This is a genomic window from Arthrobacter sp. Rue61a (genome assembly GCF_000294695.2).
Lineage (GTDB): Bacteria > Actinomycetota > Actinomycetes > Actinomycetales > Micrococcaceae > Arthrobacter > Arthrobacter aurescens_A.
On the sequence record NC_018531.1, the window covers coordinates 2804811 to 2861211 of the forward strand.

At 61.9% G+C, this 56401-nt stretch carries 56 protein-coding genes, 4 tRNA genes and 1 other RNA gene (1 of these 61 running past the window's edge); 26 read left to right on the forward strand and 35 right to left on the reverse strand.

The annotated features are described in order from the left end of the window. The first annotated feature begins 40 nt into the window (after positions 1-40). Positions 41-114 (forward strand) — tRNA-Gly (locus ARUE_RS12715). Positions 115-178: 64 nt separating this feature from the next. Here ARUE_RS12715 and ARUE_RS12720 read toward each other — a convergent pair. The 3 genes from ARUE_RS12720 to ARUE_RS12730 all read right to left on the reverse strand — a co-directional run bounded on the left by ARUE_RS12720 (position 179) and on the right by ARUE_RS12730 (position 2634). Continuing rightward, positions 179-1066, reverse strand: a complete 888-nt coding sequence (locus tag ARUE_RS12720; RefSeq protein WP_014922042.1) for an Fpg/Nei family DNA glycosylase — start codon at positions 1064-1066, stop codon at positions 179-181. Next, the gene (locus ARUE_RS12725) at positions 1066-1548 is read right to left on the reverse strand and encodes a ribose-5-phosphate isomerase (RefSeq protein ID WP_011775062.1); all 483 of its coding nucleotides are present in this window, start codon (positions 1546-1548) and stop codon (positions 1066-1068) included. The genes ARUE_RS12720 and ARUE_RS12725 overlap by 1 nt, the downstream gene beginning before the upstream one ends. Positions 1549-1629: 81 nt before the next feature. Beyond that, the gene (locus ARUE_RS12730; RefSeq protein WP_043470368.1) at positions 1630-2634 is read right to left on the reverse strand and encodes a hypothetical protein; all 1005 of its coding nucleotides are present in this window, start codon (positions 2632-2634) and stop codon (positions 1630-1632) included. Positions 2635-2727: 93 nt separating this feature from the next. On the opposite strand from ARUE_RS12730, the gene pepN reads away from it, so the two are divergent. After that, a complete protein-coding gene (gene pepN, locus ARUE_RS12735; RefSeq protein WP_051025086.1) occupies positions 2728-5328 on the forward strand; it encodes an aminopeptidase N in 2601 nt (866 codons plus the stop codon). 59 nt (positions 5329-5387) lie between these two features. Then, entirely contained in the window at positions 5388-5867 is a 480-nt protein-coding gene (locus ARUE_RS12740; protein WP_011775064.1) for an OsmC family protein, read from the forward strand. On the opposite strand, the gene ARUE_RS12745 is transcribed toward ARUE_RS12740, so the two are convergent. Further along, positions 5864-6877: an NAD-dependent epimerase/dehydratase family protein gene (locus tag ARUE_RS12745; protein WP_014922044.1), complete on the reverse strand. Its 1014-nt coding sequence runs from the start codon at positions 6875-6877 to the stop codon at positions 5864-5866. The two genes, ARUE_RS12740 and ARUE_RS12745, sit on opposite strands and share 4 nt — an antisense overlap. Before the next feature lie 87 nt (positions 6878-6964). Here ARUE_RS12745 and ARUE_RS12750 point away from each other — a divergent pair, with 87 nt between their 5' ends. Both ARUE_RS12750 and ARUE_RS12755 read left to right on the forward strand, forming a co-directional pair. Next, on the forward strand, positions 6965-7666 hold the full coding sequence (locus ARUE_RS12750; RefSeq protein WP_014922045.1) for a mechanosensitive ion channel family protein: 702 nt from the start codon (positions 6965-6967) through the stop codon (positions 7664-7666). Continuing rightward, the gene (locus ARUE_RS12755; protein ID WP_011775067.1) at positions 7659-8141 is read left to right on the forward strand and encodes a globin; all 483 of its coding nucleotides are present in this window, start codon (positions 7659-7661) and stop codon (positions 8139-8141) included. Before ARUE_RS12750 ends, ARUE_RS12755 begins: the two co-directional genes overlap by 8 nt. A 3-nt stretch (positions 8142-8144) precedes the next feature. Here the strand turns inward: ARUE_RS12755 and ARUE_RS12760 are convergent, their stop codons facing one another. Then, the gene (locus ARUE_RS12760) at positions 8145-8816 is read right to left on the reverse strand and encodes a DUF8185 domain-containing protein (protein WP_014922047.1); all 672 of its coding nucleotides are present in this window, start codon (positions 8814-8816) and stop codon (positions 8145-8147) included. 63 nt (positions 8817-8879) lie between these two features. On the opposite strand from ARUE_RS12760, the gene ARUE_RS12765 reads away from it, so the two are divergent. Beyond that, entirely contained in the window at positions 8880-9785 is a 906-nt protein-coding gene (locus ARUE_RS12765; RefSeq protein WP_011775069.1) for an acyl-CoA thioesterase, read from the forward strand. Between the two features lie 105 nt (positions 9786-9890). Here the strand turns inward: ARUE_RS12765 and ettA are convergent, their stop codons facing one another. Further along, on the reverse strand, positions 9891-11573 hold the full coding sequence (gene ettA, locus ARUE_RS12770; protein WP_011775070.1) for an energy-dependent translational throttle protein EttA: 1683 nt from the start codon (positions 11571-11573) through the stop codon (positions 9891-9893). A 55-nt stretch (positions 11574-11628) separates the two neighbouring features. Next, entirely contained in the window at positions 11629-12180 is a 552-nt protein-coding gene (locus ARUE_RS24705; protein WP_286139701.1) for a DUF6993 domain-containing protein, read from the reverse strand. Between the two features lie 133 nt (positions 12181-12313). Here ARUE_RS24705 and ARUE_RS12780 point away from each other — a divergent pair, with 133 nt between their 5' ends. Further along, positions 12314-12751 carry an SRPBCC family protein gene (locus tag ARUE_RS12780; RefSeq protein ID WP_014922049.1) on the forward strand — a complete coding sequence of 146 codons (438 nt, stop codon included), beginning with the start codon at positions 12314-12316 and terminating at the stop codon, positions 12749-12751. 41 nt (positions 12752-12792) lie between these two features. Here ARUE_RS12780 and ARUE_RS12785 read toward each other — a convergent pair. Continuing rightward, positions 12793-12865, reverse strand: a tRNA-Arg gene (locus ARUE_RS12785). A gap of 220 nt (positions 12866-13085) precedes the next feature. Between ARUE_RS12785 and ARUE_RS12790 the strand changes: the two genes are divergently transcribed. Beyond that, a complete protein-coding gene (locus tag ARUE_RS12790; protein ID WP_011775073.1) occupies positions 13086-13637 on the forward strand; it encodes a single-stranded DNA-binding protein in 552 nt (183 codons plus the stop codon). A gap of 63 nt (positions 13638-13700) precedes the next feature. Continuing rightward, complete coding sequence (locus ARUE_RS12795; RefSeq protein WP_011775074.1) at positions 13701-14324, forward strand: GNAT family N-acetyltransferase; 624 nt, start codon at positions 13701-13703, stop codon at positions 14322-14324. A gap of 15 nt (positions 14325-14339) precedes the next feature. Here the strand turns inward: ARUE_RS12795 and map are convergent, their stop codons facing one another. Continuing rightward, entirely contained in the window at positions 14340-15107 is a 768-nt protein-coding gene (gene map / locus ARUE_RS12800) for a type I methionyl aminopeptidase (RefSeq protein ID WP_043470373.1), read from the reverse strand. 164 nt (positions 15108-15271) lie between these two features. On the opposite strand from map, the gene ARUE_RS12805 reads away from it, so the two are divergent. Further along, the gene (locus ARUE_RS12805; RefSeq protein WP_014922051.1) at positions 15272-15958 is read left to right on the forward strand and encodes a DNA alkylation repair protein; all 687 of its coding nucleotides are present in this window, start codon (positions 15272-15274) and stop codon (positions 15956-15958) included. A gap of 67 nt (positions 15959-16025) precedes the next feature. On the opposite strand, the gene mptB is transcribed toward ARUE_RS12805, so the two are convergent. Continuing rightward, on the reverse strand, positions 16026-17582 hold the full coding sequence (mptB, locus tag ARUE_RS12810; protein ID WP_187329880.1) for a polyprenol phosphomannose-dependent alpha 1,6 mannosyltransferase MptB: 1557 nt from the start codon (positions 17580-17582) through the stop codon (positions 16026-16028). A 146-nt stretch (positions 17583-17728) separates the two neighbouring features. Between mptB and orn the strand changes: the two genes are divergently transcribed. From orn to ARUE_RS12830, 4 genes are all read left to right on the forward strand, one after another. After that, on the forward strand, positions 17729-18364 hold the full coding sequence (gene orn / locus ARUE_RS12815; protein ID WP_011775078.1) for an oligoribonuclease: 636 nt from the start codon (positions 17729-17731) through the stop codon (positions 18362-18364). A 132-nt stretch (positions 18365-18496) separates the two neighbouring features. Continuing rightward, positions 18497-18572: transfer RNA gene (locus ARUE_RS12820), tRNA-His, on the forward strand. Positions 18573-18698: 126 nt separating this feature from the next. Further along, positions 18699-19271 carry a peptide deformylase gene (gene def / locus ARUE_RS12825; RefSeq protein WP_014922054.1) on the forward strand — a complete coding sequence of 191 codons (573 nt, stop codon included), beginning with the start codon at positions 18699-18701 and terminating at the stop codon, positions 19269-19271. A gap of 3 nt (positions 19272-19274) precedes the next feature. Then, positions 19275-20087: an acyltransferase domain-containing protein gene (locus ARUE_RS12830; RefSeq protein ID WP_014922055.1), complete on the forward strand. Its 813-nt coding sequence runs from the start codon at positions 19275-19277 to the stop codon at positions 20085-20087. Here ARUE_RS12830 and ARUE_RS12835 read toward each other — a convergent pair. The 4 genes from ARUE_RS12835 to rnpB all read right to left on the reverse strand — a co-directional run bounded on the left by ARUE_RS12835 (position 20072) and on the right by rnpB (position 23420). Beyond that, positions 20072-20872: an HNH endonuclease family protein gene (locus ARUE_RS12835; protein ID WP_014922056.1), complete on the reverse strand. Its 801-nt coding sequence runs from the start codon at positions 20870-20872 to the stop codon at positions 20072-20074. The genes ARUE_RS12830 and ARUE_RS12835 overlap by 16 nt on opposite strands. 122 nt (positions 20873-20994) lie before the next feature. After that, positions 20995-21204 (reverse strand): hypothetical protein, encoded by a 210-nt coding sequence (locus ARUE_RS12840; RefSeq protein ID WP_014922057.1) that lies wholly within the window; start codon positions 21202-21204, stop codon positions 20995-20997. A gap of 73 nt (positions 21205-21277) precedes the next feature. Beyond that, positions 21278-22765 carry a glyceraldehyde-3-phosphate dehydrogenase gene (locus tag ARUE_RS12845; protein WP_081589142.1) on the reverse strand — a complete coding sequence of 496 codons (1488 nt, stop codon included), beginning with the start codon at positions 22763-22765 and terminating at the stop codon, positions 21278-21280. Between the two features lie 263 nt (positions 22766-23028). Further along, an RNA gene (gene rnpB / locus ARUE_RS23475) (RNase P RNA component class A) lies at positions 23029-23420 on the reverse strand. A gap of 57 nt (positions 23421-23477) precedes the next feature. Between rnpB and ARUE_RS12850 the strand changes: the two genes are divergently transcribed. Then, positions 23478-24242, forward strand: a complete 765-nt coding sequence (locus ARUE_RS12850) for a YaaA family protein (protein WP_014922059.1) — start codon at positions 23478-23480, stop codon at positions 24240-24242. A 24-nt stretch (positions 24243-24266) separates the two neighbouring features. Here ARUE_RS12850 and ARUE_RS12855 read toward each other — a convergent pair whose 3' ends face one another. Together ARUE_RS12855 and ARUE_RS12860 are read right to left on the reverse strand one after the other, a co-directional pair. After that, positions 24267-25004: a zinc ribbon domain-containing protein gene (locus ARUE_RS12855; protein WP_011775085.1), complete on the reverse strand. Its 738-nt coding sequence runs from the start codon at positions 25002-25004 to the stop codon at positions 24267-24269. Between the two features lie 89 nt (positions 25005-25093). Further along, positions 25094-26005 (reverse strand): Nif3-like dinuclear metal center hexameric protein, encoded by a 912-nt coding sequence (locus tag ARUE_RS12860; RefSeq protein WP_014922060.1) that lies wholly within the window; start codon positions 26003-26005, stop codon positions 25094-25096. Between the two features lie 145 nt (positions 26006-26150). Between ARUE_RS12860 and msrA the strand changes: the two genes are divergently transcribed. The 3 genes from msrA (at position 26151) to epsC (ending at position 28303) form a co-directional block, all read left to right on the forward strand. Next, complete coding sequence (gene msrA, locus ARUE_RS12865) at positions 26151-26675, forward strand: peptide-methionine (S)-S-oxide reductase MsrA (RefSeq protein ID WP_011775087.1); 525 nt, start codon at positions 26151-26153, stop codon at positions 26673-26675. A gap of 66 nt (positions 26676-26741) precedes the next feature. Further along, a complete protein-coding gene (gene cysK / locus ARUE_RS12870) occupies positions 26742-27677 on the forward strand; it encodes a cysteine synthase A (protein WP_011775088.1) in 936 nt (311 codons plus the stop codon). A 41-nt stretch (positions 27678-27718) separates the two neighbouring features. Further along, positions 27719-28303, forward strand: coding sequence for a serine O-acetyltransferase EpsC (gene epsC, locus ARUE_RS12875; RefSeq protein WP_011775089.1), 585 nt, complete (start codon positions 27719-27721; stop codon positions 28301-28303). Here epsC and ARUE_RS12880 read toward each other — a convergent pair. Together ARUE_RS12880 and gnd are read right to left on the reverse strand one after the other, a co-directional pair. After that, complete coding sequence (locus ARUE_RS12880) at positions 28300-29139, reverse strand: oxidoreductase (RefSeq protein WP_014922061.1); 840 nt, start codon at positions 29137-29139, stop codon at positions 28300-28302. The two genes, epsC and ARUE_RS12880, sit on opposite strands and share 4 nt — an antisense overlap. A 106-nt stretch (positions 29140-29245) precedes the next feature. Beyond that, entirely contained in the window at positions 29246-30682 is a 1437-nt protein-coding gene (gene gnd, locus ARUE_RS12885; protein ID WP_014922062.1) for an NADP-dependent phosphogluconate dehydrogenase, read from the reverse strand. Between the two features lie 221 nt (positions 30683-30903). Here gnd and ARUE_RS12890 point away from each other — a divergent pair, with 221 nt between their 5' ends. After that, positions 30904-31632 carry a FadR/GntR family transcriptional regulator gene (locus ARUE_RS12890; RefSeq protein WP_043471334.1) on the forward strand — a complete coding sequence of 243 codons (729 nt, stop codon included), beginning with the start codon at positions 30904-30906 and terminating at the stop codon, positions 31630-31632. Here ARUE_RS12890 and ARUE_RS12895 read toward each other — a convergent pair whose 3' ends face one another. Genes ARUE_RS12895 through ARUE_RS12905 form a run of 3 tightly spaced genes read right to left on the reverse strand, consistent with a single transcriptional unit; the run spans position 31633 to position 34400 of the window. Beyond that, positions 31633-32682 (reverse strand): L-idonate 5-dehydrogenase, encoded by a 1050-nt coding sequence (locus tag ARUE_RS12895; protein WP_014922063.1) that lies wholly within the window; start codon positions 32680-32682, stop codon positions 31633-31635. Further along, positions 32682-33452 (reverse strand): SDR family oxidoreductase, encoded by a 771-nt coding sequence (locus ARUE_RS12900; protein ID WP_043471336.1) that lies wholly within the window; start codon positions 33450-33452, stop codon positions 32682-32684. The genes ARUE_RS12895 and ARUE_RS12900 overlap by 1 nt, the downstream gene beginning before the upstream one ends. Before the next feature lie 36 nt (positions 33453-33488). Next, positions 33489-34400 (reverse strand): NAD(P)-dependent oxidoreductase, encoded by a 912-nt coding sequence (locus tag ARUE_RS12905; protein WP_014922065.1) that lies wholly within the window; start codon positions 34398-34400, stop codon positions 33489-33491. 70 nt (positions 34401-34470) lie between these two features. Between ARUE_RS12905 and ARUE_RS12910 the strand changes: the two genes are divergently transcribed. Next, the gene (locus tag ARUE_RS12910) at positions 34471-35538 is read left to right on the forward strand and encodes a D-2-hydroxyacid dehydrogenase (protein ID WP_014922066.1); all 1068 of its coding nucleotides are present in this window, start codon (positions 34471-34473) and stop codon (positions 35536-35538) included. A gap of 8 nt (positions 35539-35546) precedes the next feature. On the opposite strand, the gene ARUE_RS12915 is transcribed toward ARUE_RS12910, so the two are convergent. The 8 genes from ARUE_RS12915 to ARUE_RS12950 all read right to left on the reverse strand — a co-directional run bounded on the left by ARUE_RS12915 (position 35547) and on the right by ARUE_RS12950 (position 42736). Further along, positions 35547-37604, reverse strand: coding sequence for an acyltransferase family protein (locus tag ARUE_RS12915; RefSeq protein WP_014922067.1), 2058 nt, complete (start codon positions 37602-37604; stop codon positions 35547-35549). 193 nt (positions 37605-37797) lie between these two features. After that, positions 37798-39156 (reverse strand): MFS transporter, encoded by a 1359-nt coding sequence (locus ARUE_RS12920; protein ID WP_011775098.1) that lies wholly within the window; start codon positions 39154-39156, stop codon positions 37798-37800. 142 nt (positions 39157-39298) lie between these two features. Then, positions 39299-40093: an IclR family transcriptional regulator gene (locus tag ARUE_RS12925; RefSeq protein WP_014922069.1), complete on the reverse strand. Its 795-nt coding sequence runs from the start codon at positions 40091-40093 to the stop codon at positions 39299-39301. 225 nt (positions 40094-40318) lie between these two features. After that, positions 40319-40609 carry a hypothetical protein gene (locus tag ARUE_RS12930; RefSeq protein ID WP_014922070.1) on the reverse strand — a complete coding sequence of 97 codons (291 nt, stop codon included), beginning with the start codon at positions 40607-40609 and terminating at the stop codon, positions 40319-40321. Positions 40610-40721: 112 nt separating this feature from the next. Further along, positions 40722-40797: transfer RNA gene (locus tag ARUE_RS12935), tRNA-Val, on the reverse strand. A gap of 66 nt (positions 40798-40863) precedes the next feature. Beyond that, entirely contained in the window at positions 40864-41820 is a 957-nt protein-coding gene (locus ARUE_RS12940; RefSeq protein WP_011775101.1) for an NAD-dependent protein deacetylase, read from the reverse strand. Between the two features lie 2 nt (positions 41821-41822). Further along, entirely contained in the window at positions 41823-42320 is a 498-nt protein-coding gene (locus ARUE_RS12945) for a peroxiredoxin (RefSeq protein ID WP_011775102.1), read from the reverse strand. Further along, the gene (locus ARUE_RS12950) at positions 42317-42736 is read right to left on the reverse strand and encodes a DUF3052 domain-containing protein (protein ID WP_026005795.1); all 420 of its coding nucleotides are present in this window, start codon (positions 42734-42736) and stop codon (positions 42317-42319) included. The genes ARUE_RS12945 and ARUE_RS12950 overlap by 4 nt, the downstream gene beginning before the upstream one ends. A 380-nt stretch (positions 42737-43116) precedes the next feature. On the opposite strand from ARUE_RS12950, the gene aceE reads away from it, so the two are divergent. From aceE to ARUE_RS12980, 6 genes are all read left to right on the forward strand, one after another. After that, complete coding sequence (aceE, locus tag ARUE_RS12955; protein ID WP_011775104.1) at positions 43117-45915, forward strand: pyruvate dehydrogenase (acetyl-transferring), homodimeric type; 2799 nt, start codon at positions 43117-43119, stop codon at positions 45913-45915. Between the two features lie 184 nt (positions 45916-46099). Continuing rightward, positions 46100-47344, forward strand: coding sequence for a PucR family transcriptional regulator (locus tag ARUE_RS12960; RefSeq protein WP_014922072.1), 1245 nt, complete (start codon positions 46100-46102; stop codon positions 47342-47344). 88 nt (positions 47345-47432) lie between these two features. Next, on the forward strand, positions 47433-48362 hold the full coding sequence (locus tag ARUE_RS12965; protein WP_187329881.1) for an ACP S-malonyltransferase: 930 nt from the start codon (positions 47433-47435) through the stop codon (positions 48360-48362). Further along, on the forward strand, positions 48359-49420 hold the full coding sequence (locus tag ARUE_RS12970; protein WP_011775107.1) for a beta-ketoacyl-ACP synthase III: 1062 nt from the start codon (positions 48359-48361) through the stop codon (positions 49418-49420). Before ARUE_RS12965 ends, ARUE_RS12970 begins: the two co-directional genes overlap by 4 nt. A gap of 114 nt (positions 49421-49534) precedes the next feature. After that, entirely contained in the window at positions 49535-49780 is a 246-nt protein-coding gene (locus tag ARUE_RS12975) for an acyl carrier protein (protein WP_011692310.1), read from the forward strand. A gap of 130 nt (positions 49781-49910) precedes the next feature. Then, positions 49911-51146, forward strand: a complete 1236-nt coding sequence (locus ARUE_RS12980; protein WP_043470380.1) for a beta-ketoacyl-[acyl-carrier-protein] synthase family protein — start codon at positions 49911-49913, stop codon at positions 51144-51146. A gap of 97 nt (positions 51147-51243) precedes the next feature. On the opposite strand, the gene ARUE_RS12985 is transcribed toward ARUE_RS12980, so the two are convergent. From ARUE_RS12985 to ARUE_RS13010, 6 genes are all read right to left on the reverse strand, one after another. Then, positions 51244-51747, reverse strand: coding sequence for a DUF3145 domain-containing protein (locus ARUE_RS12985; protein WP_018776197.1), 504 nt, complete (start codon positions 51745-51747; stop codon positions 51244-51246). A gap of 237 nt (positions 51748-51984) precedes the next feature. Next, positions 51985-52911: a tyrosine recombinase XerC gene (locus tag ARUE_RS12990; protein ID WP_187329882.1), complete on the reverse strand. Its 927-nt coding sequence runs from the start codon at positions 52909-52911 to the stop codon at positions 51985-51987. Positions 52912-52972: 61 nt separating this feature from the next. Continuing rightward, positions 52973-54208, reverse strand: a complete 1236-nt coding sequence (dprA, locus tag ARUE_RS12995; RefSeq protein WP_014922074.1) for a DNA-processing protein DprA — start codon at positions 54206-54208, stop codon at positions 52973-52975. Beyond that, positions 54205-55746, reverse strand: coding sequence for a YifB family Mg chelatase-like AAA ATPase (locus ARUE_RS13000; protein WP_014922075.1), 1542 nt, complete (start codon positions 55744-55746; stop codon positions 54205-54207). Before ARUE_RS13000 ends, dprA begins: the two co-directional genes overlap by 4 nt. Continuing rightward, positions 55746-56111, reverse strand: a complete 366-nt coding sequence (locus ARUE_RS13005) for a YraN family protein (protein ID WP_011775113.1) — start codon at positions 56109-56111, stop codon at positions 55746-55748. The genes ARUE_RS13000 and ARUE_RS13005 overlap by 1 nt, the downstream gene beginning before the upstream one ends. 114 nt (positions 56112-56225) lie before the next feature. Further along, a protein-coding gene (locus tag ARUE_RS13010; protein ID WP_018776202.1) for a DUF2469 domain-containing protein crosses the window boundary here: on the reverse strand, positions 56226-56401 show its 3' portion. Its footprint extends 169 nt past the window's final position; only the last 176 of its 345 coding nucleotides appear in the window; its start codon lies off the right edge, out of view; its stop codon occupies positions 56226-56228.

A 56401-nucleotide genomic window follows, 5' to 3' on the forward strand; every position in this document is an offset into this window, starting at 1 on the left:
CAGCCACCGGGAAGATGTCCTGAACAAGGATATCCGTCCTGGGGACGTAGCTTAATGGTAAAGCCTCAGTCTTCCAAACTGATTACGCGGGTTCGATTCCCGTCGTCCCCTCCACGAAGAAGGGCCCCGATCCATGGATCGGGGCCCTTCTTGCTTCATCGCAACGTTCGGAAAAAGCCTATATTTGGCAGCCGGGACACCAGTACAGCTTGCGTGCACCGATTTCCGTCATCCCCACCAGCGTTCCGCAGGCCCGGCAGGGCATGCCGTCACGCTTATACACAAAGTGGGCATCGGCGTCGGGCGCTGCAGCACCGCCGCCGGTCCACAGAGTGGATGGCGTCGTAACAATCCGTCCGTCACGGACGCCGTCGGACATGGTGTCCACGGTGTCGTCCCAGAGGCGGCCAGCGGTTTCCACATCGATGCTGCTCCCCGGCGTCCACGGATCGACCGCTTGCCGGAACAGCACCTCGGCCCGATAGATGTTGCCGACACCGGCCAGTACCGACTGGTCCATCATCAGCAGTGCTACGGCCGTTTTGCGTCGACGCAGGCGTCGAATGAACTCATCCCGGTCCCCCGGGCGGTTGTGTAGCGGATCGGGCCCCAACCGGTCCAGCACGGCCGCGGCCTCGGCAGAGGTGATCGCCGCGCACGTCGTGGCACCACGGAGATCAGCCCAGCCATGGTCTGAGACCAAGCGGACACGGACGGCGCCTACCGGCGCGGGCGGCCCTGAGTACTTGCCGTCGTCGGCAGCTGAGCCGCTTTCCCGTTCGCCGATACGACGCGGAGCCCCGATGCTGGACGCACCCGTAAAGGAGCTGTCACCGCCAAAGCTCCATGCACCGTAGAGGCCCAGATGGACATGAAGGAATAGCTGGTGGTCGAACCTGAGAAAGAGCTGCTTTCCATGGGCAGCAGCGTCCACCATGATGTGCCCGGTGAGTAGCTCCGCGCCGGCAGCGAACCTGCCTTGCGGGCTGGAAACGTCCAACGGCCGGCCGCCAAAAACATCCTGGAATTGGCGGGCCAGCCTATGGACCGAATGCCCCTCGGGCACTACTCGACGATCTCGCCGGTGGTTTCGTACACTGCGATTTTTCCGATTCGGCGAACGTGGCGTTCGTCGTTGCTGAACGGTTCCTGCAGGAAGGCTTCAATGAGCTCAGTGGCTTCTTCAACGGTGTGCTGGCGTCCGCCAACAGCTACGACGTTGGCGTCATTGTGCTCGCGGGCCAACTTAGCTGTGGAGAGGTTCCAAGCCAGCGCAGCGCGGACGCCGTTGACCTTGTTGGCAGCAATTTGTTCCCCGTTGCCTGAGCCGCCCAGCACGATGCCGAGAGCGTGCACACCGGCTTTCTGGTCCGCCACCACCGCAAGGCCGGCATTGATGCAGAACGAGGGGTAGTCGTCCAGGGCGTCGTACTCCTTGGGCCCGTGATCCACCACTTCGTAGCCTTTGGCCGTGAGGTGGCTGACCAGGTGGGCACTGAGTTCCATGCCGGCGTGGTCGGTGGCAATGTGGACGCGGGGTGTTGTCACAGGAAGTCCATTCTTTCTGGCGCGCCGGGTACGGCATATGGCCGGGGCGCGGCGATAAGGGATGCGCTACCTAGGGTACCGCTACCCGGGTTGTTGGGCCGGTCCGTCGCCGTGGGCCCGGTGCGCGGCCCTGTTGAGAACCCCGGCGAGTTTGTCCGCGGAAGCGTGGGTCCCTGCACTGAGTGCCACCCGGCCTCCGTTAAGTTTCCTTACGACGACGGCCGGGCCGCTGCTGACCAGCATTGCGGTTGCGTCGTCGTGATGCCGCCACCCCCACCCGCCATAATCTGCGGCCTTTACGTCAGCCGGGGCTGCCGCAGCGATGTCGACGGCGGGTACCGTCAGGACGCGCACTATCCCGCCGGCGAACACCTGCAGCCCTCCCCTGTCCGCCCGCACCCGCGCGAACAGGAACCCTGCACCAATCAGCGCTGCCACTGCCACCAAGGCACCGAGCCATGGGACCGCCACCGCTATCAGCGCAGCGGGGAACAGCGCCGACACGATGATCATGACGAACACAGAGCTCCGGGCATGCACCCACAAGCGGAGGGTGTCGCGGGCAAGATCGGGGTCTTCCAGAAGGCGCAGCTCTTCTTGGAGGGCGACATCATCTTCCCGTGTCCATCGCGGGTCCGGTTTGAAAGCGAACATCATGACGACACCCAAGGCCACGGCGGCACCACTGCCCATGGCCAGCACGATCGGGTCAACGTGGGACTCTCGGGCATCCGCCAGCCCGGATTGGCCCACCAGGCCGGCCGCCAACACCGTGGTGATGAACAGGCTCACCATGAGGCCCACGCCCATCATGACGCGCCGCATCACCACCGGCCGGGAAATCGAAACAGCTTGAAGGAAGACCGCCCAACCGCAGAAAATGATGAGGCCGGCGCCGCCGGTTACATAGGCACCGAAAGGCGCGAAGGACGTCCCGCCGTCGGCGTTCCACATCACGGCTACCGGGTTGGGGAGATCGTTGCGCAGCATCTGGGCGCACACCACGAACCCGATGGCAAGCAGCAGCGGAAAGGCAACCGCAAACCTCAGTGCGCGGAAATCGAGAGTGTCCCGGAACGATGCCATAATCCAACGCTACTCCGTGGGGCGACACTGTGGTGCTCACTCCTTGCCTTCCCGGCCTGGAGTGAAAGAATGGCTTCACACCAGCGACCGGCCATGACGGACCGGCCATCCCAAAATCTCCGGAGGCACCACTTGCCAGGCCTGAATCTCACGCGCGAAGAAGCCGCTAACCGCGCCGAACTGCTCAACGTCGAGTCGTACAACGTCACCTTGGACCTGACCCAGGGAGCAGAGACCTTCGGCTCCACCACCGTCGTAAAGTTCTCCGCGGCACCGGGATCGTCAACGTTCATCGACGCCATCACGGCAGCGGTCCACAGCGTTACGTTGAACGGCACCGACCTGGACCCCGCCGAAGTCTCTGACGGCGTCCGAATCCAGCTCCCGGACCTGGCCGCGGACAACGAACTCGTGGTGGTGGCCGATGCTCCCTACATGAACACCGGCGAGGGCCTCCACCGCTTCGTTGACCCTGTTGACGGTGAGGTTTACCTCTACACGCAGTTCGAAGTTCCGGACTCCCGGCGCATGTTCGCCGTCTTTGAGCAGCCCGACCTGAAAGCAAGCTTCACGTTCACGGTCACTGCGCCGTCGCACTGGGACGTTATCTCCAACTCGCCCACTCCGGTTCCGTCCGAAACCGCGCCCGGTGAGGACGGCGGCGCCCGCTCCGTATGGGAATTCACGCCCACCCCGCGCCTGTCCTCCTACGTCACGGCTTTGATCGCCGGACCTTACCAATCAGTTCGCGCCGAGGTCACCAGCTCCGACGGCCGGGTGATCCCGTTGGGAGTATTTGCCCGTAAGTCCCTCATGCAGTACCTCGATGCGGACAACATCTTCGAGCTGACCCGCCAAGGCTTCGAGTTCTTCGAGGCACAGTTCGGCTTCCCGTACCCCTTCGAGAAATACGACCAGCTCTTCGTGCCGGAGTTCAACGCCGGAGCCATGGAAAATGCCGGTGCAGTGACCATCCTGGAAGGCTATGTCTTCCGCGGAAAGGTCACAGGCGCTCAGATTGAGCGCCGTGCCATCACCGTCCTGCACGAACTGGCGCACATGTGGTTCGGGGACCTGGTGACCATGCGCTGGTGGAACGACCTCTGGCTCAACGAGTCCTTTGCTGAATACATGTCTCACTTGGCCGCTGTTGAGAACACGGAATTCGACCGGGCCTGGACAACGTTCGCCTCCGTGGAAAAGTCCTGGGCCTACAAGCAGGACCAGCTGCCCACCACGCACCCGATCTTCGCCGAGATCAACAACCTTGAAGACGTCGAGGTTAACTTCGACGGCATCACCTATGCCAAAGGCGCTTCCGTACTGCGGCAATTGGTGGCGTGGGTGGGCCCGGAACAGTTCATGGCCGGTGTCCGCACATACTTCGCCAAGCACGCGTGGAAGAACACCGAGCTCGCGGATCTCATGGTTGAGCTCGAAGCCGCCAGTGGCCGCGACCTGGACGCCTGGGGCAAGCTGTGGCTTGAAACCGCCGGAGTGAACACCCTCGCCCCGGAGCTGACCGTCGACGCCGATGGGAACATCACCGATTTCGCGATCCTGCAAACCGCAATCGACGAACAGCCCACTCTCCGCCCGCACCGCCTCGCTGTCGGCTTCTACACGCTCTCCGGGGAAGGCAAGCTGGAGCGCACCCACCGCGAGGAACTCGACGTCGACGGGCCCCGCACCGAAGTCCCCGCCCTTGCCGGACTCTCCCGGCCGGACCTGATCCTGTTGAACGATGACGACCTCGCCTACGCTAAGGTCCGCCTCGACGAGCACTCCCTCGCCACCGCCAAGGCCCACCTGAAGGACTTCGCCGCCAGCCTGCCCCGCACCTTGGTCTGGGGTTCGGCCTGGGACGCTGCCCGCGACGGCGAAACCCCTGCCCGCGGCTACGTGGAACTGATCCTGGCGAACATCGCCTCGGAAACGGACTCCTCGGTGATCCTGGTCCAGCTGCGCCAACTCGCCACCACGTTGACGTATTACGTGGCAGCCGAGCACAAGCTTGCCTCGACGATCGCGGCCGCAGACACACTGTGGGAGCTCGCTTCGTCCGCTGCGGCGGGATCGGATGCCCAGCTGCAGTTCGCCAAGTCATTCGCTCAGCTGGCACGCAGCGCCGGACAGTTTGACCGTATCCAGGCCCTCTTGGAGGGTATGGAGACCCTCCAAGGCCTCACTATTGACCAGGACATGCGCTGGGAACTCCTCACGGCCCTCGTCGCCGGCGGACGGCAGGATCAGGCGCGGATCGACGAAGAACTCGCCCGCGACAACACCTCCAACGGCCAGAACGCCGCAGCCCTAGCCACAGCGGCCATCCCCACCCCGGAGGCCAAGGCAGCAGCTTGGGATTCCATCGTGGTCAAGGGAGACCTCTCCAACGCCTTGCAAGCCTCAGCTGTGGCCGGCTTCATGCGTGTGGCGGACACTGCCTTGTTGGAGCCTTTCGCGGAGAAGTATTTCGAAGCAGTGCCCGGAATCGTCGAGGAACGAACACACGCCTTGGCCCAGCAGATCGTGGTGGGTCTTTACCCTGCACAGCTCACTACGCAGGCCACGGTAGACCGTACCGACGAGTTCCTGGCAGGACTCCCGGAGGAGAGTGCAGCTCTGCGCCGCATGATGCTGGAAAACCGCGACGGCGTGGCCCGTGCCCTGCGTGCACGGGCAGCGGACGTCTAAGCCCTGCGGTTCCATCGGGCCCATGCGGACAGTTTTCGCTCCATGGCTAAACTGTCCGCATGGGCCTCAACGAACACCACTACGCTCTTACCGTCCGCTGGACTGGAAACCTCGGCGAAGGTACGGCCAGCTATCGGGGATACTCCCGGGACCACGACGTTGAGATCAGCGGGTTGCCCACGTTAAAGGGATCAGCCGACCCCACGTTCCACGGCGACCGGGCACGCTACAACCCGGAGCAACTACTCCTTGCCGCGCTCTCGCAATGCCACATGTTGTCCTTCCTGCACGTGGCGGTCAAACACGGCGTGGTTGTCACCGGCTATGAGGACAACGCCGAAGGCCTCATGATGCTCAACCGGGACGGCAGCGGCCAATTCGATAGTGTCACCCTGAAGCCGCACGTCACCATTGCCGATCCCGCCCACGCAAGCCTTGTACCGCAGCTACATCATGAAGCCAACCAGGTCTGCTTCATCGCCCGCAGCGTCAACTTCCCGGTACTCCACGAGCCAACCACGACGGCGGCAGCAGCCTAACGCTCCTCAAGCCGCCACAGTGCCACGAGCCTTTGTTCGGTGTCACGGCTCAGACCTGCTTTGCGTACCCTTTCCAGACCCCGCTGTTTCTCATCCTCGAGCGTTGCCATGAGCGTTTCCTGCCACGGCCGCAAGACCATGCCCCGCTCACGTGCCGCTTGGTTTGTCCGCGCCTGGAAGCCATCGTGGTCCGCCGGCAACCACAGTGGCAGAGAATCCGGGCCCGCCCAGTAGTCGACGCCGTGGCGCACGAGCCAATCTTCGTCAGGCCGGATAACATCCTGAGCCGCTCCATCACCCACTGCGGTTTCAGCAGCACGCCTCGACTCGGCGATGTAGTCCTCGAACCGCACCACGTCTCCCAGGGCGTTGTAGGTCCCCGTCAATCCTTCCTCAGCGGATTGCAGGATCCACGCCGCCAGGTCCCGGACATCAATGATCTGCGTAGCGTCATCCGGGATGTCCGGTACCAGCACCGTGTCAGTGTTCGCAGCGAATCGGGCCGGCCAGTAACCGTATCTGTCAGTACCGTCCCCCGGTCCGCCAATGAGACCCGATCGAACGATATGCGCCTTCGCTCCCACCGAGGCCAGCGTCATCTGCTCGATCGCTGATTTGGACTCGCCGTACGTGTTCGGGGTGCCTGCCTGACCTTCCGGCAAGGGCTCCAGAAGTGCCGCGGTCTCATCTGCGCCAGGAACCGAGGCATCCGCGTACACGGAGCAACTTGAGACGAACGTCCAATGAGCGGCGGCCGGACCCAGCACGTCCAGTGCCACACGGGCCTGCACGGGATCCCGTGAGACGTCCACCACTTCATCCCAGCCGCCCCCAACCTCCGCGAAGGCCGCGGCACCAGCGGCGCGGTCGCCCCTGACCCAGGCGACGCCGTCGGGCGGGTTTGCTGAACTTCCGCGCGCTAAACAGGTGACGTCATGCCCGGCAGCTACAGCCTGCCGGGCGATTTCTGCTGACAGGAAGGCGGTACCGCCCAATACCAGGATGCGCATACCGTCACGCTACGGCGCTAGGGTTGTAGGTGGACAGAGTGTTCCGCGCCCGGCGAACACGGGCCGACGACAAGGAGCTATTCCACCTTGACCTCCATCCCCCTGGCGGAAACCATCAACATCGAACCCGAAAAAATCGATCTCATGTCGATCCTCATCACAGTGGGTGTAGGCCTGGCTGTGTGGATCGTTGCACGGTTCATCATCCTGCGGATCACAAGACGTGTGTCCGCGGGCAGTTCGTTTTTCAAAAAGCCGCACTTCAAATGGGTGCAACCCGCCATCCGTGCGCTGGACCATGAACGACGATCACAGCGCGCCGAGACCATCGGTTCACTGCTGACAAGCTTGGTCAGCGTTGTGGTGGTGGTGATCGTGATCATCTACGTCCTCAAATACATGAACGTAGACGTCGCTCCCCTGCTGACCAGCGTCGGCATCCTGGGTGTTGCCATCGGCTTCGGCGCCCAGCAGTTGATCCGCGACTTCCTCGCGGGGATCTTCATCACCATTGAGGACCAGTACGGGATCGGCGATGTGATCGTCACCAGCGAAGTGATTGGTACCGTTGAATCGGTGGGCCTGCGCATTACGCGGGTCCGCGCTGAGGACGGAGCCATCTGGTACCTGCGCAACGGCGAAATCCTCCGCGTGGGCAACCGCTCACAGGGCGACTACGTACCGTTGGAAACACCGGACACCACCGATGCGCCCGGCGCTGCGGCAGCTGCGCCCGTGACAGCAGGCGCACCGCGCGTCACCAAAGCCGAGGAGAAGTCCAATGAGTAACACCGAAGCCGGGCAAACACCAGCGCCGGGGGCTGGGCCCCGACGCCAGCTGATGCAGAACGACCCCTTTAGCCAGCCCGCCTACACGGACAGCTTCTACGCAGCAGTTGGCGGCCATGAAACGTTCGTCAAGCTCATCGATGTCTTTTACGACGGCGTTGCCACGGATTCGTTGCTCCGGCCCATGTACCCGGAAGAGGACCTGGAGCCGGCAAAGCGCCGCTTCCTCATGTTCCTGGAACAGTACTGGGGTGGTCCCACCACCTACGGCGAAGAACGGGGCCATCCCCGGCTCCGCATGCGCCACATGCCCTTCAGGGTGACTCCGGAAGCCAAGGACCGCTGGTTGTTCCACATGCGGACGGCTGTGGACTCCCTGGAGCTCTCACCGTTGCATGAGGGCACTCTGTGGGACTACATGGAACGGGCAGCTCTGACCATGATCAACAGCCCATCGGCCGGCCCCGAGGCCTAGGGCCTAGAAACCCAGTCCCAAACCTGCTCCGGTCCGGACCAGCACATGGCCGCGGGGACCGCTCAGGCGGAACCAGCGGCCATTGCGGAAGACCTTCTGCTCGCCCTCGCCCAGGAAACCCAACGCGAAAGCGGCGAAGGCCGCACCTGCCGGCAGTTCATCCAGGCCGGGCAGCCCCCGGCCCCACACTGCCGCCCTCGCGGTGTTGACCACCGCTGCTCCTGCCAAAGCGGGAACGACACCAGCCACCTCCGCAATGCCGGCTTCCGCGGCTGCCTTGAGGTCGGCGTCGAGAACTGTCCCTTGGGCTTCCCAGCCGTTCCGTGGCGCACCAACGCCCGCCCACGACTCAGAAACGGTGGACGGCGGGATGGGCAGTTCCACATCTTCTGCCCCGGACCGGGCCAACCGGTCCATGACCGACGCGAGAGTCACGGTGACGTCGGCTTGGGCAGGCTCAGCGAGGGCCATGGTTCGCAGGCCAAGGATTGTAGGCGTCGATTCGCCCAGAATGCGGGGCCTCAGGACACACACGTAGGAGGCCAGGACATTGCCCGCGGCCTGAAGCCGGATAGCGCCGTCGTCAATGCTCTTAGCCCGGGTGACGAAAGTACGCAGGTCAGCGAGGTCACGAGGATCGGCGAAGCGGAAGGACTGGGTCAAGACGTCTGTCACATCATCGACTCTACCGGCATGTCTCCGGTTGAGAGGGGTTGGGGTGCCGTCTAAAGTCGAACCATGACTGAGACGAACGCTGGCTTCGACGTGGATGCACCCGCAGAAGACCCCATGGAAGTGCTGATTGGCCTGCTGGATCTTGGTGACTTCGACGGCGCCCGAACCAACGAGGACATTTTTCTGGGGCCGTCCCAAAAGCAGCCACGGCATCGCGTTTTTGGGGGCCAAGTGTTGGCGCAATCCATGATGGCCGGAATGCGGACCGTTGAGCCGGACCGGGTGGCGCACTCCATGCACGGCTACTTCCTGCGTCCCGGTGACGCCAACAAACCGATCACCTTCGGGGTGGAGAGGCTGCGTGACGGCCGATCCTTCTCGGCCCGCCGCGTACATGCCTACCAGGACGGTGTGCCGATTCTCTCGATGATCGCTTCGTTCCAGGTGGAAGACAGCGGCCTGGACCATCAGGCGCAGATGCCCGAAGGCATCCCGGACCCCGAATCCTTGCCCAGCACCGCCGAGCTGCTGTCCCACTACGACCACCCCATGGCACGGCACATGTCCTCGGAGCGGCCCTTCGACGTGCGCCACATCGACCCCGCGCTCTATGTGTCCCCACCAACAGATCACGTAGCTACCAACGCTGTGTGGATGAAGACCATGGGTCCCCTGCCTGATGACCCCAACCTGCACCGGGCAGCCCTGGCCTACGCGAGTGACTACACGCTGCTGGAGCCCATTCTCCGAAAGCATGGCCTTGCCTGGATGACACCGGGGATGAGCGTCGCCAGCCTCGATCACGCCATGTGGTGGCACCGGCCCGTGCGTGTTGACGAGTGGATGCTCTACGTTCAGGAGTCCCCCAGCGCCCAAGGAGCCAGGGGACTCGCCACAGGCCGTATCTTCAACCGTGACGGACAGCATGTGGCAACCGTTGCCCAGGAAGGCATGGTCCGGATTCCATAGGTGCTGACGAGCCGCCTGCCGGCGACGCGATAAGACGCGTTAAGTAGTAAGGCCGGTCCCTGACGGGACCGGCCTTACTATGTTCGTGGCTGAGGCGATCAGACTTTAGTCGCGGGTCAGGCGACGGTGGGTCACGCGGTGCGGCTTTGCGGCATCGGGACCGAGACGCTCAACCTTGTTCTCCTCATAGGAGTCGAAGTTGCCCTCGAACCAGTACCACTTGGACGGGTTCTCGTCGTCACCTTCGTAAGCCAGGATGTGGGTCGCAACCCGGTCCAGGAACCAACGGTCGTGCGAAACCACTACAGCGCAGCCCGGGAACTCGAGAAGGGCGTTCTCAAGGCTACTCAGGGTTTCGACGTCGAGGTCGTTGGTAGGTTCGTCAAGGAGGAGGAGGTTGCCACCCTGCTTGAGCGTCAGTGCCAGGTTAAGGCGGTTACGCTCACCACCGGAGAGAACACCCGCCTTCTTCTGCTGGTCCGGGCCCTTGAAACCAAACGCCGAAACATAGGCCCGCGAAGGCATTTCAACCTGACCGACCTGGATGAAGTCGTGGCCCTCGGAGACAACTTCCCAAAGGGACTTGTTGGGATCGATGCCCCCACGGGACTGGTCCACGTAGGAGATCTTCACGGACTCGCCGATCTTGAGCTCACCATCGTCCAAAGGCTCCATGCCGACGATCGTCTTGAACAGTGTGGACTTACCCACACCGTTGGGCCCAATGACGCCGACGATGCCGTTGCGGGGCAGCGAGAAGGAGAGGTCTTCGATCAGTACCCGATCGTCGAAACCCTTCTTCAGGTTCTTGGCTTCGATGACCAAGGAACCCAGGCGCGGTCCCGGCGGAATCTGGATCTCTTCGAAGTCCAGCTTGCGGGTACGCTCGGCCTCTGCAGCCATTTCTTCATAGCGTGCCAGGCGGGCCTTCGACTTGGTCTGGCGGCCCTTGGCGTTGGAGCGCACCCACTCAAGTTCCTCGGTAAGGCGCTTGGAAAGCTTTGCGTCTTTCTTGCCCTGGACCTCGAGGCGGGCTTTCTTCTTCTCCAGGTAGGTGGAGTAGTTGCCTTCGTACGGGTAGAGGTGGCCGCGATCGACTTCTGCAATCCACTCAGCTACGTGGTCCAGGAAGTAACGATCGTGAGTCACGGCAAGTACAGCGCCGGGGTACTGAGCCAGGTGCTGCTCCAGCCAAAGTACGCTCTCGGCGTCCAAGTGGTTGGTGGGCTCGTCAAGAAGCAGGAGGTCAGGCTTCTGCAGGAGAAGCTTGCACAGCGCTACGCGGCGGCGCTCACCGCCGGAGAGGACCGTGACATCGGAATCAGCCGGCGGGCAGCGCAGCGCGTCCATGGCCTGCTCCAGCTGGGAATCGATATCCCAGGCGTCCGCAGCGTCAATGGCTTCCTGCAGCTTGCCCATCTCGTCCAGTAGCGTCTCGTAGTCCGCATCCGGGTTGGCCATTTCTTCGGAGATCTCATTGAAACGCTGGATCTTGCCGTAAATCTCGCCAACGCCCTCCTGGACGTTGCCAAGGACCGTCTTCTCCTCGTTCAGCGGCGGTTCCTGCAGGAGGATGCCCACGGTGTAGCCGGGGCTCAGGCGGGCTTCGCCGTTTGACGGGGTGTCCAGTCCGGCCATGATCTTCAGGATGGTGGACTTACCAGCACCGTTCGGGCCCACGACGCCAATCTTCGCGCCAGGGAAGAACGACATGCTGACATCGTCCAGAATAAGTTTGTCGCCAACGGCCTTGCGAGCCTTGGTCATCGTGTAAATGAATTCCGCCATGCCCTTAAATCTAATGGGTAGGCGTACTTAACTCACATTCGGGCGCTGCGGTGAACTAGCGGGAGTCTCCCACGAAGCATTTTCCGGTGGCCAGTACGGGCAACACCGTAACCACCACTCCGCCGTCGCGGATCTGCCCCATAACGCAGCTCTCCCCCGCCAGTGCTGCAGCTTCCATGGCGTCAACCTCAAGACCAGTGGGCGTACGGCTTACTGAAACCTCCACATTGGCTTCGGGGATGCCTGCTGACACCAGGGCAGCACGCAACGTTTCACGGTCGGGCTTGGGGTTGCCCGCGGCCAAGGTTTTCAGCGTTGACTCCACCGCTGACGTGGTCGCCACGACAGCGGGATCAGCGGGGGCGGTCGCTTGCGGAATGGTGGAAGCGTCCGGGCTGGTTGTGGCCTCCGGACTGGTGGAGTCTTCCGGGCTGGTGGAGTCTTCCGGGCTGGTGGACGGTGACGCGGGCTGACCGGAGGATGACGTGGCCGGTGGTGTGCAGGCCGTCATCGTCAACGCGGCCGCGATGATCAGCGAGAGTCCGGCGACGCGGACTTTCCATGCGTCTGCTGCCCTGCTGTTTGCCTGTGCGGTTCGCCTGCTCATCACGTAGCCATTCTGCCATCCACAGTGGAGTGCCATTCACGTGGCGTGCTGACCGGCGTAGCGTTTCCCAGACGAGGTTCAGCGTGTTCCCAAAGGAAGATCAGCAGGCAGCACAAAAAGGTGGAGCGGCACTATGAGTGGACAAATCCGGGATGCGGTCGCACAGATCACCGTCTCTTCGTCGCGTGAAAAGGTTTGGGAAGCGCTCACTGACCCTGCCCTCATCCGGCAGTACTTCCTGGGAACCAAGATCACCACCACCTGGCGGGTGGGCGATGCGATTACGTACTCCGGCGAATACAACGGCAAGCCGTACCAGGACAAGGGCTCAATCCTTGCTTTCGATCCCCCGGAGTTGCTGAAGACCACGCATTACAGTCCGGCTTCAGGGCTTCCTGACGTTCCCGAAAACCACCACACCGTGGAGTACAGGCTGGCTGAGGAAGCCGACGGAACAACGGTGACCATCAGGCAAGGCAACAATTCGAGCGAGAAAGAAGTGGAGCAATCCACCGCTACTTGGCGGTTGGTTCTCCAAAATCTCAAAGAATTTCTGGATTCAGGGCCATAAGGGACATCCCCCTTGGACATTGCTCCAAGGGGGATGTTCTGTGCCCCAGGAGGGAATCGAACCCCCGACCGGCGGATTAGAAGGCCGCTGCTCTATCCCCTGAGCTACTGGGGCGCACTGGCGCCGTCACCACCATGGGTCGCTGGCGCCACAAAGAGTTTACAGTGCGATCGGCAAGCTGCTTGCCACCTTCACGGGACCCGGCTCTTCTCCTCCACAGCCGTCGCAGAGCCGGGGTTATTCACATAGGCGTAAATGACACTCCCCTCCCGGACTTCTCTGGATAAAGCTGAAAGAGCCGGACAGGCGCTTCCCTATATCCAGAAGGACCACAATGAATGACATGATCACCGTCCGGGGCTTCGTAGCCTCGGAGGTCAAGAGTTCCACTACTACGCGCGGCACGTCCACCGCATCGTTCCGGCTGGGAACAACGGAGCGGCGCTACGACCGCGCCACCAACACCTGGGTGGACGGAAACACTAACTGGTACACGGTTCAGTCCTTCCGATATCTTGCCGGACACGTTGGATGCAGCGTAAAAAAGGGTCAGCGGGTCCTCGTCGTGGGGAAGCTTCGGTTGCGGCAATGGGAACATGAAGGCCGCGTCTATCACGTTGCCGAAATCGACGCCGAATCAGTGGGGCATGACCTCATGTGGGGTTCTGCAAACTTCACCCGAATGAGCGGCACCGCAGCCCCCGCCGATGCACCGTCAGTGGAGACACCCGGTACCCCCGACCGCAGCAACGAGTGGGACTCCGATGACCACGAGCACGTTCCTCCGGAAGACGAGGCCATCGAAACCGACGTCGACAATCCTGATGGCAGCGGTCCTCTGCTGGTCAACAGCACAACAGGGGAACTGGTGGGTGCCGGCGTTTGACCGTCACACCAGGTATCACGAGTCTGCGGGACCAGCCCCGCGGCTCAGACCTATTCTGGGACCATGGCACACAACCCTGCTGCTTCGAGAATCGAGACAACTCCTGCTACGTGGGCGGCTGTTGAAGAATTGTTCGGAACCAAGGGCGAACCCTCCCGGTGCTGGTGCCGGTGGTTCGCCCTGACCGGAAAAGAGTGGGCCAGCACGTCGCCGGGTGATCGGCGGGAATTGTTGAAATCAGCGTTCCAGTCCGGTCCGGCGCCGGGCGTCATGGCGTTCCGGGATGACCGTCCGGTCGGCTGGTGCGCAGTGGAATCGCGAGCGAATTATCCGCGTCTGAAGCGATCCCAGGTACTCAGGGCAGCGGCAGATCCGGTCATAACGGACCGGCTCGATCTGTGGGCGGTCAGTTGCTTCGTCGTCGCACCGAACCACAGGCGCACGGGCGTGTCCTCCGTGCTGCTCGCTGCGGCGGTGGAACATGCGTTCAACAACGGTGCAGACATCATTGAGGCTTATCCGGTGGACACGGCTCAAAGGACCAAAGCGGCGGCTTCGGACCTGTTTCACGGCTCACTTTCCCTTTTCACGGCTGCGGGCTTCAGCCCAGTGTCCGAGTCAGTTCCGGGCCGACCCGTAGTGCGGCTGGAAAAGGTCGTGCCTAACAAAGGCGGAGCGGCCCGATAAGCGGGGAAACCCCGGCTACGGCAGTGTCAGGATCATCGGCCCCTCAGCCGTGATGGCAACAGTGTGTTCGCTATGGGCGGCGCGTCTCCCGTTTGCCGAACGAAGAGTCCATTCGTCCTCATCGTGGTAGTAATCGTCCTTGCCGCCCAGGATCAACATGGGCTCAATGGCAATAGCCAGGCCTTCTTCGAGCTTCATGCCCCGGCCGGGCCGTCCGAGGTTGGGGACGGGAGGTTCGGCATGCATTGTCCGGCCTATGCCATGCCCGCCATGATCAGCCAACAGCCCGTATCCGGCACGTTTCGCTTCTCCACCGATCGCATAGGCAAGGTCGCCCATTTTGCTGCCTACCCGGGCTGCGTCGATACCGCGCGCCAGTGCGGCCTCTGTCGCTTCCACCAGCTCGTGATCCTCCGGCTTTCCCGTCCCTACGACGAAGCTGACCGCCGCATCGCCGCACCAGCCTTCCAGGAAGGCGCCGCAGTCAACACTGAGCAGATCGCCGTCCTCGAGTACGTATCCGTTCGGGATCCCGTGGACCACGGCGTCGTTAACGCTGGTACAGATCACACCGGGGAACGGCACCGCCGCCCAACGTGGGTGGTAGTCAAGGAAGGCTGGCTTTGCGCCGGCATCGGAGATTACGGCGGCGGCGACGTCGTCGAGCGCTTTCAATGAGACACCCACTTCAGCTTGCTCCCGCACGGCGGACAGGGCATTGGCCACCACGCGACCGGCCTCGCGCATCATCGCGATTTGGTCCGGTGATTTCAGCATTGACATCGAGATTCCTCCGTTGTTGCCGACATGAGTGCAGGGATTAATTGACCGTGCAGGGACCTCTGTTTGAATACGCCCACTCTACGGCGGCCGTACAGCAGGAGCGAGGGCCACAATGCAGTACTCGTCCAAAGGATTCCGCCCCTCCTCCGTCATAGAGTTGTGACATGACCATCAACGACCTCGTGCAGTCGATCCGATCAACGCTCCGCTCGGCCGGTGATGCCGAACGCGGGCTCGGAGCCCAGGCTTATTTGAAATCCGATATGCCTTCTTGGGGTGTCCGGGTCCCGGAGGTACGCAGAATAGTAAAGGAAGCCGCGAAGCAGTTTCCGGTGAAGACGCCGGCTGAGCTGCAGGAGGCCGTCCTCCAGCTGTGGCGCAATGCGGAGGCCCGTGAAGAGCGGTACGCAGCCATCGACCTGACGGGCCTGCGCATGGTCAAGGAAGACCTGCAGATGCTGCCCATATACGAGGAAATCATCCGCACGGGTGCATGGTGGGACCTCGTGGACGGGGTCTCACATCGGATTTGCGCGCTCCTGCTTTCCCACAGAGTCACCATGACCCCGATACTGCTGCAATGGTCCCGGGACGACGACATGTGGATCCGGCGGGCGGCCATCACTGCTCAACTGGGGGCGAAGTCGAAAACTGATCCCGCCCTGTTGGCAACGATCATCTCCTGGAACCTCAGGGACAACGAGTTCTTCATCCGTAAGGCCATCGGATGGGCGCTCCGTGAATACAGCAAAATAGATCCTGAATGGGTCAGGACATTCGCTGCCAACAACGCGACCACCATGAGTCCGTTGTCCACCCGCGAGGCATTGCGGCTGCTGCCGTCAGGCTGAGCTGGAATGCAGCCGGCCTCCGCCTCCGGCGAACCTCCGCCTCCGGCGAACCTCAGATAGGCGAGCCTCAGATAATGGGGCGAAGACCGGCTTCGTCCCGCACACGGAACAAGCTCTTGGTCTTCGGATCCACAAAGATCAGGTAGATGGCGAACAGGAGCCCAATGAGGGCTGCAGCGCAACGCGCCAGGATGATGGCAAGTCCCAGGTCCTCGCTTTGAAGGTAAGGGAACACGTCCAGCTGGTCTGAGATGGCGTAGACCATGAAGAACGAGACGATGAAGTAGAGGGCCTTCACCTGCCAGTCGTTGCGGATGCCGGTCACGGCGAAAAGCGGTATCAGCCACACCACGTACCAGGACTGAATCATGGGCGCCAGTAGGACGATCGCCGCAAAGGCCAGGGTAAGGCGGCGCATCAGGCGATCGTAGTCGCCCCGAAAAATCAGCCAAGCCACCGCTGCAACCATCAGTACTTTACCGGCGTCGTAAACCAACTTTGCCAAGGCCCAGCCGTCCAAGCCAAAAGCATTGAAGATCACGGCAACAACCATTCCGATGAGACCGACAGGCGCGTACCAGATCCAAACGCTTCCCGGAGCTGAGAGACCGTTGATCCACCCAAATCCGAATCCGTTGACGAGGCTCAAGGCGTAGAGGAGCCCGAAGCTCAGGGCCGCAGTCAGGAACCAGTAGAGGAATTTGCGCGGCCACGAGGCATCCTTGCTGGCCCACAGAAGTCCGATGAAGGGGAGGAATACCACCGTGATCGGCTTGACCGAAATGGAGAGCGTGACCAATACCAGCCCCCGAATGACACGGCGGGTGGCGCAGTAGTACAGGCCCGCCAACGCCAGCCCAATCATCAGGGCGTCGTTATGGACGCTGGCAATGAAGTTCGTGAGGAAAAGCGGGTTGGCCGCCGTCAGCCATAAGGCCCTGTGAGGATTCACGCCGTGCAGTTCCGCCAGCTTCGGCACATAAATTATGCAGAGGATGACACCCGCGGCGGCAACAAGCCGGAAAAGCATGATGCTGGCTTCGGGCTGTACGTTGGTCACCCACACTACAAGCTGCTCGATCCACAGGAACAGCTGACCGTAGGGAACCGGCGCTTCAGTCCACATTTTGTCGGCGCCCAGCTGGAAGTAGTTGGGCAGGGCCGAGATCCCGTTTTCGTAAGGATTGATGCCTTCCACCATCAACCGGCCTTGGCCGATATACGCGTAAACGTCCCTGCTGAAAAGGGGAACGGTAAACATCATGGGCAGGCCCCAGGCCGCTACAGCCTGCAGCGTGGCTTTTCGGGCTTCCAATCCCCACACCCGGACCCGCTGCCCCAGCCTTAGCCAGGCACGGACGAGCAACATGCCACCGATGGCGAGCAAAACTATGGACAGTGCGACGCCAACACCTTCAGTGCGCATCCAGATGAAAAGCGGGAGGCGACGAAGTTCGGAGACCGGAGCAAGCCAACCAACGCCCAATGAGCCGAACACCAGGAACATCGAACCAACGAAACCGGCGATCAATGGCGAACGTGCGTTATCCACCTCGCTGGCAACAGCGCCGGCTGACGGCTTTGCTGTCCCTGCCAACTGGGCGGCGGGTACTGGCACCGTCATGTGGTCGTCATCCAATCGTTCACCCGCTGGTTCGGGTCAAAATTCTGCGTCATGGGGGCGTTCGGCAACAGGATGAAACGACACTGCCGCGCTCAAAAATCGTACCATCGGAGCACTTGGAAGCCACTGAGAGATAGGCTGGGCGCGTGCCTATTACTAATGAACGCATCGTCTGGATCGACTGCGAAATGACCGGCTTGGATCTCACGAACGACGCCTTGATAGAGGTCGCCGCGTTGGTGACGGATTCCGAGCTCAACATTCTGGGCGACGGCGTGGACGTCGTCATCAAGCCGGACGACGCCGCGCTGGAACAAATGAACGACTTCGTGCGGGACATGCACACCCGCTCCAAACTTCTGGACGAGCTTCCCCACGGCAAGACCATGGCCGAGGCAGAAGCGCAGGTCCTTGAATACATCGAGAAGTGGGTCCCGGATCCCCGCAAGGCTCCGCTGGGCGGAAACTCCGTGGGAACAGACCGCATGTTCCTGGCCAGGGACATGCCCAACATCGTGGAGCACCTTCACTACCGTGTGATCGACGTCAGCACCATCAAAGAGCTCTCACGCCGCTGGTTCCCGCGTGCGTACTTCCAGTCCCCCGCCAAGCATGGCGGTCACCGCGCCCTGGGCGACATCAAGGATTCCATCGACGAACTCCGGTACTACCGCCAGGCTGTCTTCGTTCCGGCGCCGGGACCCGACACCGCCACGGCGCAGCGCATTTCCAAGGACATCATCGCCACTGCGGAGGTCTTGGGATCCAGCGAAAAGGTGTGATCTGCGCCATTTTTCAAGGTTTTTTCGCCAAAACCGGCAAAAGTGGACTTTGCACCCCAAAACAGCAGGTAAGCTATTTGTCGTTGCCTTGAAGGAAAGCCGGTCAAACGGTTCAGACCAAAAAGGCACATGGTGGGCTTAGCTCAGTTGGCAGAGCGCCTGGTTGTGGTCCAGGAGGTCGCGGGTTCAACCCCCGTAGCTCACCCCACCGAGATTGGCTCCAGAGCCGGTTTCCACAAAGGCCGCACCGGTTATCCGGTGCGGCCTTTGCTTTTAACCTCAAAGCGGACCAAGGCCGCTCCGGACTACAGCGCTAGACGAAGGAAAAACTGACATGACCGTCCTGCCAGTCACTATTTGGGGCGAACCTGTTTTGCATCGCCGGGCAAGCGAAGTGGAGGTTTTCGACGACGAGCTCCGCGCCTTGATCGCAGACATGTTCGAGACCAATGACGCTGCCAACGGGGTTGGGCTCGCCGCCCCTCAGATCGGCGTGGGAAAGCGCCTCTTTGTCTACAAGTACGCCAACGACGACGACGTCCCGGAGCAGGGCGTGGTGGTCAACCCCGTGCTGACCCTTTCCAAGGTCTCGGGCGCTCTTCCGGATCCCGACGAGCATGTTGAAGGCTGCTTGTCCTTCCCCGGCGAGTATTACCCTTTGCAACGGGCTGAATGGACACGGGTTCAGGGTTTTGACGGCAACGGCAACGCCTTGGATTTCGAAGCGACAGGCTGGTTCGCCAGAATCCTGCAACACGAGTTCGATCATCTGGACGGCAAACTGTACGTGAACCGCCTTGTGGACCGGTACTCCAAGAAGGCGTTGAAGCAGGCCAAGAAGAACGGCTGGGGTGTTCCTGGACTGACCTGGATGCCTGGCGTCGATCCCGATCCGTTTGGGCACTAAGCCATGGCCACCAGCCCTCACGCGGAGCTTTTCGAGCTCCTGGACATCACCGGCGAAGATGCCGCTGAATGCGCGCACCTTTTGGAGACGCCTCCGGATGAGCCTGTTCTTCAGGCAATGGAGGCGATGCAGGAGAGGCTTGGGGCCTTTCCGGTGGACAGCATCCGGGCAGACGGTGCCGCGGAGACGGTCTGGATCGAAGCCCTGCTCCGCTTCGCACCGTCAGTTCACGCATACCACCTGGATCTCGGAATTAGTCCGGCTGTGTCGGCTGCGTCCTTGGCAGACCTGGGTTTACAGCTCCGTATCAACCGACGAGTCCACGGCCATTTTGGGCTGGACACGTGGAGCTGGCTCACGCTGCACATGGCCGGCAATTTGTTCCGGCTTGGCCGGCTGCAGTTCCATTTGGTTCCAACCGACGGCCAGGGTTCAGACTGGGTTCTTGGCGTCCATATCCCCGAAGATGGAGGCCTCTCCCCCACGTTGGTGGATGCCAGCTTTGCCGAGGCGAGCTCTTTCTTCCCCCGGTATTTCCCCGACAAACCTGCCCGTAAGGCGACGTGCGATTCCTGGATGCTGGACCCGTATCTGATTGAGCGCCTGCCGGACAGCAACATTGCCTCGTTTGCCCGCCGCTTCACGCTGGACCGTTGCACTGATGCCCCTACGGATGCCGTCTATTTCACCTTCAGGCAACGGGGACTGGACAACCTGGATAGGCTTCCGCGGGAAACCTCACTCCAGCGCGTGGTCCTGGAACGGATCGACGACGGCGGCACCTGGCAACTGGGGCACGGTCACCTGGCACTGTAGATGGTTTGCTGGTCCGGGCAAGAGGACAGGACCCGCTTCATGGCATCCTTTTCGGCCTGCGTAATCCACAGCTGATACGCCGCTTTCACCGAGACTTGCCGGGCGACGTAATGGCAGCGGAAATTCTTGTTGGCCGGCAGCCACGTGGCGGCGTCTCCTGCACCCTTCTTGACGTTGGCGGGACCGTCCGCGGCGATCAGGTTCAGCGGATCGTTTGCGAACATTTGCCGCTGCTGAACAGTGAGCTGCTGGGCCCCTTTCTGCCACGCGTCGGCGAGGGCCACCACGTGATCGATTTGAACGGCGGCACTGGTGTCCTGGCCTCTTTGGAAGGTCACTTGTGCCCCTGTGTAGGGTTCGTGAAAGCTACCACCGGCGACCTTGCACGATGAACCCTCCGTGAATTCGACGCCCGAGAGGTCCCTCCGCAGGATGTCGTTTCGTGTATCGCATCCGTTACGGTCAGCGTCCGCCCAGGCTTGACCGAAAGCGGCCCTGTCGTAGTCCGTTTTTGCCGCCCGCCCTTTGACCGGGAGCCGCTCCAGGGCGTCGCTTGCCCTCTCCGGGGTAACGGGCGCCGCACCGCGAAGGGGTTTCATCCAACCGGGTTTGTAGACAGGGGCTTCGCTTGGGCCGACTGCCCACGGTTCAGCGGTACTGAATTGTCCGGTGGTGAAAAACCAGGACAGCCCTGCCACGATGGTGGCGGCCGCCAGTCCAAGAATGGCCCACGCTTGACGTGACCTTCTCCGGGCGCGCTTGTAGGCAGACCATGTGGTACTCAAGAGACTCCATCCAGTGGGGCAGGCAATGTCCTATGAGCGTAGGACAGGGCCCCGACAGTCAGAGCCGATATCCACAGTGTGTAGGAGAAGTCACACTGCGGGCATGGGGCTTTCTCAGCGGCCTATTGCTCACGCATTACACGCTGAAGGTCCTCCGTTGCCACCGCAAGGAGGCCACGCAACTGTTCAACGCGCTGATCCGTGACGTCACCGGCCGCGTTGGCTGCGATGGCTTGATCCAGAAGTTTCTGGGCTTGTTTGTGGTTGGCCTTCGCTACGTCCAGGGCGTGCTCCAGCGTGGTCTCATGTTCCAACGTTGATTCGTTTTCCATGAACCCATTTTGATCAGGTTTCCCGGCTGATACCAGTGACTCAGCCGGGAAACCCGCCAATAGTTCGGAGCGCCTAGGCTCCTGCCCCTTCAAGCACCGCGATGGGAGCAATCACGTCACGCGCGGGGAAGGACGGCGGGTTCACACCTGCCATTTCTTCCATGACACGCACAACCTGGCAGGAGTAGCCGAACTCGTTGTCGTACCAGACGTAAAGAACCAGGTTCTTGTCGTTGGAAATCGTTGCGAGGCCATCAACAATGCCGGCGCGACGCGAGCCAACGAAGTCAGTGGACACCACGTCGGGAGAGTCGATGTAGTCGATTTGCTTGCGAAGGTCCGAGTGCAAGGACATTTCGCGGAGGAAGTCGTTGACTTCGTCGCGAGTAGTGCCGTTCTCAAGGTTGAGGTTCAGGATGGCCATGGAGACATCCGGGGTGGGTACGCGGATGGCGTTGCCCGTGAGCTTGCCCTGCAACTCGGGCAGCGCCTTGGCTACAGCCTTGGCGGCACCGGTCTCCGTGATGACCATGTTCAGTGCTGCCGAACGGCCGCGGCGGTCACCCTTGTGGAAGTTATCGATCAGGTTCTGGTCGTTGGTGAACGAGTGAACCGTTTCCACGTGGCCGTGAATGATGCCGAACTTGTCGTTGATAGCCTTCAGCACCGGCGTGATGGCGTTGGTGGTGCAGGATGCCGCGGTGACGATCTTGTCGTCATCGGAGATGTCCTTGTGGTTGATGCCGTGGACGATGTTCTTGAGGTCGCCCTTGCCTGGTGCCGTCAACAGGACGCGGGCAACGCCCTTGCTCTGCAGGTGCTGGGAGAGGCCATCGGCGTCGCGCCAGCGGCCGGTGTTGTCCACCACCAAGGCATCCTTGATGCCATATGCGGTGTAGTCCACAGTGGCAGGGTTGTCCGAGTAAATGACCTGGACCTGCACGCCGTTGGCGGTGATGGTGTTGGCTTCCTCGTCCACGCGGATGGTGCCCTCGAAGGAACCGTGCACGGAGTCGCGGCGCAGCAGGCTGGCGCGCTTCACCAGATCGTTCTCAGCGCCCTTGCGAACAACGATGGCGCGGAGCCGCAGACCGTGTCCGCCACCGGCCTTTTCAATGAGGATGCGCGCCAGGAGGCGGCCGATGCGGCCGAAGCCGTAGAGAACGACGTCGGTGCTGGTGCGGTTGTCGGCGCCACGCTTTCCCACGATCTCGGCGAGCTCGGCACGCAGGTACTCATCCAGCGAGGCGCCGTTGCCTTCGGCCCGGAACTTCTCGGTCAAACGTGCAATGTCAATGGCGGCTGCGCCGAGTTCCAGCTCGGACAGGGCATTCAGCAGCGGTGCGGTCTCTTCGAGCAGAAGCTCGTGGTTGCTCATCCGGCGCGCAAAGCGGTGGGCCTTCAGGATGTTCATGGTGGACTTGTTGATCAGGCTCCGGCCGTGGATGCTGGTGACCACGTTGTTTTCCCGGTACAACCGGCCGATCACGGGAATCATGGCCTCGGCGAGAGCCTCCCGGCCCATCCACTTATCAAGACAAGAATCTGACGTCTGGCTCACAGAACTACCTTCCTTGGGTCAACCACATACGTCCTCGTATGCAGATGGCAGCGGCCGCCCGGAGTGATCCTGCGGCACATGCGCCAGCGGGCTTCGGTCCACCCACAGCGCCTTGAACGAGAGCAAAGAAAATCCGCCGGCTGCGAACGCAGTCCCGGCGGCAGAACATCTACGTTCAGTAACCATTCTAGGGCGGAAGGAAGGGCTGCAGGCCGCCCCAGGGCGTGAAATCACTCACACGGCACAAATCCGGGAGTCATAAATGGATGGGTCGACCGATACGCCGGGTTCTGTCATCCCCTGCCGTTACCAGCAAGGGAGTAGCGGCCATCCATCTACGAACGCCGTTGCCGACGCCCTCCAGCAGCCTACCCGGACACTCGGGCGAGCAGCCCTCAAACGTGTCCTGTCTGGCCTTGCTCCGGGTGGGGTTTACCTAGCCTCCCCGGTCACCCGGGGAGCTGGTGGTCTCTTACACCACCGTTTCACCCTTACCTGCTGCCCCGCGATGCAAACATCACGACGCGCAGGCGGTCTGTTCTCTGTGGCACTGGCCTGCGGGTTACCCCGAGTGGGCGTTACCCACCACCCTGCTCTTCGGAGCCCGGACGTTCCTCGAGTCACTTCCGTGACGCGCGACCGCCTGGTCGACCCATCCGCCGTCCAGTCTACCGGCGTTGGGGCCAGGCAAAGTCCCCGGTAATATCGACTGGTGCTGATTCTGCTGCCGCCTTCCGAAGGCAAGACCCCCGCTGCCAACGGTCCCGCCATAAACTGGGAATCGCTCAGCTTCCCCGAACTGAACCCTTACCGGGCAAAAGTACTCGAAGCACTGGGTATGGTGAGCGCGCACGAGGATGCACTGACGCTGCTGGGGGTCGGTGCCTCGTTGCGGGACGACGTCGAACGTAATACCCGGCTGCATGCCGAACCAGCCGCTCCCGCGCATCAGGTCTATTCAGGGGTCCTGTACGACGCCTTGGGCTACAACAGCATGACGCCAACGCAACGCCGCAAGGCGAGCGAATCCATCCTGGTGGTTTCCGCCCTGTGGGGCGCCATAGGCTTCGGCGACCACGTGCCCGCCTATCGGCTGTCGATGGGAACGGCATTGCCCGACGTCGGGCGCCTCGCCTCCTACTGGAAGCCGCAGCTTAACGCAGCCCTCGCCTCACGCGCCGAGGGCGAACTCTTGGTGGATTGCCGTTCCAGCACCTATGCCGCTGCCTGGGCTCCCCCGGCGACGCAGACGGTTAACGTCAACGTCTTCAACGAAGCGAACGGCAAGCGCACGGTTGTCAGTCACTTCGCCAAACACACCCGCGGCGAACTGGGCCGCCACCTGCTGACCCGGCGCGGCAAAGCGCCGGCAACCCCGGATCAGCTCCTGAAGGCTGCCCGGGAGATTTGGACTGCGGAACTTGTTGAGGGCACGGCCCGCAAGCCGCACGCGCTCAACATCATCCTCACCACCTGAGTGTCCAACCGGCGTTGGGCTGCGTCAGTTCCACTCCGCCGAACGGACCAGGATGACACCTGAGTCCGGGCAAAACACGATCTCGTCCTCTGCTGCAGCTTTGACTTCGGCAAGGTCGCCGGGGCTGAGCATCATGCCGGAGCCTTCGGACTTGCCGTGGAACAGACGGGCTGCGCCGACACCGCGCTTGGCAATGGTCTTCTCGTAGATGGCAAGTACTCCCGCGTCCAGCGATTCCGCGAAGGCGGCGCGCTGTCCACGAACCACCGTTTCCTCGGCTGCAATCTCGGCAATGGCTTCGTCCAGCTCCGCCCGGATGCTGCCGAACGAGCCTTGGATATCGTCCACGATCGACTGCTGAGCGGCCTGACGCTCGCGCAATGTATCCAGGCGTTCCAGGATTTCGAGCTCAACGTCTTCAAGGTCCGAGCGGCGCTTGTTGAGTGAGGCAATGTCACTCTGCAGCGCCACCAGGTCCTTGGACAGGCCGGTGCCGCTGTTAAGCCGGGTCTCGTCCCGTTCAATGCGGGTTGCTACCTGCTCCACATCGGCTTCTGCCCTGCGAAGTTCGGTCTCGGCGTCATGGACGGCAATTTTGGCAGCGCCGAGTTCGCCGTTGGCTACATTCAACGCATCCGTGAGGTCAGTGATGCGTGGATCGGTTTCCAGGACCTTCCGGCGGCCGGCAAGCGACCTGAGCTTGGCATCCAGTCCCTGCAGTTCAAGCAATTTCAATTGTTCTGCCGGTGCTGCTTTCGCCACGCTTACCTCCGCTAATCGCCACCGGGCCTGGGGATCAGGTCCGGCCGGACCGCCACTATCTGTCAGGGCTGTCCGTATCTTTCTAGACTCTAGTCCCCGCCGGGAGTGAGTATGAAGTCCCAGGGATCGCTGTTGGTGCTGCTGACGCGGATCTCGACGTCGTAGCCTTGGTCCGCGAGCACGTTGCCCAGCGCTTCAGCGGCAGCAGGGAGCCACAGCCATTCACTGGCAAAGTGCGAAACGTCGATCAGGTAGGGCCGGCCGTTGGTGGCACCTTCGCGCGCCTCGGATGCCGGGTGGTGCCGCATGTCTGCTGTGACGTACACATCCGCGTGGCTGGCCCGAACGGCATCGAACAAGCTGTCCCCCGCACCACCGCAGACGGCAACGCGCCGGATCAGGCCGTCTTTGTCTCCAGCCACCCGGACTCCGCCTGCGACGGCGGGCAGCATTTCAAAGACGCGGGCAGCGAAATCACCGAGCGTCTCGAGATCAGGCAGGTCGCCTACCCTGCCAATACCTTCCTCCGGCAATCCGTTGCTTGCAGCCGTCAAGGGCGTAACGTTCTCCAACCCAAAGGCGTCAGCCAGGACATCGGAAACCCCACCAACGGCTGAATCACCATTCGTGTGCACGGTCAGCAGACCAGTCCCGGCCTCTATCAATCGGTGTACCGCAAGGCCCTTCGCGGATGTGGCCGCCACGGAGTTGACCCCTTTGAGAAGCAAGGGGTGGTGGGTGATGAGCAGTTCGGCCCCCCACTCCACGGCCTCATCGATCACGGCCAGCGTGGGGTCAACGGCAAAGAGGACTTTGGTGACAGGGACGTTTGGCCGTCCGACAACCAGGCCCACCTCGTCCCAGTCTTCAGCCAAGGACTCCGGCCAGAGTTCCTCGACAGCCAGCAACACCTGACCGAGCGTAGGATCACCGCTGGCGTCAACTGTTTCGGCTTCTTCGACGGAATCCGCATCCGAAATGTCGGTGTTTACTGCTTCCATGCTCTCATTCTTCCCTACTGAGGCCGATTTCTTCCCTACTGAGCCTGATCAGGCAGTCGCCGCTCCCACGGCACCTCCCCGGTGCCGTAATTCTCCCGTAAGGTGAAGCGGGAATCATCAGGCCCTCCGATCCATTGAAGAGAACATGAAAACTTTCGTACTTGGCGGCGGCTGCTTCTGGTGCCTTGATGCCGTTTACCAGAAGACCCGCGGCGTCAGCTCGGTGGTGTCCGGTTACACGGGCGGCCACGTCCGCAATCCCGACTACTACGAGGTCTGCTCCGGCACCACTGGTCATGCAGAAGTAGTCGCGGTGACATTTGATGAAACCGTAGTTCCGGAGGAAGTCATCCTGGACATGTTCTTCGCCCTCCACGACCCCACCACATTGAACCGTCAGGGCTATGACGTGGGGACGCAGTACCGTTCGTCGATGTTCTACACAACCACGGAAGAAAAAGTGTTGTTCGAGGAAGCCATTGAGCGCGCCCAGGCCCTCTGGTCCGATCCGATTGTGACCGAGGTCAGCCGCCTTCCCGAATTCCATGAGGCCGAGGAAGTCCACCAGAATTACTACGCAAAGTTCCCCTATCAGGGGTATTGCCAGGTGATCATTAACCCGAAGCTGGCAAAGGCCCGGAAATATTACTCTGCATGGCTTACTGCTTAGCAGGGTTTCGACCCTGCTGGTTAGGCTGACCTCAGCATTCCCTCTTCAGAGATAGGCGTAATTTTCATGGCAAGGATCTACGACGACGTCACGCAGCTGGTCGGTCGCACCCCGCTGGTCCGTCTGAACCGGCTCACAGAAGGCCTCGACGCCACGGTTGCAGTCAAGCTTGAGTTCTACAACCCGGCCAACAGCGTCAAGGACCGCATTGGCGTGGCCATCATTGATGCTGCCGAAAAGTCCGGCGCCCTGAAGCCCGGCGGAACCATCGTCGAAGGTACTTCCGGCAACACCGGCATCGCCCTGGCACTGGTGGGTGCAGCCCGCGGATACAAGGTCATCCTGACCATGCCTGAGACCATGTCCACCGAGCGCCGCGTCATGCTGCGCGCTTACGGTGCAGAAATCGTCCTGACGCCCGGATCCGAAGGCATGCGTGGCGCCGTCGAGAAGGCACAGGAAATCGTCGCCAACACGGAGAACTCCATCTGGGCGCAGCAGTTCGCCAACGAGGCCAACCCGGCGATCCACCGCACCACTACCGCCGAGGAAGTCTGGGAAGACACCGACGGCGAAGTGGACATCTTTGTTGCCGGCGTGGGTACCGGCGGTACCATCACCGGTGTTGGCCAGGTCCTCAAGGAGCGCAAGCCGGGCGTGCAGATCGTGGCTGTTGAGCCCAAGGACTCCGCGATCCTCAACGGTGGAGCCCCCGGCCCGCACAAGATCCAGGGAATCGGCGCCAACTTTGTTCCGGAAATCCTGGACACCAACGTTTACGACGAAGTCCTGGACGCCACGCTGGAAGATTCAGTCCGCGTAGCCCGTGAACTCGGAGCCCGTGAAGGCATCCTTGGCGGTATTTCCTCTGGCGCCATCGTGTGGGGTGCACTGGAACTGGCCAAGCGTCCCGAGAACGCCGGCAAGCTGATCGTCGCCGTCGTCTGTGACTTTGGAGAGCGTTACATTTCCACGGTCCTGTTCGACGACATCCGTGGCTAACACTTAGCCCGCACACCTTCATTTCCTGTAGAAAGGTCTTTGTGAGCTTCTTCGCAAGGCTTAAGGAAGACCTCGATGCCGCCCGGTCACACGACCCGGCGGCTCGAGGCTCTTTTGAGAACTTTTTCGCTTATTCCGGTTTGCACGCCATTTGGGCGCACCGGGTGACTCACCGGCTCTGGCAGAATCCGGCACTCCGTTTTCCTGCCCGCCTGATTTCCCAGTTGGCCAGGTTCCTTACCGGCATTGAGATCCATCCCGGTGCAACCATTGGCCGGCGATTCTTCATTGACCACGGCATGGGAGTGGTGATCGGTGAGACCGCTGAGATCGGCGAGGACGTGATGATCTATCACGGCGTCACGCTCGGCGGCCGTTCACTGGCCAAGGTCAAGCGTCACCCGACCATCGGCGACCGCGTCACCATCGGCGCCGGCGCAAAGGTCCTGGGTCCCATCACCATCGGTGCGGGAAGCGCCATCGGCGCCAACGCCGTGGTGGTGAAGGACGCACCACCGGAGTCCATCATCACAGGCATCCCAGCCACGTGGCGGCACCGCGACGCCAGGTCCGAAACGAAGCCCGCTGTGGACCCGGCTGAGTACTACATCGAGTACCGGATCTAGCCGGCTAGCCTTCTGTATAAATTCCAGAAGACAGCGTCGAAGGCGCGGTCCGGAAGAACCCTTCGCAATGCCAGGACGCTCCAGGCCCCCCTGCCCACCGGGTAACGGGTTCTGGGGCGTTTTGCCGTTGCGGCGCGAACTATGGTTCTTGCTACAACACGCGCCGGCGTCGACAACACGTGGCCTGATCCGGAGGTGGAGGCCAGTGCTGCAGCCACGATGTGCGCTTGTTCTTTGTAAGGTCCACCACCCGATATAGTCAACAGGCCCTCGCCCGCGATGGTGCCCCATTCACTATCCGTTCCCGACGGCTCGATAACGACGACGTCGATGCCGTGTGGCTTAAGCTCCAGCCGCAGGGAATCGCTCAACCCCTCCACCGCAAACTTTGTCCCGTGATACCAAGCCCCCAATGGTTCATATATTTTGCCGCCAATGGAGGTTACGTTGATGATCCGGCCCGAGCCGGCGAGGCGCATCCCGGGAATGACAAGTTGGCTCATCCTTGCCAGGCCTATGACGTTGACTTCGAACTGGCGCCTGCCCTCAGCCATCGGAACTTCCTCGAGTGAGCCGTAGGAGCCATATCCGGCATTGTTGACCAGCAAATCGATCCGCCCGTGGGCCGCTTCAACCAGCCCCACCGCAGACGCCATCGATTCTTCCGAGGTGACGTCCAAGGACATGACAGTGATGCCGTGCTGCTTCAGCGGTTCCATCTTGTCCGCACGGCGTGCGCCTGCATAGACAGTGAAACCGGCTGCCCTGAGTGCTATGGCCGTGTCGAAGCCGATCCCGGTGGAGGCCCCGGTGACAAACGCGATACGGGATGCCATGGGTGGTCTCCTTCAGTTCATAAGGGGAACGGCAAACAATTCACTACGGCAAAGGCCGGTCCATCCCAGAGTATCTGGGAGGAACCGGCCTTACGGACAGGTGCTGCTAGTGGGTGTCGACTGCCGAGATCTCGGACTTGTCTTCGCCCCAGAGGGTGTGGAACGTACCCTCGGTGTCCACGCGACCGTAGGTGTGTGCACCGAAGAGGTCGCGCTGGCCCTGGATCAGGGCAGCGGCAACGCGCTTGCGGCGCAGGCCGTCGTAGTATGCCAGCGAGGAGGAGAACACCGGTACCGGGATGCCCAGCTGGACGGCGGTGGCCACAACCCGGCGCCACGCCGGAAGTGCCTCGGCGATGGCCTTGGTGAAAGCCGGCGCGAACAGCAGGTTGGCGGGCTTCTCCTCGGCTGCGTAGGCCTTGGTGATGTCCTTGAGCAGCTCTGCACGGATGATGCAGCCTGCACGCCACAGCGAAGCGATCTCGTCCAGCTTGAGGTCCCAGCCGTACTCCTTGGCAGCGGAGGTCAGCATGTCCAGGCCCTGAGCGTAGGAGACCAGCTTGGAGGCGTAGAGCGCCTGGCGGACATCCTCGACGAAGGTCTCGGGGATTTCCACAGAGGCTTCTTCGCCGGCCAGCAGTTCCTGGCCAAGTTTGCGCTGCTCCGTCTGGGAGGACAGTGCGCGGGCAAACACGGACTCGGCAATGCCGGAGACCGGGGACCCGAGTTCCAAGGCGGAGATGACCGTCCAGCGGCCCGTGCCCTTCTGGCCTGCTGCATCCACCACGACGTCGACGAACGGCTTGCCCGTCTTTGCGTCAACGTGTCCCAGGACCTCGGCGGAGATTTCGATCAGGAAGGAGGAAAGGTCGCCCTTGTTCCATTCAGCGAAGATCTTGGACTGCTCGGCGGGCTCAATACCAGCGCCGGAGCGGAGGAGATCGAATGCTTCACCGATGACCTGCATGTCGGCGTATTCAATACCGTTGTGGACCATCTTGACGAAGTGGCCGGCGCCGTCGGTGCCGATCCATGCACAGCAGGGTTCGCCGTCGACCTTTGCGGAGATCTTTTCCAGCAGCGGGCCGAGCGCGTCGTAGGACTCGCGCGAGCCACCGGGCATGATGGACGGGCCGTTCAGCGCGCCTTCTTCGCCACCGGAAACGCCGACGCCTACGAAGTGCAGGTCCTTCTTTGCCAGCGCGGCTTCGCGGCGGCGGGTGTCCTCGTAGTGCGAGTTACCGGCATCGATGATGATGTCGCCGGCTTCAAGCAGCGGTTCCAGCTGCTCGATCACGTTGTCAACGGGAGCGCCTGCCTTGACCATGATCAGGACACGGCGGGGCTTTTCGAGGGAATCGACGAGTTCCTGCAGCGTTTCCGTGCGGATGAAGTCGCCGTCCGTGCCGTGCTTTTCCAGCAGGGCGTCAGTCTTTTCCACGGAGCGGTTGTGGAGAGCCACGGTGAAGCCGTTGCGGGCGAGGTTGCGGGCCAGGTTGGCGCCCATCACCGCAAGGCCGGTGACACCGATGTGTGCTGACATCAAAACTCCAATTCGTTCGTGTACAAACAGTCCTCTGTTTCCCGATAGGGCACGCAGGAAGCGATTTCAAAACCAGGGGCTGCAATAAACCATACGTATTTAAACCTTGGGCGGGAAAGCGGCGCCCACGTTTTGGAACGGTGCCGCGTCATAAACAGTCTATGATGCCGCCCCGGTTCCAGCTGCGCGCAGGACGCCTCCGCGCCATTATGCTTACCTCTATGTCAACCAGCCTCCACCACCGCGCCGTAGAGCACCTGGGCACCAGGATCGTCGGTGGTGCCCTTCCCACCGGCCACGTCATGTTGGCGGAGCATCTGGAAGACGAACTGAAAGTCTCCCGCTCCGTGGTCCGTGAAGCTGTCCGTGTGCTGCAATCGCTGGGACTTGTGGAGACCATCAAGCGTGTGGGCATCCGGGTTCTGCCGGCCCATCGATGGAATCCTTTCGATCCTTTGGTGATTCGTTGGCGTCTCGCCGGCGAGGGGCGTGGCGCCCAGTTGAGGTCGCTCGCCGAGCTGCGTTCCGCCGTCGAGCCTGTCGCAGCAGAACTGGCCGCCGGGAACGCGCCCGAAAGTCTTCGGCAGGAGTTGGTGGGCATCTCGTTGGCCATGAAGGAAGCCGGCGATGCCGGTGACATGGCCCGGTTTCTGGACCTCGACATCCGGTTCCATGCATTGGTCCTCTCGGGCTCGGGCAACGAGATGTTCGCCAACTTGATCGGCCAGGTCACGGAGACCCTCACGGGCCGAACCGTCCACGGGCTCATGCCTGAACACCCCCAAAAGCAGGCGCTTCAGTGGCATATGGACGTGGCCCATGCGATTGACGCCGGAGACGGTTCCCTGGCGCGCGACGCCGCCGCAAAGATTATGCGTCAGACCATCGCGGAGCTGGCACCCAGCTGGAATGACCAGCCCCGCGTCTTCGTCCCCGTAGCCAAAAACTAGCTACGGCTGGAAGTTCAGCAGCACTTTTCCGGATTCAGCGGAGTTCTTCGCCACCTCAAAAGCCTCCAGGCCTTGGGCCAGGCCGAATTCGTGCGTCACCACAGGGTCGACGAACAGCGAACCATCGGCCAGGGCAGCAATGACCTCATCGATTTCGTCGTTGAAGCGGAACGAGCCAAGGAGTTCCAGCTCGCGGGTGATGGCGAGGGAGATGAACACCGGCTGTGGTCCGGATGGCAGTAGTCCCACCATCACCACCTTGCCGCCACGGGTAGCACCCTTGATGGCCGAGGCCAGTCCAAAATGGCTGCCTGATGATTCAATGACCACGTCTGCGTCCACCGCCGCGATAGCCTCCGCATCGTCGCCTTTGAGGACGTCATCCGCCCCCACGGCGCGCGCAATCTCCAGGGGCTTGTCATGCATGTCGACGGCGACAATCCGGGCCGCGCCGGCACGCTTCAGGACAGCGACCGCCAGGGCACCGATCGGACCACTGCCGATCACGAGCGCCGTTTTTCCTTCGACGTTTCCCGCGCGGCCTACAGCATGCCAAGCGACACTGGCGGGCTCAACCAGGGCGGCAGTGCGGAGATTCAGGTTCTCCGGAAGAGGGCGCAGCATCCTTGAGGGAAGGTTTGCGTAGCGGCTGAACGCGCCGTCCGTGTGGGGGTACCGGGCAGCACTGCCAAGGTAGGTGCAGCCCGGGGAGAGGTTGGGCCGGTCCTCGGGGTATCTAACATTGCCGGGTGCCGGGGTTGCCGGGTGGACGGCCACTGGGGTCCCCTCAGCGGGGCCGGTACCGTCCGCCGCCTGCTGGACCACCACGCCAACGATTTCGTGGCCCAGGACCATGGGCTCTTTGAGGATGGACTCCCCCGCTGCGCCATGCAGCCAGTAGTGAAGGTCTGATCCGCAGATCCCGCCGTAGGCGATCTCCACGATCGATTCGTCCTCTGCCGGAGTGGCCAGCGGGACGTCCTCAATCCGGAGGTCACCTTTGCCGTGGGCAACTACAGCGGGGCCGGAAGCTGGAAGGTTGATGCCCATCAGACCACCACCGTCATTCCGCCGTCGACGAAGATCGTCTGGCCGTTCACGAAGTTCGAGGCCTGGGAGGCGAGCCATACGGTGGGGCCGGCAAGGTCTGCCGTGGTGCCCCATCGGTTGGCCGGGGTCCGGCCAAGGATCCAGGAGTTGAAGTCAGCATCATCCACCAGGTTTTGGGTCATTTCCGTGTGGATGTACCCCGGCGCGATTCCGTTGATCTGCAAACCGGAGGCGGCCCACTCCGCGGTCATCGCGCGGGTGAGGTTGCGGAGACCGCCCTTGGCAGCCACATAGGGGGCGATGGTGGGGCGTGCCAGGTCCGTTTGGACCGAGCAGATGTTGATGATCTTGCCGTGACCTCGGGGGATCATATGCCTTGCCGCTTCCCGGCCTACCAGGAAGGCGCTGGTGAGGTCGGTGGTGATGACGCGGTCCCAGTCTTTGACGTCGAGCTCCAGCATGGGGACACGGTGCTGAATTCCGGCGTTGTTCACCAGGATGTCCAAAGGCCCGACGTTCTGTTCGATCCAGGCCACCCCCTCAGCGGCGGATCCAGCGTCCGTGACGTCGAAGGCCCGGCTGTGGACCCTGCCCACCGGATAGCCAGCGGCCATGGCCTGGTGGGCTTTCTCCAGGCGTTCAGTGCTGATCCCATTGAGCACCACCGTCGCTCCGGCATCGGCGAGGCCCCTGGCCAGGGCGTTGCCGATTCCCCGGCTTGAACCAGTGACCAAGGCAACCCGCCCGGTCAGATCGAAAAGTCCACTCATAGTTTTGTTCTTCATTCCTTCTGGTGTTGCGCCGGTTCAGTTGCTGTTCGACGTCGCGGCTGGTGAAAGGCTTAGGTTTGCGATGGTCTGACGGACAACGGCGAGGTCGTGATCTCCGAGTCCTTGGCGTTTGAGTTCGGCATAAAGGTCGATTGCCGCCGATGCCATGGGGACGGCGGAGCCAACGGCTTGTGCGCTGGTGAGCACGAAGCCGAGGTCCTTGTGCATAAACTTTGCCGGCCCGGTAGGCGCATAGTCCTTGGCGGCCAAGCGTGGGCCAACGTTTTCCAGCACCCGGCTTCCGGCCAACCCTCCGGAAAGGACCTCAAAGAGTGCCTCCACGTCCATGCCGGCGCGTTCCGCGAGTTCGGCCGCTTCGGCGAGGGCCGCCGTCGTTGTTCCGACGATGAGTTGGTTGCACGCTTTGGCGAGCGACCCCGAACCCAGCGGCCCCATGCGCCGGACGGTAGTCCCCATGGTTTCCAGGAGTGGTTGGAGAGCTTCGAACTGGCCTTCGGTGGCCCCCACCATGATGGCGAGGCTTCCGCGTTGCGCCCCGGCGGTACCGCCGCTGACCGGCGCATCCACCACCGCGGCGTTGCCGCCGGATGCCTGGTGAACAGTTTCGCCAAACAGTTGGACCGCAGTTGGCGAGACGCTGCTCATGATGACGACGGCGGTGCCCGGCCGGGGTGCCTTGTTCCGCCATGATTCGAGCAGGTCCGCTGCGGCTTCCTCGATGAAGGGCAGATCGGGGAGCATGAAGATGATGGTGTCTTCGTCCCGCAGCTCCGCCACGGCTGCTGCGCGCCGGACGCCGGAAAGGCCTTCAAAAACGGTCTCGGATCGGTTCCAGGCGGTGACGTTCCAGCCGGCTGCCGCCAGGTTTGAGGCCATGGGCGCTCCCATGAGTCCCAAGCCAACGAAGCCCACGCGTTTGCTGGTCATGGTAGGTAACACCTCACTTCTTTGTGGTCATCTACGAGATTACTGTTCAATATCCTAGCCTCCATTCAGTATGATGAACACCATGACGACTGATGAACTTACCATCGCCATCGCTGTACCGCTCGAAGCAGAGCACGTAGAGCTGATCCGCGCTGTAGATCCTTCCGTAACAGTTCTCTACCATCCCGAGCTTCTTCCGCCTGAACGCTTTCCCGCAGATCACGCGGGCGATCCGGAGTTCAAGCGCACTCCGGAGCAGGAGGAACGCTACTGGGACATGCTGAACCGGGCGCAGGTCCTGTACGGCTTCCCCAACGAAAGTCCAGCCGGCTTGGCACGCATCGCCGCGAGCAACCCGCACTTGCAGTGGATTCATGCCATGGCAGCGGGAGCGGGTGGCGCGGTCAAGGCTTCCGGACTCGACACGGAAACCCTGCAGAAGTTCCGCGTGACAACGTCCGCGGGCGTCCATGCCCTGCCCTTGGCGGAATTTTCAGCCTTCGGCATCCTCAACGGGTTCAAGCGCAGCGCCGAGATGGCACAAGATCAAGCCGCCAAGGTTTGGCCCGAGCTGAGAACACCCACCAAACTTGTCAACGGCTCAAAGGTGGTCATCGCAGGCCTCGGCGAAATTGGCTTGGAGACTGCCCGAATTGCCCGGGCCTTGGGTATGAACGTCAGTGGAACCAAGCGCACTGTGGAAACCATTGAGGGAATCGAGGAGGTCACCAACAATGATGGTCTCCCCGGCCTGGTGGCTGATGCCGACGCAGTGATCAATACACTTCCCGGCACGCCGTACACGGAGAAGCTGTTCAACAAGGACATTTTCTCAGCCATGAAACCCGGAGCCGTGTTCGTCAACGTGGGCCGGGGAACAGTGGTGGATGAGGACGCTTTGCTCGAGGCCTTGAACAATGGCCAGGTGTCGTATGCCTGCCTTGACGTCTTCGCGGTGGAACCCCTTCCACAGGACAGCCCTTTGTGGAACCATCCCAAGGTCCTGGTGTCCCCGCACACTTCTGCGTTGAGTGCTGCCGAGAACCGGCTCATCGCCGAACGCTTCTGCAGCAACCTGCGCACCTTCCTGGACGGTGGCGAACTCCCCCATCTGGTTGATCCGGTCCACTTCTACTAAGCCGGCAACTACCAACCTGTGGCGTCAAACCACCTCTCGGACAACGTGTCGGTCATGGTCCTGACATAAGTGCTCGAGAGGTGGTTGTCGTCGAGGTAAACATAAACGTTGCCCACGATGCCCGGACAGGCCGTGCCGTCGCAGATCAGGTCCGTCATGTCCAGGATGGACAACCCCGTGAAAGTTCCCTCCAACTGGTCCAAGGGATTGCTTTCGGCGAGAACCGAGGACTGGGCGGGACGGCAGCGTGAGTCATCCACGCCGGAAGCCATTGCGCACTCACTGGGGCTGAATGAGAAGCGCGGGTTGTCCCTCATGGCGATGACTTCCACACCTTGATCAGTGATCTCACCCACCAGCTCGTCGAGCCCCCATGTGAGGTCCTCGTCCGGTGAGTCGGGGACCGCCGCCGTTCCCACAAGGAAAACGGCATCCGGTTGATGGATACGGATGTGTTCCCGGACGTTCCGATTGAAGGTGTTGCACTCGTCCCCCACCTCGTCCGTTTCGGTCATGAAGGGACAGGCTCCAAACGTGATGGCTTGAACCCGCCAATGGTGTTCCTTGGCCAGGGGGCCGATGGCCCCGAGCCACTGCAGGGAATGCGATTGACCCACTACAAAGACGGTCCTCTCGGCGTCAGCGCCGACGTCGTTCTGCTGGCATTCCGCAAACAGCACCGGGTCCGCTGGCCGGAGATCCCCTATACATGCGCCATCGAGCCTTCCCCAGTCTTCCGGAAGCTGCTCAGGGGTTGGCAGTGTCCGCGCGCCCTCGCCAACACGGTCAACATAGCCAGGCAACAACGCCCTGGCCCCCGGGTTGTCGTCAGCATCCTGCGTGGCGATGATGTTCTTCTCCGCTTGCTGCTGGAAACCAAACTGCACCATCGGTGCTGCAGCGACGGCCAAGCAAACAAGCACCGCCAGCGCCAGGCGCCAACGTTTGGCTTCCGGCCATCGCCATGCACGCAGTGGCTGCTCAACAAACCGGGTAGTGAGGAACGCCAACAGCAGCGACGCACCCACGATCAAGGTGCCGGTGATCGCGTCTGCATGGTCTTGGCCGATCCACACCAAAGTGATCACCAACAGCGGCCAATGCCACAGGTAAAGGGCATATGAAGTAGAGCCCAGCCCCACCAGAAGCTTGGAAGAAAGGATCCTGTCAACTCCGAAGCGGCTGCCCGATTGCCCCGCGACGATGACAGCCACCGCTGCGAGGGTCGGCCACAGCGCCACGAAGCCCGGAAACGCGGTCTGGACCTGAAGAACAGCGCCACAGCTCAGCATTGCGGCTATGCCCACCCACCCCAGCACGCTACTCAGCCCGAGACCGGGCCGAAGATAGGGAAGCAACAGTGCCACCAGGGTGCCCAACGCAAACTCCCACAACCGGGCAAAGGTGTCGAAATAGGCCAGTTCCTGATTGGCCGCCGTGAAGTAGATCGAATACGCCAGCGATACTGCGAAGATCAGCCCGAAGATTCCAAGAAGCACGGCCCGATACCGCAGGCTTAAGCGGCGGCACACCCAGGCCGTGGCAACAAAAATGGCCGGCCAAAGAATAAAAACCTGCCCCTGGATGGACAGCGACCAAAAATGCTGGAAAGGACTCGCCAAGCTGTGGTCCGCCGCATAGTAGTTGACCACCTGCCGCTGGAGCAGCCAATTTTGGACGTAGAACAGCGAAGCCCATCCTTGGCTGACTATTTCGATCCAGCGTGTGCGGGGAATGAACACGTACGTAGCCGCCAAAGTGCTCAGCAGGACCACCACGACGGCGGGCAACAGCCGCCAGAACAGGTGCAGCCAGTGCCGCACCAGTGATACCGGCCGTGCGTCCTCATAGCGGCTGACGAATTGCAGCGTCATGAGGAACGCTGAAATCAGCAGGAACACGTCCACGCCGCCGGAAACGCGACCGAACCAGATGTGATACGAGACAACCATGAGAACGGCCAAAGATCTTAGGCCCTGGATCTCGGGCCGAAACTTGGTACCCCCGCTGGCGGCCCGGACCTGCCCGGGACTTTCCGGTGATGCAAGGCCCTTGGTTGCCGTCATCGACACCCTCCTCATTCGCTGCACCAATTCTGCACTGCCACAGGTGAATTTCCACCAGCTTCGGAGGACATTTTGTGTTCAAGCGCAAAGCAGCGCGGCACCCTCCGCATGAAGGGATACCGCGCTGCCAGGCGTGTGGTCTGTATGGTGCCTCGGGTTAGGGCGTTGCCTCAGGTTTGGGTGTTGCCTCGGCCTACTTTGCGTCTTCCGTGCTGACGAGGTCCCTGCCTGCCGTCTCCGGGGTGAAGAAGGTTGTGACGAAGGAGATGAGCGCAAGGACCAGGGAGTAGATGGCCAGGACCAGCCAGGAGTGGTTGGTGGCGGCCAACATGAGCGCCCCGAGCAAGGGCGCAAGACCGCCTGCCAGGACCGCTGAAATCTCGCGGCTCATAGCGACACCCGTAAAGCGATACTGGGATCCGAACAGTTCAGGCAACAGCGGGCACTGCGGGCCCAGCATGGACTGAACACCGATTGCGATGCCTACGGCCATGACCACCCATACCAAGGTGACGTTGCCCAAGGTCACCAGATAGAACGCCGGAACCGCGATGATTGCTTGGAACAGTGCCCCGTACCGGTACACCGGGACACGACCGAACCTGTCGGACAAGGCACCGAACGTGACCACCATAACGGCGGCGAACCCGGCCGCGATCAACAAACCCACAGGACCGATGGAGTTGTTCCCGGCGAAGACACCCGCCGGCATGCTCATGAAGGACACCAGCAGCGCGGAGTAGATCGAAGAGTTGCCGTTCTCGCCCATGCGCAGACCGATTCCCAGCAACACGTTCTTCTTGGAGTGCTTCCAGAGAGCACCAATGGGGTTCTTGACCACGTTCTTGTGCTTTTCCAACTCTTGGAACGCGGGCGTTTCCTTGAGCTTCAGGCGAATGAAGATGGCCACGGCGATCAGAATGAAACTGGCCAGGAACGGCACGCGCCACAACCAGCCCTGAAGGACGGACTTGTCCGCCATCGTGATGAGCGCGAAAGTTCCGGCACCGAGGAGCGTGCCCAGCTGGATGCCGACGAACGGCAGAGATGCGAAGAACCCACGACGGCGACGCGGAGCCACTTCAGATATCAGCGTCGTGGCGCCGGCCTGCTCCGCACCGGCCCCCAGGCCCTGAATGATTCGCAGCGTCACCAGCAGGACAGCGCCGAGCATGCCGGCTTGCTCGAACGTGGGGAGCAGGCCAATGGCAAAGCTGGCTGTTCCCATCAGCGCGATGGTCAGGATGAGGACCATCTTCCTGCCGAATCTGTCCCCGATGTAGCCGAAGATCAAACCGCCGAACGGACGTGCAGCAAAGCCAACGCCGTATGTGGCGAACGAAGCAATCAGAGCACCGTCCGGGCCGAGCGGGGAAAAGAACAACGGGCCGAAGATCAGGGCCGAAGCCAAGCCATAAATGTAGAAGTCGTAGTACTCCAGCGCGGAGCCGACAGAGCTGGCCAGCGTAGCCCGCCGGAGCTGTTCCGGCTCAACTACAGCGTCGTCAGCCTCGGCCGCGAGCGTTTCATTTGCACGAGTTATCACAAGCACTCCCTCAAAATCACCCCGGGCCCCCGTTGGCCCAGCGAGATAGTGATGGCATCACCGCCAAGATCACTATGATGAACAGCGTACAGCTTGTTGAACGTACTGCCAAGATTGTAATCAGATTTATTTAGACGTGCTCCGGTTCCTAGCCCATCGGATTCCCCAAGGAACGCGCCAGCTCTTTGAGTTCCTTGACCATCAGGGCGCCCTGCTCCTCCGAGTACGTGGCCTTCAGCGCGGTCACCGACAAACCCAGACTTGGGCCGTGAGCTCCGTGGGTCGGCACCGGCACGGCCAGACACACCACACCAACCGTGGACTCTTCATCCTCGAAGGCGAAGCCCTGCTTGCGGATGGCGGAAATCTGGGCCTTGAGTTCCTCGGCGGTCTTCAGCGAATTGGCCGTCATAGTGGGCAGCTGCATGCCATCCGGGAACATCGAGTCAATATCGTGATCATGCAACTGGGCGATCAGCGCCTTCCCGACGCTGCAGAGCGAGACCGGCATCTTGTCACCGATGTTCGAGGTCAACCTGACCGCAGGATGGCCCTCATACCGCGCCAGGTAGATGACGTGGTCGCCGTCGAGCATCGCAATCCTCACGGTCTCTCCGGACAGCGTAGGCGCCTGCTCACAGTACTTATAGAACTCCTGCACCTCGTCGAGTCGGCTCAGGTATGCGGCACCCAGTTCCACAAGCTTCCTTCCCAAGGCAAAGTCCGCACCCTGCCTGGTAATGAGGCGCGCTTCTTCCAGCGCCAGCAACAGGTTCGACGTAGAAGACTTGGGGATCCCGAGTTCACGCGAGAGATCACTCAGCGTCAGCCGGCCCGTTGGGGACTCAGCGAGCACCTCCAATACAGCCGCAGCGCGGGTGACGGCAGGCGCCGGCGACGAAGCGCCCAGCCCTTCGGAACGGGAGGTGCGGGAATCGGCCATGATTCTCCTTAGGCATCGCAATTCGGTTGTTCATTCTGCTGAACAATTCTCATCATAGTGGAATGAGTATGCGGGAGTAAGGCGTGTGTAATGCCCCCATCTCCGCCCTCAGCGGGGCCTCACTTTCCAAACCCGAAAGTTCTCTGTATATTCATCTTCGAGCTCTCCACCGCGGCATCCCCCAATAGTCGTGGTGGAGAGCTCATCCATTTCCCGGGCAGGAGACTACGCCGCGGCGACTTCCTCGCCCCTAAGGCACCAGCCCCCACCGGAGCCATCCCGGACCAGTTCCCAAGTCGCCGTACCTGAGCGGGGGTTGTTCCCCAAGCGAACCTGGACCTGCCAGACTTCAACGTCGACCCGCCCCTGTCCTCGCGGCATACGGCGGGACTCCTCCCACCACGCGACCCGCTCAAACCAGCGGACAGGTTCCACCACAATGCGCCACTCGCGGCCGCCCCTCACAACGACTGCAGGGGCGCCTTGCGCAGCCGTGCGGATGTATACGTGCTCCATGGATGAAACCGTAGGGTGGGGGTCTGACATTCAAGACCCACCGGAGGAAAGGGGCAGGCAAACAAAAACCCCGCCAACCAAGTCTTTTGACTTGAAATGACGGGGTTTTTCTTGGTGGGTCCTACCGGGATCGAACCGATGACATCCACGGTGTAAACGTGGCGCTCTACCAGCTGAGCTAAAGACCCAAATCGCGGCTTCCGTGCTTCGTAACTTCCTCAGCGCTTCAACCAACGAACAATGACTCTACATGATCAACCGCCGGAAACACCAATCGGCCCTGGTGCCTCCGGAATATCCGGTAAAGCGCGCGCAAGGTAGTCCAATGCGCCGCTTACGCCCAGTTCCAATTTCAGCTCGGCAAAGTCGTCGCCACGGGTGGTTCCGCGGTTGATGATGACCACTGGTTTCCCCGTTTTTGCAGCGTGGCGCACGAACCGCAGACCGCTCTGAACCGTCAGCGATGATCCCGCCACCAACAGGGCCTCCGCGTTGTCCACCATCTCGTAGGCGCGGGCCACCCGATCCTTGGGGACGTTCTCTCCAAAGTAGACAAAGTCCGGCTTCAACGTTCCTCCGCAGATCGGACACACAGCCATGACGAACGATGTGATGAGATCAGGGTCCTCAACTATTGCGTCGGCATCGGGGGCCATTTCTACCACTCCGGACTTCAGCGCCTCCTCCAGGAAACCAGGATTGATTTCTTCCAGGATGGCGGCAATCAAACGCCGACTGAAGGTATGCCCGTTGCTGAGGCAAATCACTTGGTCAAAACGGCCATGCAGGTCCACCACGTTGACACTTCCGGCGTCCTCATGGAGCCTGTCAACATTTTGGGTAATGAGTCCGGTCATCAGGCCGCGGCGCTCCAGGAGCGCGACTGCGACATGGCCGGCATTCGGATCAGCATGCCGAAGGTGGGACCAGCCGATATGGTTCCGCGCCCAATAGCGCCGCCGATTGGCCTCCCCGCCAATAAACTCCTGGTAGGTCATAGGGTTTCTGGGCGCAGAACCTGGGCCACGGTAATCAGGAATTCCGGAATCGGTACTCAAGCCGGCACCGGTGAGTACCGCCAAACGCTTGCCACCCAGGAGATCCACGGCAAGCCCAAGTGCTTCCAGCTCCCTGGGGTCCAGTTGCGCCACCGCCGCGGGTGCCATGCTGGCAAATCCAGTCATGCCAACTCCGGGCCTGGGATGGTTCATGACTACTGATCCGCCAACGACGACAATGCCCGGCGATATTCGGAAAAGTCCCTTGCCTGACCCCGCGGATTAACAACCACATAGCGGATGATGCCCGCGTCGTCGATGATGAACGTCCCCCTCAAGGCCATTCCACTCGCTTCATCAAAGATGCCGTACTTCTGCGCCACCGCTCCATGCGGCCAGAAGTCCGCCAGGAGCTCGAAGCCAAATTGCTCGTGCTCAGCGTAGGCACGCTGCACGAACTTACTGTCGACCGAAATCGCCAAGACCGCGGCATTCGAATCCTTGAAGGCGGCTATGTTGTCGCGAATCTCACAAAGCTCCCCCGTGCAAATCCCGGAGAAGGCGAAAGGAAAGAACACCACAACAACGGTGCGGCCCCGGAAGTCAGCCAAACGGACTGGCTCGCCGTACTGGTTCAGCAGTTCAAAATCCGGTGCGAGTTGTCCTGCCTGGGGAACGAGCCCTGAGGCAGGCGCCTGCTGGACTTCCGTCACTTGTTCTTCTTGGGCACCAAACGCGTGGCGCTCCAGTCCTTTGAAACACCTGCCGATGTGGTCAGATGCAGACCGGAGGTCGGGGCGGCATCCTGGATGTCCGCCGGAGACACGTAGTTGTCACGGCCTGACTTTGGAGTCAGCACCCAAACAACCCCGCCTTCCTTCAGGTTGGTAAGCGAATCCATCAGGGCATCAACAAGGTCACCGTCGCCATCCCGCCACCAGAAAACAACAGCATCTACGACGTCATGATCATCTTCATCCAACAACTCGGAGCCTGTGACATCTTCGATGTCGTCACGCAAGTCGAAATCGACGTCGTCGTCGTAGCCGCGTTCCTGAATCAGATCCCCATCTTTGAAACCCATTCTTTCCGCCACATTTACCGATGTGGCGGCGTCGGCCTCGCTCACGTTTCCTCCTTTTGCAGTGACTTCCATTACTAACAGCCAACACCCTTTGGGCGTGTGCTTCAAGCTATTGTCCCAGCCAGCGGCCATATTCCGCATTCCACACGGTGTTTCGCCACCATGAGGATTGCGTGCTTTGCGTCACGGAGGCCGCCGGGGTGTGACATACAACGCCCCTCGGGCCCCGCGGCTACGCATCGCGACGCCGCGAAAGCTAGAGTGGCCATGAGCGCTACGGCTGCAGGGCGATCGCCCCGGGAATTTCCACAAGCAGCCAAGCGCTCACAAGACCTGCCCGGCGCATCCGACCGGGCTGTTGAAACAGAGATGTCGCACACGACGCGTTCACGACGGGCAGTTACCCTGCCGGACTTGAGGCGGCGATGCATGCGCCTAAAGGAAGGTTGGACGTGGCTGCAGGAGAAGAGACCTCACACATCCTCAGCGGGTTGACTGCCCAGCTGCCTGATCGTGATCCGGAAGAGACCGCGGAGTGGATTGAGTCCCTTGATGCGTTGATCGCGGAGCAGGGTACCGAGCGTGCCCAGTACATTATGCGTTCGTTGTTGCAGCGTGCCGGTGCCAGGTCGGTGGGTGTGCCGATGGTGACGACCACTGATTATGTGAACACGATCCCGGTGGACCAGGAAGCTCAGTTCCCGGGCAACGAGGAGTTCGAGCGCCGGTACCGGGCGTACATGCGGTGGAACGCCGCGGTGATGGTCCACCGTGCGCAGCGTTCCGATATCGGTGTCGGCGGGCATATTTCCACCTATGCCGGTGCCGCGACGTTGTATGAGGTGGGCTTCAATCACTTCTTCCGCGGCAAGGACCACCCCTCGGGCGGGGACCAGGTGTTCTTCCAGGGCCACGCGTCCCCGGGCATGTACGCCAGGGCGTTCATGGAAGGCCGCCTCACGGAAGAGGATCTGGACGGGTTCCGTCAGGAAAAGTCCAAGGCCGGTCATGCCCTGTCCTCGTACCCGCACCCGCGGTTGATGCCGGACTTCTGGGAATTCCCCACCGTGTCCATGGGTATCGGCCCGATGAACGCGATCTACCAGGCCCAGTCCAACCGGTACCTGCAGAACCGTGGCATCAAAGACACCTCGGACCAGCAGGTCTGGGCGTTCCTCGGTGACGGGGAAATGGACGAGCCCGAATCCCGTGGCCTGCTCCAGCTCGCCGCGAACGAGAACCTGGACAACCTGAACTTCGTGATCAACTGCAACCTCCAGCGCCTGGACGGACCGGTCCGCGGCAACGGCAAGATCATGCAGGAACTCGAGGCGTTCTTCCGCGGTGCGGGCTGGAACGTGATCAAGGTCGTCTGGGGCCGCGAATGGGACTCGCTCCTGGAAGCGGACACCGACGGGGCGTTGGTGAAAATCATGAACGAAACCCCCGATGGTGACTACCAGACCTACAAGGCCGAGTCCGGCGGGTTCGTCCGTGAACACTTCTTCGGCAAGTCCCCGCAGACCAAGGACATGGTCGCGGACCTGGACGACGAACAGATCTGGGGCCTGAAGCGCGGCGGTCACGACTACCGCAAGGTCTACGCCGCGTACAAGGCAGCGACCGAGTTCAAGGGCAAACCCACCGTGATCCTGGCCAAAACGGTCAAGGGCTACGGCCTGGGCCCGCACTTCGAGGGCCGCAACGCGACCCACCAGATGAAGAAACTGACCATGGAAGACCTCAAAGCCTTCCGTGACCACCTGCGCATCCCCATCAGCGATGACCAGCTCGACGCGGACCTCTACCGGCCCCCGTACTACCACCCCGGCATGGACGCCCCCGAAATCAAATACCTGATGGAACGCCGGGCAGAACTTGGCGGGTTCGTGCCCGAACGCCGCCGCAAACACACCGAGGTGGTGTTGCCCGAAGCGAAGTCCTACGAGGTCGCCAAACGCGGATCCGGGAAACAACAAGCCGCCACCACCATGGCCTTCGTGAGGCTCCTCAAAGACCTCATGCGGGACAAAAACTTCGGCGCCCGGTTCGTGCCCGTCGTCCCGGACGAATCCCGGACCTTCGGCATGGACGCGTTCTTCCCGACCGCGAAAATCTACAACCCCAAAGGCCAGAACTACCTCTCCGTGGACCGCGACCTCGTCCTGGCCTACAAAGAATCACCCGCCGGGCAACTGATCCACCCCGGCATCAACGAAGCCGGCGCCGTCGCAGCCTTCACCGCCGCCGGCACCGCCTACGCCACCCACGGCGAACCCCTGGTCCCGATCTACGTGTTCTACTCCATGTTCGGCTTCCAACGCACCGGAGATTCCTTCTGGGCCGCCGCGGACCAAATGACCCGCGGCTTCATCATCGGCGCCACCGCAGGACGAACCACCCTCACCGGCGAAGGACTCCAACACGCCGACGGGCACTCCCCCATCCTGGCCTCCACCAACCCCGCCGTGAAAACCTACGACCCCGCCTACGGCTACGAAATCGGCCACATCATCCGCCACGGCCTCGAAGAAATGTACGGACCCGACAGTACTGACGGCACCGGTGAAGACCGCAACGTGATGTACTACCTCACCGTCTACAACGAGCCCATCACCCAACCCGCCGAACCCGACAACCTCGACATCAACGGACTCCTCAAAGGCATCTACAAACTCGCAGACGCCCCCGAAACCACCGGGAACGGGAACCGGCCCACCGCGACCATCCTCGCCTCCGGCGTCTCCGTCCCCTGGGCCCTCGAAGCACAACGCATCCTCAACGAAGACTGGAACGTCGCCGCCGAAGTCTGGTCCGTGACCTCCTGGAACGAACTCCGCCGCGACGGACTCGCCGCCGAAGAACACGCCTTCCTCAACCCCGGCCAACCCGCCCGCACCCCGTTCATCACCGAACAACTCAAAGACACCAACGGACCCGTCATCGCCGTGTCCGACTACATGAAAGCCGTCCCCGACCAAATCCGCCAATTCATCCCCAACGACTTCGCCTCCCTCGGAGCAGACGGCTTCGGCTTCTCCGACACCCGCCAAGCCGCACGCCGCTACTTCAAAAACGACACCCACTCCATCGTCGCCAAAACCCTCCAACTCCTCGCCGCCAAGGGAGAAGTTGAAGCTGGTGCGCTGGAAAAGGCGATCGAAAAGTACCGGCTCCTGGATGTAAACGCCGGCACCACCGGCGGAGCAGGCGGCGACGCATAACAAACTGCGGGCAAGCCCCACAGGAACAGCAGTATCCGCGACGGCGGCTTTCACCGAAAGGTGAGGGCCGCCGTCGGGCTTTAACCTGACTGGGACATGCATCCCAAGGACGTGATCAGCAACAACACGAGTTGTAGCCTTCTCACAAATGGAGCTTGCCGGGGATGGGCCGTATGCTCGTTCCATGGCAGAGCCGAGCAAAACAACCACCAAGCGCAAGGCAGCACCCCAGGCATTGTCACCCGAAAAGGCCGAGACACTGCGGCAACTCCGCGCCAACGTGGGCCAACTATCCACAAGCACCATGAGGCAACTCGAGAAATCGCTGCCTTGGTATGGCCGCCTGAGCTCGGATGAACGCTCGGCCTTGGGCCTGGTGGCCCAGAACGGCATTGCCGCCTTCGTGACGTGGTATGAGCGGCCCAGTTCTCCGTCGTGGATCCTCACAGACGTCTTCGGAAACGCTCCTACCGAACTGACCCGCTCCATCAGCCTGCAAAAGGCGCTGCAACTGATCCGCATCGTGGTGGAAGTCGTCGAGGACCAGGTTCCCGTGATCGCTCCGGAGTCGGACCAGCCTTCCCTCCGCGAAGCGGTGCTGCGCTATTCGAGGGAGGTAGCCTTCGCGGCCGCCGATGTGTACGCGAGGGCCGCGGAATCCCGCGGATCCTGGGACACGCGCTTGGAAGCACTGATCGTTGACGCCATTCTGCGAGGCGAAAACACTGATGCCTTGAGGTCCAGAATCGCGGCCCTCGGCTGGAAAGCCCAAGAGCGTTTCACGGTAATGGTGGGAAATTCGCCCTCGGAGCCAAGCGCCAGCTATGTCAGCGAACTACGCCGCACCGCCGGGCGGTTCGCCGAGGACGCACTGGTGGGAATCCAGGGTGACAGGCTCATATTGATCCTTGGCGGCTTACAGGACCGCGACACAGCTTACGTCAAGCTCAGCGAGCTTTTTGCCCCGGGAGCCGTGGTTTATGGTCCGGAAGCAGGCTCACTCCTGGAGGCGAGCAGTTCCGCCCAAGCCGCCTTCGCGGGGCTCACTGCGGCCCGTGCATGGCCTTCCGCGCCCCGACCTGTTGCTGCCGACGACCTCCTGCCCGAACGTGTTGTTTCCGGTGATGACGCCGCGCGCCGCTCCCTGATCAAGAACATCTACAGGCCCCTCCTGGCGGCTTCAAATGGCTTGGTGGAGACCTTGGGAACGTACTTGGAGCTGGGCCATTCGTTGGAGGCTACGGCGCGCGAACTGTTCGTCCATGCCAACACCGTGCGCTACCGTTTGAAGCGTGTCTGCGATGTGACAGGCTGGGATCCGCTCCTCCCCAGGGAGGCGTTTGTGTTGCAAACGGCGTTGGTAGTGGGTCGTCTTTCGGCCCAACCGAAAGCCGCCCCGGAACGTCACGCGTCACGTTCACAGAACTGAACCGTTGTAGACTTCCTACAAACTGACCCAGTGAGCTTGGTGTACCAAAACACCAGTGGATCACGTGGCAATTTGGAAAGCTGGATACGTGCTTGCAATCGTCTGCCCTGGACAGGGCTCCCAGACCCCCGGATTTTTGGCCCCTTGGCTGGAACTCCCCTCCGTCGAAGGCCAATTGGCCGCACTGAGCGAAATCGCAGGCATTGACCTCAAGGCCCACGGAACCACCTCGGATGAAGAGACCATCAAGGACACTGCCGTAGCGCAGCCGCTGATCGTCGCTGCCGGCCTCGTTGCTGCCAAGTCCTTGTTCGATGTGGAACTCAGTACCCTTCCCGTCATCCTTGCCGGTCACTCCGTCGGCGAAATCACGGCCTCAGCCCTCGCGGGCGTCCTCACGGAGTCCGAGGCCATGACATTCGTTCGGGAACGCGCCAACAGCATGGCTGCAGCAGCTGCGGTGACGCCCACGGGCATGAGCGCAGTTGTGGGCGGAGACCCTGCCGAGGTCCTGGCGGCCATTGAGGCTGCAGGCGCCACTCCGGCCAATGTGAACGGGGCCGGACAAACCGTGGCCGCAGGCACGTTCGAACAGCTCAAGGCCTTGGCGGAAAACCCCCCGGCGAAGGCACGCGTCATACCCCTCAAGGTTGCCGGCGCCTTCCACACTTCCCACATGGCACCGGCAGTCAGCGCCCTTGAAGACCTCAAGCCGTCGCTGTCGCCGCAAAACCCGGCAGTTCCGCTGTTGTCGAACTATGACGGCAAGGAGGTCACGGCCGGGCCTGCCGCCGTCGAAAGCCTGATCGCACAGGTCTCACGCCCCGTCCGCTGGGATCAGTGCATGGAAACACTGGTTGAACGCGGCGTCACCGGCGTGATCGAGCTTGCCCCTGCAGGCACGCTCGCGGGGCTTGCCAAGCGCGGAATGCCCGGCGTGAAGACGGTTGCCGTCAAAACCCCGGAAGACCTCTCCGCGGCTCTCGCACTTTTCGCTGAATTGGAGGGACAGGCATGAGCACTCCCGTACTGAACAAGACTGCGGTCAACGAAAACGCCCGCATTCTGGGCATCGGCGCCTACCGCCCGGATGTCATCGTCACCAACGACGACGTCTGCCAGTGGATCGATTCCTCGGACGAGTGGATCCGCCAGCGCACCGGCATTATCACGCGTCACCGTGCAGCCGCAGATGTCAGCGTGATCGACATGGCTGAAGGCGCCGCACGTGAGGCACTCAAGCAGGCGGGAATTGAACCGTCCCAGCTGGGAGCCGTCATCGTGTCCACCGTGACACACCCTTACGCCACGCCGTCGGCTGCCGCTGCACTCACCGACCGTTTGGGCGCGACGCCGGCACCCGCCTTTGACATCTCTGCCGCCTGCGCGGGGTACTGCTACGGCGTGGCCCAGGCCGATGCCCTCGTCCGTTCAGGCGCCGCCGAGTACGTACTGGTGGTCGGCGCCGAGAAACTCTCGGACGTCATCGACAACCACGAGCGAACCATTTCGTTCCTCCTCGGCGACGGCGCCGGCGCCGTGGTGGTCGGCCCATCCGACACCCCCGGCATCGGACCTTCCGTGTGGGGATCCGACGGCAGCAAGTGGGATGCCATCGGCATGACCCACTCCCTGGAAGACGTCAAGAAGCTCGGCGAATCCGCCCGCCACTCGGACGAAATCGACGATCCCGCCATCCTTTCCGCGACCCAGGACGTCTGGCCGACGTTGCGCCAGGATGGTCAGACAGTGTTCCGCTGGGCCGTCTGGGAAATGGCAAAGGTAGCGCAGCAGGCATTGGATGCCGCAGGCATCGAAGCCAGCGACCTCGCTGCTTTTGTTCCCCACCAGGCCAACATGCGCATCATTGACGAGATGGTCAAGAAGCTCAAGCTTCCCGAATCTGTTGTCATCGGCCGCGACATCGCCCAGGCGGGAAACACCTCCGCGGCGTCCATTCCGCTGGCAACGCACCGCTTGCTTCAGGAGAATCCTGAACTGAGCGGCGGCCTGGCCCTGCAGATCGGCTTCGGTGCCGGTTTGGTCTTCGGCGCCCAGGTAGTGGTTCTGCCGTAGATCGGGACACGTCCCGGCTATCAGCCAACTGAATACGACTTACAAACCCAAGCCGCAACCCGCGGTTTGCCCCCTTTCCGGCAGTAGCCGGTACAACAAGAAAAGGAGCCAACAATGGCTAGCAACGAAGAGATCCTGGCCGGCCTGGCTGAAATCGTCAACGAAGAAACCGGCCTCGCCACCGAAGCCGTGGAGCTGGACAAGTCCTTCACCGAGGACCTGGACATCGACTCCATCTCGATGATGACCATCGTCGTCAACGCCGAAGAGAAGTTCGGCGTTCGCATCCCGGACGAAGAGGTCAAGAACCTCAAGACCGTCGGCGACGCCGTCAGCTTCATCGCTAACGCACAGGCCTAGTCCTGACACCTGCTGTGCCGGGCCGGGATTCCTATCCTTGAGCCCGGCACAGCCGCAGTAACCCATAGATTTTCTTGCCTCCCCGTGTGAACAGCGCATGTGGGACGGCTATCCGACAGAGAGTGATCGCATGGCACGCAAAGTAGTCATAACCGGTCTGGGGGCCACCACTCCCATCGGCGGCGACGTCCCCACAATGTGGCAGAACGCGCTGAAAGGGGTCTCCGGCGCCCGCACGCTCGGCGACGAGTGGGTGGCCAAGTACGACCTCCCCGTCCACTTTGCTGCCCGGTGCTCGACGCCGGCACTTGACGTCCTGAGCCGCGTTGAGGCAAAGCGCATGGACCCGTCCACACAGTTCGGCGTCATCGCAGCCCGTGAAGCCTGGTCAGACTCCGGGATCGAAGAAATCGATCACGACCGGCTCGCCGTAGCATTTGCCACAGGCATCGGCGGCGTCTGGACGCTCCTTGATGCTTGGGACACGCTCAGGGACAAGGGCCCGCGCCGGGTCCTGCCCATGACTGTTCCCATGCTCATGCCCAATGGCGTGGCAGCAGCTGTCAGCCTCGACCTCGGCGCCCGTGCCGGAGCGCACACTCCCGTATCGGCCTGTGCATCCGGCACCGAGGCCCTCCACCTCGGATTGGACTTGATCCGGTCCGGCAAAGCAGACGTTGTGGTGTGCGGTGGCGCTGAAGCCGCAATCCACCCGATGCCGTTGGCCGCCTTCTCCTCCATGCAGGCCTTGTCGCGCCGCAACGACGAGCCGGAGCGCGCCTCCCGCCCGTACGACATCGACCGCGACGGTTTTGTCATGGGTGAAGGTGCCGGTGCTCTGGTCCTCGAAGCCGAAGAGCACGCCATCGCCCGCGGCGCGCGCATCTACGCCGAGCTCGCTGGAACCTCGGTGACAGCGGACGCCTACCACATCACGGCACCGGACCCCGAGGGCCTGGGTGCCACCCGCGCACTGAAGGCCGCGATGTTCGATGGCCGGATCCAAGCGGAGGATGTGATCCATGTCAACGCGCACGCCACCTCCACTCCTGTGGGCGATAAGCCCGAGTACACGGCCCTCCGTGCCGCCCTGGGGACCCATGTAGACAATGTGGCGGTCTCCGCCACGAAGTCGCAGATGGGCCACCTCCTGGGTGCTTCAGGGGCCGTTGAGGCTGTACTGACCGTACTGGCCGTCTACGAGCGCAAGGCGCCGGTCACTATCAACCTCGAAAACCAGGATCCCGAGATCCCCCTCGACGTTGTCACCTCCGTCCGTGACCTTCCCGCCGGCGACATCGTGGCGCTGAGCAACTCCTTCGGCTTCGGCGGCCACAATGCCGTCATCGCAGTCCGGAACGTCTAAGCGCGGTTAGGCAGTCGCCTCAATGAGACATAGGAAGGGCCCCACCAGCAGGTGGGGCCCTTCCTATTGCTATGGGGAAACGCTTAGGTCGGTGCTGTTACCCGACCTGGTGCAACCAGCGCACGGGCGCTCCTTCAGCTGCATGGCGGAAGGGCTCCAGTTCCTCGTCCCACGCTTCACCGAGCGCCAATGACAGCTCATGATAAACGGCCGAGGGGTCTCCTGCGCCGGATTCGTACGCGTAGCGGATGCGGTCCTCCGTCACCATGATGTTGCCGTGTACATCCGTGACGGCATGGAAGATACCCAACTCAGGGGTGTGCGACCAACGCGCTCCATCCACACCTTGGCTGGGTTCTTCGGTGACCTCGTAACGCAAATGAGCCCAGCCCCTCAGCGCCGAGGCCAATTGGGCTCCGGTACCGGGGGCCCCTGTCCACGACAACTCCGCCCTGAACATTCCCGGCGCAGCTGGCTGAGGGGTCCACTCAAGATCGGTTCGCTTATCCACGACCGATCCAATGGCCCATTCAACGTGCGGGCAAAGTGCCGTCGGGGCCGAGTGCACGAACAGGACACCGCGGGTTGTTGCAACAGACATTCCATCCTCCATAGCTGTAGGTACGTCTTCCCCAACGACCTCTGCCTGGATGTTTGCTGTTGCTGCCGGATGCCATGTAAATCATGTGGGCCCTGACAGGCTATTTAGTTTTCTTGGTACTAAAGACGATATTGGCACAGATTTAACCCTCAACCGTGAATTGAAGGTTTCCCCGTGGTGCTTTCATTTTGCCGTACGGTGCCCTTTTCCGCCAGTGCGGCTCTTGCGGGGTCATGCTCAGGCCCTCGGGTGCGCCTGCTGGTAGCTCTTCCGCAGACGATCGACCGATACATGGGTGTAGATCTGAGTGGTGGCCAGGCTGCTGTGACCAAGTATTTCCTGCACCGCCCGCAGGTCCGCTCCCCCGTCAAGCAGGTGAGTGGCCGCGCTGTGCCTGAGCGCGTGCGGTCCTGTGGCAGATGTGTCACCCAAAGCCTGCAGCAGCTCGCTGACCACCGCCCGGATTTGGCGCGGATCAACCCGGTTGCCACGCACGCCCAAGAACAAGGCCGGTCCGCTCGTGGCTCCCACAACGGCGGGACGGCCCCGCCTGAGCCAATCGTCCACGGCTACGGCTGCCGGAACGCCGAACGGAACAGTACGCTCCTTGTTGCCTTTACCCAGCACTCGTACAGTACGTCGATCGGGATCAAGGTCATCGATGTCCAGCCCCGCCAGTTCCCCCACGCGGACTCCCGTGGCATACAGGAGTTCCACCATCGCCCTATTGCGCAGAGCCATGGGCCCACCGTCAGCGGCCGCAGTGTTCAGATCATCCACCATCCGGGAGACCTGCTGCTGCTGAAGGACCCCTGGCAGGGACTTGTCCCGCTTGGGAGCCTGTAGACGGACGGCGGGGTCAGTCTCGATAAGTTCTTCCCGGAGCGCCCAGCCAGTGAACGACCTGGCGGTTGCAGCCCGGCGCGCCAAAGTGGCCCGTGCCATGCCAGCCTCACTTTGCGCCCCAAGCCAGCGCCGCAGGGAGCCTAACTCCAGTTGCCTGAGTTCTTGGACTCCCTCCTGCACCGCAAAGCCAAGGAGACTCTCAACATCGGACAGATAGGCACGGACTGTGTGCGCAGACCTTGCACATTCGCCCTCCAGGTAGCGTCGAAAGCCATCGACTGCCTTTTGAAGGGGTCCTGGAAGTAGTTGCGTGTCCACCCTTCCCACTGTGCCAGTCGCCGGTACAAAGTCGGCGTATCAACATGCTTTTCCTCTGCGTCTAGGCCTTTCCGGTCCGTTTCCACCCTCCGCGTTCCGAGCGCGCCAACCCCAGCAGCCCCAGCCGGCCAAGGCCCGCGCGCACGGCATCCGGACTCAGTCCCGCCACCACAGTCAGCTTCTCCACCGAGCTTGTGGACCTAAGAGGCAGAGCGTCCAAGAGAATGAGATCTTCCAAAGACAGGCCGTCGTGCACCGCAGCGGCGCCGGCGTCCTTTTCCTCACTGCCGGTTTCCCCGATGGCGCCGGCAAGCTCGGAAATCTCGCCGACGTCGGTGACGCAGACAGCTCCCCCGTCCCGGAGGAGGCGATGACAGCCGGCCGAGTTGGCACTATGTATTGATCCGGGAACAGTGGCAACAACCCTTCCGATGGTTTCAGCATGATGGGCTGTGTTGAGGGCTCCCGACCGCCAGCGTGCCTCAACCACAACCGTGACTGACGCCAAGGCCGCAATGATCCGGTTCCGTTGCAGGAATCTGTAACGCGTTGGAGCGGATCCTGGTGGCACCTCCGAGATGACAGCCCCCTGCGTGGCCACCGCCCGGAGCAGGTCCTCGTTGCCCGATGGGTAGAAGCGGTCCACGCCTCCAGCCATGACGGCGATGGTGGGCACGCCGGCCACCCCGCCGCTCAGAGCTCCCCGATGGGCATGGGCATCGATACCATAGGCTCCACCTGAAACCACGGTATATCCGCGTTGTGCCAGGCCATAGGCGAAGTCCCCCGTGACGGATGCTCCGTAGTTGGTACTGTCCCTCGAACCTACAAGGGCGATGGCTTGGCGGGCGGAGGGCAGCGGCTGCTCCTGTCCTCGCCACCACAAGCAAAGCGGCTCTTGGAGTCCAAGGTCTTCCAACTGCTCCGGCCACAAATCATCACCCGGGATGATCAAGCGTCCTCCGAGTCGACGAACGGTCTCCAAATCGCGGTCCGGCGCGAGGTCGGCGACACGCGGCGCCCAACGTCGAAGGCTGGCCGGGAGCCCGGCCCAAGACGATGGCCCTCCTCCGTCAGCAAGCAGGGAAGAGATCTCCCGTTCCAGGTCTGGACCTGTTCCCAGCTCCCCTGTTGCGATGCCCAGAGTATCCACGGCCCCTACTGCCCGCACCAATGCGAGGCCTACCGAATCCTGGGGCTCCATGAGGCGGGCCAGTGCTGCCCTGGCAATGCGTTCTTTGTCCTGCTTCCCCACTACAGCCACTGCTGTGAATCCCTTCGTGTCGGTACTGCTCATGTCGCGGCCGCCGCTTGGCGCAGGCCTAATGCTTGGCCAATGTGATCGATGTCCGGCGCATCGCAGTGCCCCAGATCTGCCAGCGTCCAAGCCAGCCTGAGGACGCGGTCGTAGCCGCGGGCAGTGAGGGTGCCACGTTCCAACGCAGTGTCCAGAATCCGGGTCGTTCCGGGAGACAACCGCAGTTCTCCCCGCAAGGTGCGCCCCGGAACCTGCGAATTTGTCTCGAGCCCCATGGCCAGCAAGCGCTCGAGTTGCCGTTGCCGGGCCGCCAGCACCCGTTCTGCGACAGTGTGGGTATCTTCTTCTTCGCCCGCATGGCCAAAGTCGGCCAATGACACCCGTTCGACCGGCAATTGAATATCCACGCGGTCCAACAATGGTCCTGAGATCCGTCCAAAATACCTGCGACGCATCATGGCAGTGCACGTACAGTCCATTCCCTTGCCGGAAGCTTTGCCGCATGGGCAGGGATTGGCGGCCAGTACCAGCTGGAACCGGGCAGGGTATGCCGCAGTCCCCGCCGAGCGGTGTATGACCAACTCTCCGCTCTCCAGGGGTTGCCGAAGGGCGTCCAGCACCCGGCGCTCATACTCTGGAGCTTCGTCAAGGAACAACACACCGCGATGTGCGCGCGAAGCGGCACCGGGCCGGGGAAGCCCTGAGCCGCCTCCGATGATGGCAGCGGCTGTGGCACTGTGGTGGGGATTCTCGAAAGGGGGCCTCCGCAGGAGCCGCACCGGAGAGGATTGGACTGCGGCCAACGAGTGGATGGCCGTGACCTCCATGGCCGCTGTATCAGCCAAATCCGGAAGCAAGCCCGGCAAGCGTTCCGCCAGCATGGTCTTGCCGGCACCCGGCGGCCCGGTCAGCAACATATGGTGGCCGCCAGCAGCAGCTACCTCCAGGGCACGGCGAGCCTCGCCCTGTCCGGACACATCGCAAAGGTCCGGCACGATGAGAGCATCATCGCTGTCTTCGCCCGGCTCGTCGACGTCCAGGGGGTCGTAATCGAGGGCGAGGTCCTTGGGATCCGCGCCAAAGTCGAAGGCAAGCCGGGCAAGGGTCTTGTAGCCGCGAACCTTCGCTCCCGGGACCAGTGACGCTTCCGCAGCGTTGGCTTCAGCCACCACAATGTCGGGGTAGCCTGCCTGAACAGCGGCCATTACGGCAGGAAGTATGCCACGTACCGGCCTCAATCTGCCGTCCAGGCCAAGCTCCGCGATGAACACAGTCCCGCCGATTTCACGGATGTCGTCCGCCGCTCGGAGCACAGCCATAGTGATGGCGAGATCGAATCCAGAGCCCCGCTTGGGGAGCGAGGCCGGAATAAGGTTGGCGGTGATTTTCCGTCTACTCAGGGGAATGCCGGAGTTCCGGGCGGCAGATCGGATACGTTCCTTGGCCTCGTTCAATGCCGCATCAGGCAACCCCAGGATGATGAAGTTGGGGAGCGTTTGGCCGATGTCGGCTTCTACTTCCACGATGTAGCCGTTGAGTCCGACGAGGGCAACGCAGTAACTGCGTCCGACCCCCATCAGCAAACACCCCGTAAATGCTCCAGCTGCGGCTCGACCACGCCGTTGTCAATCACGGACACAACATCGATGCGCCTTCGCGGGGCATTGAGTTGGTGCTGCCGGCACCACGATGACGAAAGCCGGTGAAGACGCGCCAGTTTGGCTGCATCCACCGCCTCAAAAGGATGCCCGTAGTCCAAACTCTTACGGGTCTTCACTTCGGCAACAACCAGGGTGTCGCCGTCGATCGCCACGATGTCGATCTCGCCGTCCGGGCACCGCCAATTACGATCGACGATCCGCATTCCCTGGTTCTCCAGAAAATCGGCCGCCAGCGCTTCGCCGCTTCGGCCAAGCAGGTCTTTTGCTCTCATGACCACCACCTCCGCTCACCAGCTTTCAGGCTGGCGGAGTGCAGCGGCAGAGCGTTACGACGCTATGTGGGTAAACCTGCCCATATCAGTGCCTGTGGAGGAATACTCGCGGAAGGTGCCGCGCTAGTTTCCGAGATCTCCCAAGTCCCCAAGGCCGCCATCCTTCGGCAAAGCCAAGTCTTCGCTTCGCGGCAGTTCTTCCACATTGACGTCCTTGAAGGTGATCACCCGGACGTTCTTGACGAAGCGAGCAGAGCGGTAAACGTCCCAGACCCAGGCGTCCTGCAGGGTCAGGTCAA

Bases quoted from the DNA above. Each gene is read 5' to 3' on its own strand.
- ARUE_RS12730 (WP_043470368.1), bottom strand. From the start codon at position 2,634: ATGGCATCGTTCCGGGACACTCTCGATTTCCGCGCACTGAGGTTTGCG.
- pepN (WP_051025086.1), top strand. From the start codon at position 2,728: ATGACGGACCGGCCATCCCAAAATCTCCGGAGGCACCACTTGCCAGGC.
- ARUE_RS12740 (WP_011775064.1), top strand. From the start codon at position 5,388: ATGGGCCTCAACGAACACCACTACGCTCTTACCGTCCGCTGGACTGGA.
- ARUE_RS12745 (WP_014922044.1), bottom strand. From the start codon at position 6,877: ATGCGCATCCTGGTATTGGGCGGTACCGCCTTCCTGTCAGCAGAAATC.
- ARUE_RS12755 (WP_011775067.1), top strand. From the start codon at position 7,659: ATGAGTAACACCGAAGCCGGGCAAACACCAGCGCCGGGGGCTGGGCCC.
- ARUE_RS12765 (WP_011775069.1), top strand. From the start codon at position 8,880: ATGACTGAGACGAACGCTGGCTTCGACGTGGATGCACCCGCAGAAGAC.
- ettA (WP_011775070.1), bottom strand. From the start codon at position 11,573: ATGGCGGAATTCATTTACACGATGACCAAGGCTCGCAAGGCCGTTGGC.
- ARUE_RS24705 (WP_286139701.1), bottom strand. From the start codon at position 12,180: ATGAGCAGGCGAACCGCACAGGCAAACAGCAGGGCAGCAGACGCATGG.
- ARUE_RS12780 (WP_014922049.1), top strand. From the start codon at position 12,314: ATGAGTGGACAAATCCGGGATGCGGTCGCACAGATCACCGTCTCTTCG.
- ARUE_RS12790 (WP_011775073.1), top strand. From the start codon at position 13,086: ATGAATGACATGATCACCGTCCGGGGCTTCGTAGCCTCGGAGGTCAAG.
- ARUE_RS12795 (WP_011775074.1), top strand. From the start codon at position 13,701: ATGGCACACAACCCTGCTGCTTCGAGAATCGAGACAACTCCTGCTACG.
- map (WP_043470373.1), bottom strand. From the start codon at position 15,107: ATGTCAATGCTGAAATCACCGGACCAAATCGCGATGATGCGCGAGGCC.
- ARUE_RS12805 (WP_014922051.1), top strand. From the start codon at position 15,272: ATGACCATCAACGACCTCGTGCAGTCGATCCGATCAACGCTCCGCTCG.
- mptB (WP_187329880.1), bottom strand. From the start codon at position 17,582: ATGACGGTGCCAGTACCCGCCGCCCAGTTGGCAGGGACAGCAAAGCCG.
- def (WP_014922054.1), top strand. From the start codon at position 18,699: ATGACCGTCCTGCCAGTCACTATTTGGGGCGAACCTGTTTTGCATCGC.
- ARUE_RS12830 (WP_014922055.1), top strand. From the start codon at position 19,275: ATGGCCACCAGCCCTCACGCGGAGCTTTTCGAGCTCCTGGACATCACC.
- ARUE_RS12840 (WP_014922057.1), bottom strand. From the start codon at position 21,204: ATGGAAAACGAATCAACGTTGGAACATGAGACCACGCTGGAGCACGCC.
- ARUE_RS12860 (WP_014922060.1), bottom strand. From the start codon at position 26,005: ATGGAAGCAGTAAACACCGACATTTCGGATGCGGATTCCGTCGAAGAA.
- msrA (WP_011775087.1), top strand. From the start codon at position 26,151: ATGAAAACTTTCGTACTTGGCGGCGGCTGCTTCTGGTGCCTTGATGCC.
- cysK (WP_011775088.1), top strand. From the start codon at position 26,742: ATGGCAAGGATCTACGACGACGTCACGCAGCTGGTCGGTCGCACCCCG.
- ARUE_RS12880 (WP_014922061.1), bottom strand. From the start codon at position 29,139: ATGGCATCCCGTATCGCGTTTGTCACCGGGGCCTCCACCGGGATCGGC.
- gnd (WP_014922062.1), bottom strand. From the start codon at position 30,682: ATGTCAGCACACATCGGTGTCACCGGCCTTGCGGTGATGGGCGCCAAC.
- ARUE_RS12890 (WP_043471334.1), top strand. From the start codon at position 30,904: ATGTCAACCAGCCTCCACCACCGCGCCGTAGAGCACCTGGGCACCAGG.
- ARUE_RS12895 (WP_014922063.1), bottom strand. From the start codon at position 32,682: ATGGGCATCAACCTTCCAGCTTCCGGCCCCGCTGTAGTTGCCCACGGC.
- ARUE_RS12900 (WP_043471336.1), bottom strand. From the start codon at position 33,452: ATGAGTGGACTTTTCGATCTGACCGGGCGGGTTGCCTTGGTCACTGGT.
- ARUE_RS12905 (WP_014922065.1), bottom strand. From the start codon at position 34,400: ATGACCAGCAAACGCGTGGGCTTCGTTGGCTTGGGACTCATGGGAGCG.
- ARUE_RS12910 (WP_014922066.1), top strand. From the start codon at position 34,471: ATGATGAACACCATGACGACTGATGAACTTACCATCGCCATCGCTGTA.
- ARUE_RS12915 (WP_014922067.1), bottom strand. From the start codon at position 37,604: ATGACGGCAACCAAGGGCCTTGCATCACCGGAAAGTCCCGGGCAGGTC.
- ARUE_RS12925 (WP_014922069.1), bottom strand. From the start codon at position 40,093: ATGGCCGATTCCCGCACCTCCCGTTCCGAAGGGCTGGGCGCTTCGTCG.
- ARUE_RS12930 (WP_014922070.1), bottom strand. From the start codon at position 40,609: ATGGAGCACGTATACATCCGCACGGCTGCGCAAGGCGCCCCTGCAGTC.
- ARUE_RS12940 (WP_011775101.1), bottom strand. From the start codon at position 41,820: ATGAACCATCCCAGGCCCGGAGTTGGCATGACTGGATTTGCCAGCATG.
- aceE (WP_011775104.1), top strand. From the start codon at position 43,117: ATGCATGCGCCTAAAGGAAGGTTGGACGTGGCTGCAGGAGAAGAGACC.
- ARUE_RS12960 (WP_014922072.1), top strand. From the start codon at position 46,100: ATGGCAGAGCCGAGCAAAACAACCACCAAGCGCAAGGCAGCACCCCAG.
- ARUE_RS12970 (WP_011775107.1), top strand. From the start codon at position 48,359: ATGAGCACTCCCGTACTGAACAAGACTGCGGTCAACGAAAACGCCCGC.
- ARUE_RS12975 (WP_011692310.1), top strand. From the start codon at position 49,535: ATGGCTAGCAACGAAGAGATCCTGGCCGGCCTGGCTGAAATCGTCAAC.
- ARUE_RS12980 (WP_043470380.1), top strand. From the start codon at position 49,911: ATGGCACGCAAAGTAGTCATAACCGGTCTGGGGGCCACCACTCCCATC.
- ARUE_RS12985 (WP_018776197.1), bottom strand. From the start codon at position 51,747: ATGTCTGTTGCAACAACCCGCGGTGTCCTGTTCGTGCACTCGGCCCCG.
- dprA (WP_014922074.1), bottom strand. From the start codon at position 54,208: ATGAGCAGTACCGACACGAAGGGATTCACAGCAGTGGCTGTAGTGGGG.
- ARUE_RS13000 (WP_014922075.1), bottom strand. From the start codon at position 55,746: ATGGGGGTCGGACGCAGTTACTGCGTTGCCCTCGTCGGACTCAACGGC.